The sequence below is a fragment of the Gallaecimonas xiamenensis 3-C-1 genome, from assembly GCF_000299915.1.
GTDB lineage: Bacteria > Pseudomonadota > Gammaproteobacteria > Enterobacterales > Gallaecimonadaceae > Gallaecimonas > Gallaecimonas xiamenensis.
The window spans coordinates 110,389-166,522 of record NZ_AMRI01000001.1; the positions used below are offsets into that span (position 1 = coordinate 110,389).

At 61.3% G+C, this 56,134-nt stretch carries 50 protein-coding genes and 3 tRNA genes (2 of these 53 running past the window's edge); 31 read left to right on the plus strand and 22 right to left on the minus strand.

The window, feature by feature from the left end:
• From B3C1_RS00555 to B3C1_RS00580, 6 genes are all read right to left on the minus strand, one after another.
• On the minus strand, positions 1 to 689 hold the 5' end (the start) of the coding sequence (locus B3C1_RS00555; RefSeq protein WP_008482188.1) for a carboxypeptidase-like regulatory domain-containing protein. Its footprint begins 1,612 nt before the window's first position; only the first 689 of its 2,301 coding nucleotides appear in the window; its start codon is at positions 687 to 689; its stop codon lies beyond the left edge, outside the window.
• 9 nt (positions 690 to 698) lie between these two features.
• Entirely contained in the window at positions 699 to 2,069 is a 1,371-nt protein-coding gene (locus B3C1_RS00560) for a glycerophosphodiester phosphodiesterase (protein ID WP_008482189.1), read from the minus strand.
• 208 nt (positions 2,070 to 2,277) lie between these two features.
• Positions 2,278 to 4,209 carry an exoribonuclease II gene (locus B3C1_RS00565; RefSeq protein ID WP_008482190.1) on the minus strand — a complete coding sequence of 644 codons (1,932 nt, stop codon included), beginning with the start codon at positions 4,207 to 4,209 and terminating at the stop codon, positions 2,278 to 2,280.
• Between the two features lie 104 nt (positions 4,210 to 4,313).
• Positions 4,314 to 5,195, minus strand: a complete 882-nt coding sequence (locus tag B3C1_RS00570) for a 3-hydroxyacyl-CoA dehydrogenase NAD-binding domain-containing protein (protein WP_008482191.1) — start codon at positions 5,193 to 5,195, stop codon at positions 4,314 to 4,316.
• A gap of 131 nt (positions 5,196 to 5,326) precedes the next feature.
• Positions 5,327 to 5,818, minus strand: coding sequence for a DsrE family protein (locus B3C1_RS00575; RefSeq protein WP_008482193.1), 492 nt, complete (start codon positions 5,816 to 5,818; stop codon positions 5,327 to 5,329).
• Between the two features lie 8 nt (positions 5,819 to 5,826).
• Positions 5,827 to 7,347: a bifunctional GNAT family N-acetyltransferase/carbon-nitrogen hydrolase family protein gene (locus tag B3C1_RS00580; RefSeq protein ID WP_008482194.1), complete on the minus strand. Its 1,521-nt coding sequence runs from the start codon at positions 7,345 to 7,347 to the stop codon at positions 5,827 to 5,829.
• Between the two features lie 161 nt (positions 7,348 to 7,508).
• Between B3C1_RS00580 and B3C1_RS00585 the strand changes: the two genes are divergently transcribed.
• Complete coding sequence (locus B3C1_RS00585) at positions 7,509 to 8,366, plus strand: hypothetical protein (protein WP_156804410.1); 858 nt, start codon at positions 7,509 to 7,511, stop codon at positions 8,364 to 8,366.
• A 29-nt stretch (positions 8,367 to 8,395) separates the two neighbouring features.
• On the opposite strand, the gene B3C1_RS00590 is transcribed toward B3C1_RS00585, so the two are convergent.
• From B3C1_RS00590 to B3C1_RS00600, 3 genes are all read right to left on the minus strand, one after another.
• Positions 8,396 to 9,544 (minus strand): iron-containing alcohol dehydrogenase, encoded by a 1,149-nt coding sequence (locus tag B3C1_RS00590; RefSeq protein ID WP_008482197.1) that lies wholly within the window; start codon positions 9,542 to 9,544, stop codon positions 8,396 to 8,398.
• 83 nt (positions 9,545 to 9,627) lie between these two features.
• Entirely contained in the window at positions 9,628 to 11,745 is a 2,118-nt protein-coding gene (locus B3C1_RS00595) for a methyl-accepting chemotaxis protein (RefSeq protein WP_008482198.1), read from the minus strand.
• 119 nt (positions 11,746 to 11,864) lie between these two features.
• Positions 11,865 to 12,293, minus strand: coding sequence for a GNAT family N-acetyltransferase (locus B3C1_RS00600; protein ID WP_008482199.1), 429 nt, complete (start codon positions 12,291 to 12,293; stop codon positions 11,865 to 11,867).
• Between B3C1_RS00600 and B3C1_RS00605 the strand changes: the two genes are divergently transcribed.
• The 5 genes from B3C1_RS00605 to B3C1_RS00625 all read left to right on the plus strand — a co-directional run bounded on the left by B3C1_RS00605 (position 12,277) and on the right by B3C1_RS00625 (position 15,602).
• On the plus strand, positions 12,277 to 13,836 hold the full coding sequence (locus B3C1_RS00605) for a DUF2813 domain-containing protein (RefSeq protein WP_008482200.1): 1,560 nt from the start codon (positions 12,277 to 12,279) through the stop codon (positions 13,834 to 13,836). The two genes, B3C1_RS00600 and B3C1_RS00605, sit on opposite strands and share 17 nt — an antisense overlap.
• 44 nt (positions 13,837 to 13,880) lie before the next feature.
• Positions 13,881 to 15,068 carry a Bcr/CflA family multidrug efflux MFS transporter gene (locus B3C1_RS00610; RefSeq protein WP_008482202.1) on the plus strand — a complete coding sequence of 396 codons (1,188 nt, stop codon included), beginning with the start codon at positions 13,881 to 13,883 and terminating at the stop codon, positions 15,066 to 15,068.
• Between the two features lie 105 nt (positions 15,069 to 15,173).
• A tRNA-Met gene (locus B3C1_RS00615) sits at positions 15,174 to 15,250 on the plus strand.
• Between the two features lie 79 nt (positions 15,251 to 15,329).
• Positions 15,330 to 15,406, plus strand: a tRNA-Met gene (locus tag B3C1_RS00620).
• Positions 15,407 to 15,525: 119 nt separating this feature from the next.
• Positions 15,526 to 15,602: transfer RNA gene (locus tag B3C1_RS00625), tRNA-Met, on the plus strand.
• 310 nt (positions 15,603 to 15,912) lie between these two features.
• Here the strand turns inward: B3C1_RS00625 and B3C1_RS00630 are convergent.
• Positions 15,913 to 16,809 (minus strand): LysR family transcriptional regulator, encoded by an 897-nt coding sequence (locus tag B3C1_RS00630; protein WP_336391098.1) that lies wholly within the window; start codon positions 16,807 to 16,809, stop codon positions 15,913 to 15,915.
• A gap of 94 nt (positions 16,810 to 16,903) precedes the next feature.
• Between B3C1_RS00630 and B3C1_RS00635 the strand changes: the two genes are divergently transcribed.
• Positions 16,904 to 17,905, plus strand: a complete 1,002-nt coding sequence (locus tag B3C1_RS00635) for an NAD(P)H-quinone oxidoreductase (RefSeq protein WP_008482204.1) — start codon at positions 16,904 to 16,906, stop codon at positions 17,903 to 17,905.
• 193 nt (positions 17,906 to 18,098) lie between these two features.
• Here the strand turns inward: B3C1_RS00635 and B3C1_RS19195 are convergent, their stop codons facing one another.
• Positions 18,099 to 18,629, minus strand: a complete 531-nt coding sequence (locus B3C1_RS19195) for a TetR/AcrR family transcriptional regulator (protein WP_008482205.1) — start codon at positions 18,627 to 18,629, stop codon at positions 18,099 to 18,101.
• Between the two features lie 118 nt (positions 18,630 to 18,747).
• Between B3C1_RS19195 and B3C1_RS00645 the strand changes: the two genes are divergently transcribed.
• The 4 genes from B3C1_RS00645 (at position 18,748) to B3C1_RS00660 (ending at position 25,917) form a co-directional block, all read left to right on the plus strand.
• Positions 18,748 to 19,389, plus strand: coding sequence for a peroxiredoxin-like family protein (locus B3C1_RS00645; RefSeq protein WP_008482206.1), 642 nt, complete (start codon positions 18,748 to 18,750; stop codon positions 19,387 to 19,389).
• Between the two features lie 149 nt (positions 19,390 to 19,538).
• Complete coding sequence (locus B3C1_RS00650; RefSeq protein WP_008482208.1) at positions 19,539 to 20,609, plus strand: efflux RND transporter periplasmic adaptor subunit; 1,071 nt, start codon at positions 19,539 to 19,541, stop codon at positions 20,607 to 20,609.
• Positions 20,609 to 23,662 (plus strand): efflux RND transporter permease subunit, encoded by a 3,054-nt coding sequence (locus tag B3C1_RS00655; protein WP_008482210.1) that lies wholly within the window; start codon positions 20,609 to 20,611, stop codon positions 23,660 to 23,662. Before B3C1_RS00650 ends, B3C1_RS00655 begins: the two co-directional genes overlap by 1 nt.
• Positions 23,663 to 23,811: 149 nt before the next feature.
• On the plus strand, positions 23,812 to 25,917 hold the full coding sequence (locus B3C1_RS00660; protein WP_237750927.1) for a putative bifunctional diguanylate cyclase/phosphodiesterase: 2,106 nt from the start codon (positions 23,812 to 23,814) through the stop codon (positions 25,915 to 25,917).
• A 57-nt stretch (positions 25,918 to 25,974) separates the two neighbouring features.
• Here the strand turns inward: B3C1_RS00660 and gap are convergent, their stop codons facing one another.
• A complete protein-coding gene (gene gap / locus B3C1_RS00665; protein ID WP_035480640.1) occupies positions 25,975 to 26,985 on the minus strand; it encodes a type I glyceraldehyde-3-phosphate dehydrogenase in 1,011 nt (336 codons plus the stop codon).
• A 119-nt stretch (positions 26,986 to 27,104) separates the two neighbouring features.
• On the opposite strand from gap, the gene msrB reads away from it, so the two are divergent.
• A complete protein-coding gene (msrB, locus tag B3C1_RS00670) occupies positions 27,105 to 27,482 on the plus strand; it encodes a peptide-methionine (R)-S-oxide reductase MsrB (RefSeq protein ID WP_008482213.1) in 378 nt (125 codons plus the stop codon).
• A 29-nt stretch (positions 27,483 to 27,511) separates the two neighbouring features.
• On the opposite strand, the gene B3C1_RS00675 is transcribed toward msrB, so the two are convergent.
• Positions 27,512 to 28,321, minus strand: coding sequence for a DUF2989 domain-containing protein (locus B3C1_RS00675; protein ID WP_008482214.1), 810 nt, complete (start codon positions 28,319 to 28,321; stop codon positions 27,512 to 27,514).
• Between the two features lie 241 nt (positions 28,322 to 28,562).
• On the opposite strand from B3C1_RS00675, the gene B3C1_RS00680 reads away from it, so the two are divergent.
• The 9 genes from B3C1_RS00680 (at position 28,563) to trhA (ending at position 37,097) form a co-directional block, all read left to right on the plus strand.
• The gene (locus B3C1_RS00680; RefSeq protein WP_008482215.1) at positions 28,563 to 29,999 is read left to right on the plus strand and encodes a glyceraldehyde-3-phosphate dehydrogenase; all 1,437 of its coding nucleotides are present in this window, start codon (positions 28,563 to 28,565) and stop codon (positions 29,997 to 29,999) included.
• Positions 30,000 to 30,095: 96 nt separating this feature from the next.
• Positions 30,096 to 31,217: a M14 family metallopeptidase gene (locus B3C1_RS00685; protein ID WP_008482218.1), complete on the plus strand. Its 1,122-nt coding sequence runs from the start codon at positions 30,096 to 30,098 to the stop codon at positions 31,215 to 31,217.
• Between the two features lie 105 nt (positions 31,218 to 31,322).
• Positions 31,323 to 32,978: an alanine/glycine:cation symporter family protein gene (locus B3C1_RS00690; RefSeq protein WP_008482220.1), complete on the plus strand. Its 1,656-nt coding sequence runs from the start codon at positions 31,323 to 31,325 to the stop codon at positions 32,976 to 32,978.
• 59 nt (positions 32,979 to 33,037) lie between these two features.
• Positions 33,038 to 33,382 carry a zinc ribbon domain-containing protein gene (locus tag B3C1_RS00695; RefSeq protein ID WP_008482222.1) on the plus strand — a complete coding sequence of 115 codons (345 nt, stop codon included), beginning with the start codon at positions 33,038 to 33,040 and terminating at the stop codon, positions 33,380 to 33,382.
• 1 nt (position 33,383) lies between these two features.
• Complete coding sequence (locus B3C1_RS00700) at positions 33,384 to 33,659, plus strand: YeaC family protein (RefSeq protein WP_008482223.1); 276 nt, start codon at positions 33,384 to 33,386, stop codon at positions 33,657 to 33,659.
• Positions 33,656 to 33,877, plus strand: coding sequence for a DUF1653 domain-containing protein (locus B3C1_RS00705; RefSeq protein WP_008482224.1), 222 nt, complete (start codon positions 33,656 to 33,658; stop codon positions 33,875 to 33,877). The genes B3C1_RS00700 and B3C1_RS00705 overlap by 4 nt, the downstream gene beginning before the upstream one ends.
• Positions 33,878 to 34,002: 125 nt before the next feature.
• On the plus strand, positions 34,003 to 35,118 hold the full coding sequence (gene proB, locus B3C1_RS00710; RefSeq protein ID WP_035480642.1) for a glutamate 5-kinase: 1,116 nt from the start codon (positions 34,003 to 34,005) through the stop codon (positions 35,116 to 35,118).
• On the plus strand, positions 35,115 to 36,368 hold the full coding sequence (locus B3C1_RS00715) for a glutamate-5-semialdehyde dehydrogenase (RefSeq protein WP_035480644.1): 1,254 nt from the start codon (positions 35,115 to 35,117) through the stop codon (positions 36,366 to 36,368). The genes proB and B3C1_RS00715 overlap by 4 nt, the downstream gene beginning before the upstream one ends.
• Positions 36,369 to 36,446: 78 nt before the next feature.
• Positions 36,447 to 37,097 carry a PAQR family membrane homeostasis protein TrhA gene (gene trhA, locus B3C1_RS00720; RefSeq protein WP_008482227.1) on the plus strand — a complete coding sequence of 217 codons (651 nt, stop codon included), beginning with the start codon at positions 36,447 to 36,449 and terminating at the stop codon, positions 37,095 to 37,097.
• A 45-nt stretch (positions 37,098 to 37,142) separates the two neighbouring features.
• On the opposite strand, the gene B3C1_RS00725 is transcribed toward trhA, so the two are convergent.
• The 4 genes from B3C1_RS00725 to sppA all read right to left on the minus strand — a co-directional run bounded on the left by B3C1_RS00725 (position 37,143) and on the right by sppA (position 42,239).
• Positions 37,143 to 38,372, minus strand: a complete 1,230-nt coding sequence (locus B3C1_RS00725) for a pyridoxal phosphate-dependent aminotransferase (protein WP_008482228.1) — start codon at positions 38,370 to 38,372, stop codon at positions 37,143 to 37,145.
• A 76-nt stretch (positions 38,373 to 38,448) separates the two neighbouring features.
• Positions 38,449 to 39,342 (minus strand): DMT family transporter, encoded by an 894-nt coding sequence (locus tag B3C1_RS00730; RefSeq protein ID WP_008482229.1) that lies wholly within the window; start codon positions 39,340 to 39,342, stop codon positions 38,449 to 38,451.
• Entirely contained in the window at positions 39,342 to 40,352 is a 1,011-nt protein-coding gene (gene ansA / locus B3C1_RS00735) for an asparaginase (protein ID WP_008482231.1), read from the minus strand. Before ansA ends, B3C1_RS00730 begins: the two co-directional genes overlap by 1 nt.
• Before the next feature lie 81 nt (positions 40,353 to 40,433).
• Complete coding sequence (gene sppA / locus B3C1_RS00740) at positions 40,434 to 42,239, minus strand: signal peptide peptidase SppA (RefSeq protein WP_237750928.1); 1,806 nt, start codon at positions 42,237 to 42,239, stop codon at positions 40,434 to 40,436.
• A gap of 188 nt (positions 42,240 to 42,427) precedes the next feature.
• Between sppA and B3C1_RS00745 the strand changes: the two genes are divergently transcribed.
• Positions 42,428 to 44,455: an oxidoreductase gene (locus B3C1_RS00745; protein ID WP_008482234.1), complete on the plus strand. Its 2,028-nt coding sequence runs from the start codon at positions 42,428 to 42,430 to the stop codon at positions 44,453 to 44,455.
• A gap of 33 nt (positions 44,456 to 44,488) precedes the next feature.
• Here B3C1_RS00745 and fur read toward each other — a convergent pair whose 3' ends face one another.
• Positions 44,489 to 44,932: a ferric iron uptake transcriptional regulator gene (gene fur, locus B3C1_RS00750; RefSeq protein WP_008482235.1), complete on the minus strand. Its 444-nt coding sequence runs from the start codon at positions 44,930 to 44,932 to the stop codon at positions 44,489 to 44,491.
• Positions 44,933 to 45,060: 128 nt separating this feature from the next.
• Here fur and B3C1_RS00755 point away from each other — a divergent pair, with 128 nt between their 5' ends.
• Positions 45,061 to 45,540, plus strand: coding sequence for a DUF4442 domain-containing protein (locus B3C1_RS00755; RefSeq protein WP_035480647.1), 480 nt, complete (start codon positions 45,061 to 45,063; stop codon positions 45,538 to 45,540).
• 29 nt (positions 45,541 to 45,569) lie between these two features.
• On the opposite strand, the gene fldA is transcribed toward B3C1_RS00755, so the two are convergent.
• From fldA to B3C1_RS00775, 4 genes are read right to left on the minus strand one after another with little or no spacing between them, the layout of a single operon-like run.
• Positions 45,570 to 46,097: a flavodoxin FldA gene (gene fldA / locus B3C1_RS00760; protein ID WP_008482237.1), complete on the minus strand. Its 528-nt coding sequence runs from the start codon at positions 46,095 to 46,097 to the stop codon at positions 45,570 to 45,572.
• Positions 46,098 to 46,102: 5 nt separating this feature from the next.
• Positions 46,103 to 46,402 (minus strand): LexA regulated protein, encoded by a 300-nt coding sequence (gene ybfE, locus B3C1_RS00765; protein ID WP_008482238.1) that lies wholly within the window; start codon positions 46,400 to 46,402, stop codon positions 46,103 to 46,105.
• Positions 46,402 to 46,623, minus strand: coding sequence for a DUF2788 domain-containing protein (locus tag B3C1_RS00770; RefSeq protein WP_008482239.1), 222 nt, complete (start codon positions 46,621 to 46,623; stop codon positions 46,402 to 46,404). The genes ybfE and B3C1_RS00770 overlap by 1 nt, the downstream gene beginning before the upstream one ends.
• A gap of 52 nt (positions 46,624 to 46,675) precedes the next feature.
• Positions 46,676 to 47,431: an alpha/beta fold hydrolase gene (locus B3C1_RS00775; protein WP_008482241.1), complete on the minus strand. Its 756-nt coding sequence runs from the start codon at positions 47,429 to 47,431 to the stop codon at positions 46,676 to 46,678.
• Between the two features lie 110 nt (positions 47,432 to 47,541).
• Between B3C1_RS00775 and B3C1_RS00780 the strand changes: the two genes are divergently transcribed.
• From B3C1_RS00780 to B3C1_RS00815, 8 genes are all read left to right on the plus strand, one after another.
• Positions 47,542 to 48,048: a hypothetical protein gene (locus B3C1_RS00780; RefSeq protein WP_008482243.1), complete on the plus strand. Its 507-nt coding sequence runs from the start codon at positions 47,542 to 47,544 to the stop codon at positions 48,046 to 48,048.
• 9 nt (positions 48,049 to 48,057) lie between these two features.
• Entirely contained in the window at positions 48,058 to 49,689 is a 1,632-nt protein-coding gene (locus tag B3C1_RS00785; RefSeq protein WP_008482245.1) for a phosphohexomutase domain-containing protein, read from the plus strand.
• 83 nt (positions 49,690 to 49,772) lie between these two features.
• On the plus strand, positions 49,773 to 50,792 hold the full coding sequence (gene astE / locus B3C1_RS00790; protein WP_008482246.1) for a succinylglutamate desuccinylase: 1,020 nt from the start codon (positions 49,773 to 49,775) through the stop codon (positions 50,790 to 50,792).
• Positions 50,793 to 50,942: 150 nt separating this feature from the next.
• Complete coding sequence (gene pdhA, locus B3C1_RS00795; protein ID WP_008482247.1) at positions 50,943 to 52,046, plus strand: pyruvate dehydrogenase (acetyl-transferring) E1 component subunit alpha; 1,104 nt, start codon at positions 50,943 to 50,945, stop codon at positions 52,044 to 52,046.
• Positions 52,039 to 53,022 (plus strand): alpha-ketoacid dehydrogenase subunit beta, encoded by a 984-nt coding sequence (locus B3C1_RS00800; RefSeq protein ID WP_008482248.1) that lies wholly within the window; start codon positions 52,039 to 52,041, stop codon positions 53,020 to 53,022. The genes pdhA and B3C1_RS00800 overlap by 8 nt, the downstream gene beginning before the upstream one ends.
• Entirely contained in the window at positions 53,019 to 54,137 is a 1,119-nt protein-coding gene (locus tag B3C1_RS00805; protein ID WP_008482251.1) for a dihydrolipoamide acetyltransferase family protein, read from the plus strand. The genes B3C1_RS00800 and B3C1_RS00805 overlap by 4 nt, the downstream gene beginning before the upstream one ends.
• A 140-nt stretch (positions 54,138 to 54,277) precedes the next feature.
• On the plus strand, positions 54,278 to 55,993 hold the full coding sequence (locus B3C1_RS00810; protein ID WP_008482252.1) for a M14 family metallopeptidase: 1,716 nt from the start codon (positions 54,278 to 54,280) through the stop codon (positions 55,991 to 55,993).
• A 63-nt stretch (positions 55,994 to 56,056) separates the two neighbouring features.
• Positions 56,057 to 56,134: the 5' portion of a hypothetical protein gene (locus B3C1_RS00815; RefSeq protein ID WP_008482253.1), read on the plus strand. The gene runs 447 nt beyond the window's last position; the window shows 78 of its 525 coding nt (coding positions 1-78); the start codon lies at positions 56,057 to 56,059; its stop codon lies beyond the right edge, outside the window.

Below are 56,134 nucleotides of genomic sequence, written 5' to 3' on the forward strand. Positions count from 1 at the left end.
GCCTGGCGGGCCGGGGTCTGGGCCAGGGCCTGGTTGTAGCGGTTGGACCCTTGGGCGTACTGCTGGTAGTGGGCCGACAGCTCCTTGTAGAGCTCGGAAAAGTCCTGGTAGTGCTGGTCAAAGTCGCGGTAGGCCTGCTTTTGCACGAAGTTGCCGATGATGTCGTGCTTGTAGGCGTCCAGGTTCTGGGCCAGGTTGTGGTCGCTGTAGGCCAGGCCGCCAAAAAGGGCCAGGAAGGTGAGGTTTTCCGAGCTGCCGGTGGCGGCGGTGTCGTAGTCGAGGCCCTGAACTGCCACGGCGTTGATGGCCAGGGCGTCACGCAGGGCGGCGCTGTAGGCAGCGTATTGGCGCTGCTCGGCGCTGCTGGGCTGGATAAGCCAGCGCTCAATCAGCAGCTTTTGGCCAAAAAAGACGGTGGGCCAGATGCCGGCGGTCAGCACCAGCATCGACACCGCGCCCTTAAGGGGGGTCTTGAAAAAGCGCGCCGGCAGCAGATCGGCCAGCAGCAGGGTAACGCCAATGCCCGACACCGTCCTGCCGTAGATCTCCAGGTGCTCCATGGCCAGGGGCTCTGGGGTACCCAGGCCGATAAGGGACACCAGCTGGGCGTTGAAGATGGCCTCGGGGATCAGGTAAAGGGCGCTGACAATCAGCAAGAAGAGGCGCCAGGGCCGTGATTTCAGTTGCATGGTCGTCCCTTAGTTTTGCTTGCGCAACTCGATGCTGATGGCCCCTTGGGTGTGCAGATCCACCCCGGTGTCTTTTTCCCTGGGGCCGGCATGGGTGTCCATCAACACCGGCTTGAAGGGCGGCGCCTGCTCGCCCCGGAAGGACTTGAGGCTGCCGCCAATGGCCGGGTAGAGGCCGTTGGGGTAATAGGTGTCCAGCAGGTCCAGCCGTTCCAGGTCCAGATCCCGGGGTAGGGCGGCTAGCTGCCGGCTTTGGGGGGTGCTGCCTGCAAACGCCCTGGGGCTGGGCACCCCAAAGCGGCTGCAAAAGCCGTAGACGCTGTCGTCGATGATGACGGCGTCGGGGCGGCGGCCGGCCGCAAGGGCCAGGATCCCCTGCTCGTGGTAGGGGTGGCCGTTGACGGTGTAGGTGGCCACCTGCACTCCCTGGCGCCGGGCGGCACTCATCAGCTCAATGGCGCTTTGGCGAAAGTGGCGGATATCCAGGGCCAGGCCAAAGTCGTGCTTGAGGGCCTTTTTCAGGCGAGCAAGGCCGGCGGCGGAGTCGTAGCGTTTGTCCTTGTAGCGCTTGTTGCCATAGCCTTGCAGATCCTCCAGCAAGGACTGGTTACGCAGGTAGATGGGGTCACCGCCGGCGCCTTTTTTCATGTCGGCGGCCAGCCGGTTCAAGGAAGTCTTGGCCGGGCTTTGGATAAAGGACAGGAACACCTCATCGTTGATGTCCCGTAGCCGCTCCAGGTTACGCAGCTCCAGGCTCGAGTAGTAGTAACGGCCCTGGCCAATCAGGGTATGGGCCAGGTAGTCGAGGATCTTTAGATCTTGGGGGCTGGCCGGGGTTTTCACTTCGATATTGATCTTCTGGCCGCCGCTGGCAAAGCGGGCAAAGGTCTTGGCGTATTCTTCGAAGCTGGGGGGCAGCTGGTCGATAAGGGCGCCGCTGGCCATGTCCCTTTCCCGCAAATAGCCCCATTCCTTCTTGTAACTCATGGACTCGATGCGCCGGCGCTGGTTGTCGACGGTGCCGGTGGCGCGGCCGGTGCGGGCGTCGTGGTGAATAACCCAGACATCGTCGCCGGTCAGGCGCACGTCGGTTTCAATGACGTCAAAGCCGTTGTCTAGGGCGTCTATCAGGGCGTTGACCGAGTTTTCCGGGTAGCGCACCGAGCCACGGTGGGCTTCGAGGGTCAGGCCGGCGCATTGGCGGGCCCCCAGGTAGTTGATGTTGTTAAGCCCGGTCAGCATAAAGCCCCGGGCAGCCAGGGCTTGGCTCAGGGCCTGGCGCTCCGGGCTTGGCGGGGCGGGCTGGCTTTGCTGGGGGCGCTGCTGGCAACCCAACAGGCCCAGGCAGATAAGGGCCGGTAGCAGAGTCGATAAACGCACTTTCTATCCCTGATGTTGGCGACAGTGGCGGGGCTGTTTAGTGCCCATTCACTTTTGTTAGAAGGCAGTAGCCTAAGACTACTGGCACTGTTTGCCTAGGTAAACGCCTCAAGGGGACTGGCCGGTCTGTTTGCCCAAGGACTAGGCAATGGTTGCCCCTTGGCATAAAAAAAGCCGGCCCAAGGCCGGCTTTTTGCGGTGTCGTAGCTTACTTGGCGGGTTTGGCCACCAGGGAACGGGTCTCTTCGTTGGCCTCGGTGAGCTGCACCTTGATGATGTCGGCCAGCTTGAAGCTTTCCTCGCCCTTGATAAGGACAGTGCCGGCTTCGAAGTTGACGTCCAGCTCGTCTTTGACGTCGTGGATCTGGGAGGCGGGCACGAAGGCCACGGCGCCGTTGTCCACCAGGCGCACCTTCATGCCACCCCGGTTAACGTCGATGACTTCGGCGTCGAACTGGGTGTCGGCACCGGCCTGGGGCTTGAGCCAGCGCACATAGAGCCAGTCGCCCATGTCGCGTTCGGCCAGGCGGTTGAGGCGGCGGTGGTCGGACAGGTGCTGGGCCAGGCTGTCGTTGGGCTTGGCTACCTGCTCGCCTTTCAAGATGGCCTTGATGATGCGGTGGTTGACCATGTCGCCGTATTTACGGATGGGGCTGGTCCAGGTGGCGTAGGCGGTGAGGCCAAGGCCATAGTGGGGGCCGGCTTCCAGGGTTATGGCGGCATAGCTTTGGAAACGGCGTAGGCGCCCATCCAGGAACTGCTTTTTGTTGCCGTCCAGCCAGCGGCGCATGGCGGCGTAGCCTTCCAGGGTGTGCACCTGGTCGATGTCCACCGGCACCTCGTGCTGGGCCAGCAGGGCTTTGGCGTCTTCGATTTTTTCGTCTTCAAAGCCGTTGTGGACGTTGTAGACACCGATACCGCCGTGGCGGCGCAGGTATTCACCACAGGCCACGTTGGCGGCGATCATGGACTCTTCAACAATGCGGTTGGCGATGCGGCGCTCTTCGCGGTGTACGGTCACCACATTGCCGTTTTCGTCCAGCTCGAAGCGGTAATCGGGGCGGTCGCCAAACACCAGGGCGTGGGCCTGGCGCCAGGCGGTGCGGGCTTCGGTGAAGTCGCGCAGCAGCTTGATGGTGGCCGCTTCGTCTTCATTGGCCGGTTGCCAGTCGCCGCTGCCGTCCAGCCAGTCAGACACGTTGTTGTAGACCAGCTTGTGACGAGACTGGATCCAGGCCGGGGTGAACTCGGTGTCGTCACCCAGGGTGCCGTCATCGGCCACGAACAGGCGGGCCACCAGGGCAGGGCGGGGTTCGCCGGCCTTGAGGGAGCACAGATCGTCGGACAGCACTTCTGGCAACATGGTGACGTTTTTGCCCGGCAGGTAAACGGTAAAGGCGCGCAGGGCTGCGGCCTTGTCCAGATCGGAGCCTTCTACCACGTAAGCGGTAGGATCGGCGATGGCCACCCACAGCTGGTAACCGCCTTCGACCTTCTCAATCCAGATGGCATCGTCCATGTCCTGGGTAGAGGCGGCATCGATGGTGGCAAAGGGAATGTGGCTCAGATCCTGGCGTTCCAGGCCGTCAATCAGGGTCAGCTCGCCGTCAAACTCGGGGGCAGTCTTTTGCAGGTTGTGGCGAGCCAGGGTGACGTGCCAGGGGGCGTAACCGTCGTCGGTGCCGGCCACTTTTTCCAGTACGTCGGCGTTAAAGCCGTTGTCGCCCTTGAGGGGGTGGCGCTTGAGTTCGGCCACCACCCAGTCCCCTTGCTTGAGATCCAGCTTCAGGCCCTTGGCGGGGCGGCAGCGGATGCTGTCTTTGATAAGGGGGTGATCCGGCACCACGTAGAAGCGGTCGTCACGCTGCTTGATGCGGCCTACAAAGCGGGTCAGGGACGGCTCGATCAGGGTATCGGGCTCGGCCACTTCCTTGTCTTTCTCGCTGCGTACCACGGCTTTGACCCGGTCACCGTGGATGACTTTCTTCATGTAGGGGGGCGGCACGAAGTAGGATTCCTTGCCGTCCACATCCAGGAAGCCAAAGCCTTTGTCGGATGCTTTGATATTGCCTTCCACGGTTTTGAGGTTTTCGCGGATCTCGGCCTTTAGCTGGGCCAGCAGCGGGTTGTCTTTGAACATCAAGGTCGCTCTGTAGGGTCAGACGGCGCGCCTTGGGGGCGGGCCGCTCGAAAACCCGCCCACTATACGAAAAGGCCCCCGCCAAGGCAAAGAAAAGGCCCTTTTCAGCCAGCGGCCGGGCTCTGCAGCCAGCTTACCAGTTCGGCCAGGGAGGCGTTGCGCCGCTTGGCGGCGTCGGCGGCCTGCTCTTCTGGCCAGGGGTAGAAACCTTGCCCCGCTTTTACCCCCAGTTCCCCCTTGGCCACCTTGTCTTGCAGCACCGCCAGGGGCGCCGTGGCGTTTTCCAGGTCGCTGTAGAGGTAGCTGGCAATGGCATGGTGCACGTCAAGGCCATTGACGTCCCGCTGCTCCAAGGGCCCGGTGATGGCCAGGCGCACCCCAAGGGCCCAACGGGCTACAAAGTCGATGTCCTCGGCACTGGCGATGCCTTTTTCCAGCAGCGACATGGCCTCCCGGGCCAGGGCATGTTGCAGGCGGTTACCGATAAAACCGGCAATGTCCTTCTGCACCACCACCGGTTTCTTGCCCAGTGTGGTCAACAGCGCCAGCACAGCGTCCACCGTGGCCTGGGTGGTCTGGTCGTGGCGGATCACTTCCACCAGGGGAATGATGTCGGCCGGGGTGAAAAAGTGCATGCCCACAAAACGCTGGGGCCCCTTGAGGCCGGCCCCTATGGCGTTGACCGACAGCCCCGAGGTGTTGGTGGCGAGGATACACTCTGGGTTCACTACCGCTTCCAATTCCTTAAAGAGCCGCTCCTTGAGGGCCAGGTTCTCCGGCACCGCTTCGATGACCAGCCAGGCCGTTTTGGCGGCGGCCAGCTCGGAGGCAAAGGCCACGCCTTGGGGCAGGGCGGCCTGGGCTTTGAGCAGGGCCTGGGGTTGGGGGTCTATCAAGATCACCTGCTGGTCGGCGGCGGCCAACAGGGCGGCGATGGCGGCGCCCATGGTGCCGGCGCCGATGATGGCGACAGGGGCTGAAGTCATGCTGCATCACTCCGTGGTTCGATTATCGTACTTATGTTCGGCATTGACAGTACCACAGGGTAAGCGCCAGGGGCAGGGGGCGCGGCCAGCGGTGGGCGCCGGGCGATAAAAAGGCCGCTGTCGCGGCCTTGTCAGGGGAGCAGGCTAAAGCCTTGCTGCTGCAGCACCGTCAGCTCGGTCATGGCCGACAGGGCCAGCTGCACGTCCGGGCGCAGCTCGTTGTCGCCGTAGCCCTGGGCGCTGTAGGACTGGCCGCAGACATAGACCTTGACCCCGGCGTGGATCAGGGCGTCCAGCAAGGTGGCCGAACCGTCTTCTACTTCAAAGCGCTTCAGATGGGCCTGATCGTTAAGGGCATGGCGGGTAGCGGAGCCGTGCAGCACCACCGCCAGGGCCATGGCCTCTGGCTTGATACCGGCCCTGGCATGCATGTTGAGGTAACGGGCTACCGATTCGAGCTTTCTAGACAGGGCGCCCGGGTCGGGGGCACCGGTAACGTCGAACACCGCCTTGAGCTTGATGTCGCTGGGGATGGGGGCGGCGTTGTTGACCTCGAACACCGGGCCAAAATCCTTGATAACCGGCCCCAGTGTGGCGGCGCTGGCCAGGGCAATGCTGAGCATCTGAGTTCCTATTTATGCAGGGTAAGGGTGAACAGATCGTGGCGCCTGTCCTTGAGGTTACGCACCGAGCCCTCCGAGCGCACCACCTTGAGTTTGTCCAAGTCCAGATCGGAAAAAAGGATCATCTCGGTATTGGGGGTGGCCTCGGCCATGACTGCGTCATGGGGGAAGGCAAAGTCTGATGGACTGAACACCGCCGACTGGGCGTATTGTACGTCCAGGCTCTCCACCTGGGGAAGGTTGCCCACCGACCCGCAGATGGCCACGTAGCATTCGTTCTCGATGGCCCTGGCCTGGGCGCAGTGGCGTACCCGCAGGTAGGCGTTTTTGGTGTCGGTCCAGAAGGGCACGAACAGCATTTCCATGCCCTGGTCAGCCAGGATGCGGCCCAGCTCGGGGAATTCCACGTCATAGCACACCAATATGCCCACCTTGCCGGCGTCGGTGTCGAAGGCGCGTACCTGATGGCCCCCTTCGATAACCCAGTCGCGCCGCTCGTGAGGGGTGATGTGCAGCTTGTATTGCACTTCGGTGGAGCCGTCACGCCGGCACAGATAGGCGACGTTGAACAGTTCCTTGCCTTCCAGTAGCGGCATGGAGCCGGTGATGATGTTGATGTTGTAGCTCACCGCCATCTGCGACAGCTGCTGGCGAAAGTGCTCGGTAAAGCTGGCCAGGTAGCGGATGGCCTCCTGCTGCTGCACCGTGTTGGCAAGGCCCATCAGCGGGGCGTTGAAAAACTCCGGGAACACCACAAAGTCCGACTTGTAGTCAGATACCGCGTCCACGAAGTATTCCACCTGCTTGAGCACCTCTTCGGCGCTGTGGAATTCGCGCATCTGCCATTGCACGGCGCCGATGCGCACCTGGCGCTTTTGGCTGAGGGTGCTCTCTTCCGGGTCGAAGAGGATGTTGGACCATTCCAGCAAGGTGGCGTAGCCCTGGGAGCGTTTGTCTTCCGGCAGGTATTGGCGCAGCAGCCGTTTTACCTGGAAGTCGTTGGCCAGCTGGAAGGACAGGATAGGGTCGTAAATGGCCTTGCGATCCACCTCTTCGATGTATTGGGAGGGGGTCATGTTGTCGGCGTGCTGGTAGTAGTTGACGATACGGCCCCCGGCCAGGATGGCCCGCAGGTTGAGGCTGCGGCACAGCTCCTTTCGCACCTCGTAGAGGCGCCGACCCAGGCGGTAACCCCGGTACTCGGGGTCGATAAACACATCCAGGCCGTAGAGGGCATCGCCCCCTTCGTCGTGGGCTATGGTCATGCGGTTGGTGATGAGGTCGTCGTAGGTGTGGGGGTTGGAAAAACGCTTGTACTCCACCTGGACGGTGAGGGCCACGGCCACCAGCTGGCCCTGGTCTTCGATACAGATCTGGCCTTCGGGAAACTGGTTTATCAGGTGCTCTATGGTGTGTTTGGGCCAGGAGCCGCCGATGTCCTTGTAAACCAGGTCCATCAGCTGCTTGAGTTGCGGGAAGTCATTCTTGGTGAGCTCGCGGACTTTCAGGATCAGATCTTCGGTGCTCATGGATTGTCCTCTTGTGCAGCTCCTTTCACGCTAACGCAAAATAATCCCCTTGTCACAGCGGCACTTGGCAGATCGGCTCTTCATTCAGCCAAGGATGACATTCACCCCTTGTACAGGTCGGTATAGCTTGGCATCAGCTCAAAAAATAAGATATCGGCATCATGAGATACCCATTGCTTGCGGGCCTGGCGGCGCTACTTCTGCTGGCGGGCTGTGATACCAATCCCAAGGCAAGGGCCCAGGTCAAGGCCCCCGAGCAGACGGTGCAGCCGCCCGCGCCCAAGGCGCCCAAGGGTCCGGTTGTGACAACCTTGTCTGAGCGGCTCAGCCCCCGCCAGCAGGCGCTGGCCATGACCCTGCTGGATGCGCCCCTGCGCTATGCCCCTGGCCGCTACAGCCAGTTTATGGAGCCGGCCGGCAAGGACAGCTTTCCCCTGCTGCTGGGCCGCAAGACCGGCAAGCCCATGGCCGCCGCCGGGGTCAGCCAGGCGGGGCGCCGCTACCTGGCCTTCGGTACCGTGCCTGTCACCTACGAATTCGAACCCTTCCACAAGAACCTCGAGGAACTGGTGGGCTGGTTGTTGTCTGGTGAGCCGGGTTTTGTCTACAAGCCGGGTGCGGTGATCGCCACCGCGTTTTTGGGTACCCAGGACAAGAAAGTGAGCAGCTGGCTGCGCCGCAACATGAAAGACGTGGCGGTGGTGCAATGTGAAGTGCTGGGACTCAAAGAATGCCTGGGCGCCGCCGATCTGGTGGTGCTGGGTGCCGAAGGGGACAGCGCCGAGGCCAAGGGCCTGGTGGCGGTACTGGATAAAAAGTCGGCGCTGCCGGTGCTCTATTTCCATACCCCCTATTGGAAGGAGTCGGAGTTTGCCCGCCAGATCCTGGCCTCCATCCAGTTGCGCCAGGGTGAGGCGGGGGGCAATTACTGGACCCAGGACGCGGCCAATTGGGCCAGCCTTGGCGACATGTTCCAGACCCGCCTGGCCATGAATGCCAGCTTCAGCCAAAGCGAATAGGAAAAAGGCGCCCTGGGGCGCCTTTTTGGTCAGAGTGCCGCGTTGAAAACGGCGCGGCTCACCTCAAGGCTCACCCCGCCGTCTTCCCCCAGGGCAGTCATGCCCTTGCGCTCAAGGGCGCCTACCAGGCCATCTACCACGGTTTCATCAAGGTCATAGTCCCGCAAACGGGTGCCCATCTCCAAGGAGCGGAAGAAGGCTTCCATGGCGGCTATCCCTGCCTCGATGCGGGCCTCATTGTCCCCTTCGGTAATGGCGAACACCCGCTCGGCAAATTGCAGCAGTTTGGCGCCCTTGGCGTCTTTTCGTACCCGCAACAGGGCCGGCAGCACCACCGCCAGGGTGCGGCCGTGGTCCAGGCCGAAGCGGGCGGTGAGTTCATGGCCCAGGGCATGGGTGGACCAGTCTTGGGGAACCCCCACACCGAGGATACCGTTCAGGGCCATGGTGGCGGCCCACATCAGGTTGGCCCTGGCCTCGTAGCTGGTGGGTTGGGCCAGGGCCTTGGGGCCTTCTTCTATCAGGGTCAGCATCACCCCTTCGGCGAACCTGTCCTGGACCGGGGCGCCGCCTGTGGTGAGGTATTGCTCCATCACATGGACAAAGGCATCGACGATGCCGTTGGCCACCTGGCGCGGCGGCAGGCTGTAGGTGGTGGTGGGGTCCAGCACCGCAAACTGGGGTTTGACCAGGTCGCTGTAAAAGGACAGCTTGTCCTCGCCCCGGGTCACCACGGCGGCGCCGTTGGTTTCCGAGCCGGTGGCGGGCAGGGTCAGTACGCTGGCCAGGGGCAGGGCGGCCTTGACCGGGGCGTCCTGGCTGAGGATCTGCCAGGGATCGGTGCCCTCAAAGCAGACGGCGGCAGCGATAAACTTGGTACCGTCCAGCACCGAGCCGCCGCCCACTGCCAGCAGGTAGTCGTAGCCTTCATTGCGGATAAGCTCCACCGCCTTCATCAGGGTGGGGTAACGGGGGTTGGGCTCGATGTCGCCAAATTCCCCCACTTGATGCCCCACCAGGGCCGCCTTGACCTGGTCGTAAACGCCGTTTTGGAAGATGGAGCCACCGCCGTAGGTAAGCAGGACCTTGGCCTGGGGTGGAATGTGCTGGGCCAGGTTGGCTATCTCCCCTTCACCGAAACGGATAAGGGTGGGGCTTTGGAAGACAAAGTTATTCATGGATGCACCGGCTGTGTGGCTGTGTGGCCCATGGTACGCCAGGGCAGGGGCAATAAAAAACGCCCCGAAGGGCGTTTTTGTCGTCAGGTTTTGAGCTTGCCCAGCTCCCCATCCAGGTCCCGCACCAGGCTGTGCAGCTGCTGGCCGGAGTGCTCGGCCCGCTGGGCCAGGGTGGCCAGTTCGCTGGCGGCCTCGCCGATGCCGGTGATGTTGCGGTTGATCTCGTCGCTGACCGAGCTTTGTTCCTCGGCGGCGGTGGCCATCTGGGTGACATGGTCGTTGATGGTGTCAATCAGCCGCACTACCTCGGTCAGGTCGTTAAAGGCGCTGTGGGTCTGCTCCACCGTGCTGCTGGCCCGCTCTACCCCTTGGTCTATCACCGACACGGTGGCGGTCACTTCCTTGTTGAGGCTGTTTATCACCCCGGCTATCTCGTCGGTGGAGGTGCGGGTCTTGGCGGCCAGGGCCCGTACTTCGTCTGCTACCACCGCAAAACCCCGGCCCTGATCCCCGGCCCTGGCCGCCTCGATGGCGGCGTTCAGGGCCAGCAGGTTGGTCTGCTCGGCGATGTTGCGGATCACATCCAAGATGGCGTTGATGTCGCTGCTGCGGGCCGCAACCTGGTTGACGGCGGTGGCCGCGGTGGACATGTCGTCGGCCAGGCCTTGTACGTCCTGGACGGCGGTTTCCAAGGTGCGGCGCGACCCCTGTACGGCGTCGTTGGCCTGGTTGGCCTCGCTGGCGGCCTGGGCGGCAAACTGGGCCACTTCGGTGGCGGCGGCGCTCATCTCGTTCATGGCGGTGACCACGGACTCGATTTCAGCGTGTTGGCGTGCCACCAACTGGCGGGTCTCGGTGGCGATACGGGCGCTGCCCTCGGCCTGGCTGCCCACCTCGAGGCTGATGCCCTTGAGGTGCACTATCATGCCCCGCAGTTTGCCAAGGAAGCGGTTAAAGCCCCCGGCCAGGCTGATAAGCTCCTGGTGGGTATCGATGTCCACTTCCCTTGTCAGGTCCCCCTCGGCGCTGTTGAGGTTGTCCATGCGGCTATTAAAGAGATTCAGGGGGCGGGTGATGGTGCGCACCAGGAACACCATTACCACCAGGCCCACTGCCACCACCAGCACCCCTATGCCCATCTGGCTCAGCACCAGTTGCTGGAAGTCCTGGTCTATGGACTTGTTCATGGCGTTGACGTCGGCCAGGGCCAGGGCCTTGGGCACTTCGATCACCAGCTTCCAGGTCTGGCCGGAGGCGGGAATGGTCACCGGGTAGGACACAAACAGGCTCTGGTCGGTTTCCAGCCGGTCCTGGCCCTGCATGCCCAGGATCTGCGCGGCCATGTCCGGCATTACCGTTTTAAGGGACTGGGCCAGCTTGTCCTCGTGGTGGCTGGCACCCACCAACAGGCCCAGTTTGGACAGCAGCATCACCTTGGCCTGGCCGTCATAGAGAGAGGCGGACAGGGCCTTGACCTTCTTTTGGAACACCGGCAGGTTCACATCCACCCCCACCACGCCCCGAAAGCGCCCCTGGGCCAGTACCGGCACGGTCAGGGAGGTCATCAGCTCGGAATAGCCCGGGCTTATTTCGTAGAGGTAGGGCTCCATCAGGCAGGGTTTTTTATTGTCCATGGCGCACAGGTACCACTCGGCCTCGCGCAGGCCGTTGGCGCCGACGGTGGCCACGTGCTTTTCATCGGCATCTTCTACCGCCTGCTGGGAAATGTTGCCTTGCTGGTCGCGGGTGAAATAGACCTCCAAGGTGCCGACCCCGGCCACCGAGTGCTCGAAACCGCTTTTGAAGTTGGCGTCCTGGCCGTCGTAGGCGTTGGCCTCAAACTGGCTGTAGACCGAACTCATCCCCGGGTTGGCGGCCAGGATGGCCCTGTCCATATCCGCCACCTGCTGGCGGGCCAGGGGCTCGGCAGATTCAATGCTGCCTTTGAGCAGGCCGGCCAGGGACAGGGGCACCCGGTAGGCTTCATTGATAAAGGCCGCCATCTGCTCGCCCGACTGGCCAGCCTGGGCCTCCAGGCGGCGCATCAGTTCTTCTTCGACCTGGCGGGTGCTTTCGCTGCGCACCTTGTTGGCAGCGGTGTCGAGGAAGCCGGCCACTACCAGCGTCAACACACCTATGGAAATGAGTAACAACAGCCCTGTCGTTAGGAAGAGTTTGAATGCAAGCGACTTTTCTTTCATTGGGTCCACCTTGGGGGAAAGACTGTTCTTGTTATCGGCCTGGGCCGTTTTTTCTCCACCTTTCTTTGTAGGCCCCTTGGCGCTAAATTGCGAAGGGAGGCCTACTGATTGTCGAATATCTATGCAATCAAGGTCTTGCGAAAGCGAACCTGGTTGTTTTCCCGGCCAAGGGCCTGGTAGTGATTCTTGGCCAACAGGCCTAACATGGCGGGAAAGCGGTCGCTCGATTTGACCTCCAGGGCGCGGTAGCCCTGGGCCTTGACCCACTGCTCCTGGGCGGCCAGCAGTTGCTGGGCCAGGCCCTGGCTACGAAAGGGCGGCAACACGCCCCCCAGCCAGGAATAAAAGGTGTCGGCGCTCAGGGCGTAGCCCAGTTTGAAGGCGGCCGGCACCTCATCGACCAGGGCCACCAGGCATAAGTGGGGGCCCCTAAAGCGGGCAAGATAGTCATCGACGCTGCGCCCGCCAGCAAATTCGGGCAGCGCCCCTTCCAAGGCGCTGGCCAGGCTCAAATCGGCGTGCAGGATGCGTATGCGGTTAGAACACATTGCCATTTCCCATTTTCAAGGTATCAAGTCCCTGTCCCTGCCTTTGGAGGCAGCCTCGACCCTGATTGCCGAGAACACCTGGGGCCACCGTTCCTTTATCAATGCCCTGTACAAGGTCATGGGGCCGGACGGCGTGGACGCCGTTTTCGAAAACGGGGATTTTTACCAAGGCGGCGACCAACTGCAACTGGTGTTGACCTTCGTGGAGGGGCATGGTGGCCACTGGCGCCGCCTGCGCTACCGGCCGTTGCGCACCCTGATGTGGGGCCAGGCCGACGGTCATATGCGCCTGCGCCTGGGCTGGTTTGCCCAAAAGGGGCAGGGCAGCCAGCTGCGTTTTTTGGGCCAGGACGGCCAGCCCCTTGACGACCAGCAACAAACCCCGCGCCTGGCCCGCCATCTTCTAACCCTGCACCCGGTGCTGCGCCTGGGCTTTCCCGATGCCGACCATCTAAGCCAACTGCCTTGGCTAAGAGAGCTCCTGGAGGCCCCTGAGCAGTTTGAGGAACAGGAACTGCAAGAGGGCCTGGACTCGGTCAAGGCCCTGTTGTCACGCTATTTCACCAGCCCGGTGCGCCAACGCCCCAGGGACAGGAACGCCATAGCCCGCCAGCCCATCAACTGGGCCGCTATCCGCACCCTGGAGCAGGTGCTGAACCAATCGGCCAACCGCCAGACCCGGCTGGCCATGTTGGGCCTGTTCGGGGTGCTGATGCACACCCAGGACGCCAAGCCCTTTGCTCGTTTGGCCAGGCCCCTGTTGTTGCTGGACATGCCAGAGGCCCGCCTGCACCCGGTGATGCTGGCCACCTTTTGGAGCCTGGTGGTGCAATTGCCCTTGCCCAGGTTGCTGCTGACCCAGTCTTCGGAGTTGCTGGGGGCCCAGGATCTGTTGTCCATCCGCCGCCTGGTGCGCCGCCAGGGGGAGCTGCACTGTTACCGGTTGCACCATGCCCTGCGCGAAGACGATTACCGGCGTATCGGCTTTCATCTGCGGGTCAACCGCCCGGCCAGCCTTTTTGCCCGCTGCTGGCTGCTGGTGGAGGGGGAAACCGAGATCTGGCTGATGTCAGAGCTGGCCCATCTGGCTGGGGTGCATCTGGCGGCAGAGGGTATCAGGGTGATCGACTTTGCCCAGTGTGGCCTTAAACCGCTGTTGCACCTGACCCGGGACCTGGGCATAGGGGTTCATGTGCTCTGCGATGGGGACGAAGCCGGCGACCGCTACGCCGCCCAGGTGCGTGGCCTACTGGGGGACAGAGCCGAGGCTAGCCTGACCCAGCTGCCGGCCAAGGACGTAGAGCATTTTTTCTACCAAGAGGGTTACCAGGAGCTCTTTACCCGCCTGGCCCGCTGGCACCAAGCCCATGGCAGTCCCAGCCAGGTGATCCGTGCCGCCATTTCCCGCCAGTCCAAACCCGAGCTGGCCCTGCGTATCGCCGAGGAAGCCGGCAAACGGGGCAAGGAAGGGGTGCCGGTGCTGCTGCGACGGCTATTCAGTCAGCTGCGACAATCGGCACTGGCCAGCGCCCCGAAAGACTGAGGCTTGTGGCAAAATAGGCTGCCCTTTCCCCTAGGTAAGCTGTTGTGCCGCGCGTTCCCTTTTCCCTCATCGTGACCCTGGGGCTGGTGGCCATGCTCACCCCCCTGGCCATCGACATGTACCTGCCCAGCCTGCCCCGTATCGCCCGGGACCTGGGGGTGTCCGACGGCGCCGTGCAAGGTACGGTGTCGGCCTATGTGGCTGGCTTTGCCCTGGGCCAGCTGCTGCTGGGACCCATGGCCGACAGCCTGGGGCGAAAACCGGTGCTGCTGTGGGGCACCTTGCTGTTTGCCCTGCTGGGCCCCCTCTGTGCCCTGGTGCCCGACATCCAAGGCTTGCAACTGCTGAGGGTGGCCCAAGGAGCCACCGGCGCGGCGGCGTCTGTGGTGATCTACGCCTTGCTGCGGGATCTGGTGGACGATCGCAACGAGTTGGCCAAGGTCTTTTCCACTATCACTTTGGTGGTGACCCTGGCGCCCCTGCTGGCCCCCATGTTGGGGGGCTGGATACTGCTCTTTGCCGATTGGCACGCCATCTTCTGGGTGCTGGGGGGCTTTGGGGCGGCGGCCTGCCTGCTGGTGGCCATCAAGGTGCCCGAAACCTTGCCACAGAAAAGCCCCCTGGCCTTGGGCAAGGCCCTTGGCAACTACGCCGGCCTTATCAAGAACCCGGCCATGCTGGGGTTGATGCTGGCCTCCGGCTTGTCCTTTTCCGGGCTGATGGCCTTCCTCACCGCCGGTTCTTTTGTCTATATCCAGCATTACGGGGTAGAGGAGGGGCATTTTGGCTACTACTTCGGCCTCAATATCCTGTCGCTGATGGTGCTGACCTTTATTAACGGCCGCCTGGTCACCCGCCTGGGAGCGGAAAAACTGCTGTGGCTGGCCCTGGTTATTCAGGTGCTGGCGGCGGCCACCGGCTTTGCCACCGTGCTGTGCCAGGGGCCCTTCTGGCTGCTGGTGGCCTCTGTGATGACCTATGTAGGCTGCCTGTCCATGGTGGGGTCCAACATCATGGCCCTGGTGCTGGAGCAGCAGCCCACCAAGGCCGGTACCGCCGCGTCCCTGACCGGCAGCCTGCGTTTTGGGGTAGGGGCCCTGGTGGGCCTGGCGGTAGCAGCCATCGAAGGCAGCGATGCCATCGTCATGACCGGCGCCATGCTGTTGTCGGTGCTGCTGGCCCTGGTATCGGTAAGCCTGCTGTATCACCCTTACAGGCAGAATGTTGAGTAGCTGTAATGACTTGCTGCAATTTACGGCCATTTGCTGGCTTTGTAAGCAGTCGAACAAAGGCTTCTTGCAACGGCGCAAAAAGTCCGTATAGTGTGCCTCCACAGACGCGGGATGGAGCAGCCTGGTAGCTCGTCGGGCTCATAACCCGAAGGTCGTCGGTTCAAATCCGGCTCCCGCAACCAGTTGAAAGTTAGTGCTTTTTTAAGGACTAACCACGGGAACAACGCGAGGCACCACACCAGGGCCAAGCTACGAAATTGACGCGGGATGGAGCAGCCTGGTAGCTCGTCGGGCTCATAACCCGAAGGTCGTCGGTTCAAATCCGGCTCCCGCAACCAATTTAAAAAGGTCAGCTTTACGTCAGTAGCGCTGGCAGGCAACCAAAAGTTGCCGCCGCACCGTATAAAGGTGCAAAGACAATGCGAGGCACCATACCAGGGCCAAGCTACAAAATTGACGCGGGATGGAGCAGCCTGGTAGCTCGTCGGGCTCATAACCCGAAGGTCGTCGGTTCAAATCCGGCTCCCGCAACCACATAAAAACCCCAGCTTCGGCTGGGGTTTTCTTTTGCGGTATCAATACGACCTACGACCTGCGGTCGTCGGACTGGGCGCCCCCGTTCAAAGTCCGCTCCCGCAACCAAATCTAAAGGCCGACTGCAAAGTCGGCCTTTCTTTTATATACCTCTCGACCTTCGGTCGTCGCAGCAGGGCTGCCCAGCTCGGCGCCCCCGTTTTAATCCGGTGCGGCAGGCACAGCTCCCGCAAGCCAATAAGAAACCCAGCCTTGAGCTGGGTTTTCTTTGATTTGATGCCTCTATCTTTGTGCTCGCAGGTTGGGGCGCTTATTCCCAGGCCGCAAAGGCGCTGACGATATGGTGGATAACAGCGTCGATGCGGGCGGTGTGGCGAAGGTCTTGGTGGGTAACCAGCCAGACTTCATAAGGCCGGGCGCGCTGGCGCTCGGGCCAGACTCTGATCAATCCGTCTCGCTCGGCGATGGCGATGGGCACTTCTCCCAGGCCAAAACCGACGCTGATGGCGCTTCTGAGGGTGAGGCTGGAGTGGTGGCTTGAGACGATGCGCCCGGCGGCAATGCTCTCGCCGCCAAGCGTCAGCGGCTCCTGGCGATGCAGATGCGGCTCGAATACCACCAGGTCATGCCCGGCAAAGGCGCTGCCCCTGGCCGGTTCGCCGCGGCTTGCCAGGTATTCTTTCGAGGCATACAGCCCCACCGGCCAGGAGGCGAGGCGGCGGGTCAGTAAGTCTGGGTTGTCGGGCTTGATGGTGCGCACCGCGATGTCCGCTTCCCGTTTGGCCATGTTCAGTAGCTGCGGCGAGATATTGAGGTTGACCTTGATATCGGGGTGCTGGCCGTTAAGCACCTTTAACGCCGGCAGCAGCAATGCCAGGGCCAAGGAATCGGTGGTGGCCAGGCGCACTTCACCGGCTAGGCGCTGGTCGCTCCCCTGGGTGCGAGACACCAGCGCCTGGGCGGCGTTTTCCATCTCCAGCGCCGCTTGCAGCGCCAGCTCACCGGCGGCGGTCAGGCTGTAGCCTTGGGAGCTTCGTAAAAAGAGGGTGGCCCCCAGGGTCTTTTCCAAGAGGGCAAGGCGCCTGCCCACCGTAGCCTGATCAATACCCAGCACCCTTGCTGCCGCGCGCAGGCTGCGTTCTCGTTGTACCGCCAGAAAAATACGGGTGTCGTCCCAGTTCATCAGGCTCTTGGCTGGTTGATGCATATTTGCATCAGTATATCGGAAAGATGCTGCGCATTTTCAGCATTCGAGCGGCGTATACTCTGGGCCTCTGATGCAAACCCAAGGAGCCACAACCATGGCCAAGATGATGAAAGCGATTGAAATTACCACCCCGGGCGGCCCGGAAGTATTGGTAGCGGGCGAGCGGCCGATGCCGGTACTTGCGGCCGGTGAGGTGCTGATCGCCATTCACGCTGCCGGGGTTAACGGGCCGGATCTCAAGCAGCGCCAGGGGCTTTATAACCCGCCTCCCGGCGCCACCGACATTCCCGGCCTGGAAGTGGCAGGGGAGGTGGTGGCCCTTGGCGAAGGGGCGAGCCGCTTTAAGGTGGGCGACAAGGTTATGGCCCTGGTCCAGGGCGGCGGCTACGCCGAATTCGTGGCGGCCAGCGAGCTGGTGACGGCGCCAGTGCCGGCGGGCCTTTCCATGGCCGAAGCGGCGGCGCTGCCGGAAACCTTTATGACGGTGTGGTTCAACCTCTTTATGCGCGGCGAGCTTAAAGCCGGCGAGAGCCTGCTCATTCATGGCGGCACCTCCGGTATTGGCTCCACCGCCACCATGCTGGCCAAAGCCCTTGGCGCCGGCCCCATCATCACCACTGTGGGCTCCGAGCACCACCGCCAGGCGAGCCTGAAGCTCGGGGCCGACATGGCCATCAACTACCGCGAGCAGGACTTTGCCATAGAGGTGCCTGAGTTTACCGGCGGTAAAGGGGTGGATGTGGTGCTGGATATCATCGGCGGCGATTATGTGGCCAAAAACTACAAGGTCGCGGCCATGGACGGGCGTATTGTGCAGGTCAGCCTGCTGCAAGGGGCGGCCAAGGAGCTGAACCTCTGGCCGATGCTGGCCAAAAGGCTTAAGCACATGGGCTCTTTGCTGCGCCCGCAAAGCCCGGAGCAAAAAGCGGCCATTTTGGCCGATCTGCTGGCCAAGGCTGGGCACCTTATCGGCGAAGGCAAGGTGAAACCCCAGGTCTATGAAACCTTTGCGCTGGATGACGCCAGCCAGGCCCACCGCTTGATGGAGTCGTCGGTGCATGTGGGCAAAGTGGTGCTAATCAATAGCGCTAACTAACAAAAGCCGCCTAAGGGCGGCTTTTTTCATGGCTTAAAGCGCACCGCAAAAGCCCAGAACCCGCTTTGCTGAAGGTCAGAAAAGTTATCGTCGGCCACCATCAGCAGCAACTGCGAGCCCTCTTTTAGTTTGGGGCGCGGCAGGCCTTGATATGGGTGCTGCGCAACTCGCTCAGCCTGGGGTCGCTGGCGGTTCAGGGCCAGGGCAGCCAGGGCAGGCTGGCTTTTAACAGCGTCAGCTGCTGGGCGGGGGCATGGAGGTGGCGAAGGCCGCGAATGCCGAGAATGTGCAGCATCACCAATTGTGCTTGGGTGCCGGTATCCAAATAGCCGGCCAGGCAGCTTTCCATCTGTGCCAGCTCGTTGCGGGCCAGGTGGCTTAAGGCCGGTTCCACCTCGCTGAGTTCCAGCAGGGAGTTCACCAACAGGCAGCCCCGGCTGCCCCCTTCCTGTGCCAGCGCCGTTAAAAATCGCACTATTCCTGCTTGGGGGCTGGCAGCCTCCCTGACCCATTGATGGAGCTGGTCCCGGCTCTGCTTACCGTAATGGGCCAGGGCCTTTTCGAATAACCCCGCCTTGTTGCCAAAGGCCATATAGAGGCTACCGGCCTTGATACCGGTGGCCGTGAACAGGGTTTGCATGGAGGTAGCGTGGTAACCCTGTTGCCAAAAAGCCTCCATGGCCTGGTGGATCACTGTGGCATGGTCGAATTGGCAACGGGACATGGTGCTCTCCTTGGTAGCGGCTGGGCCAGTATAACTGGAATGTTTGTTCAAGTAGAGCTTGAATGATCGTTACAGACCGTGCTTGAATGACCGTTCCAACTTATTGAGGAGCAGCACCATGTCGTTACTGAGCGCCATCCAGGGTTACCAACAGCAATTTCGTGAGCGGGTTCCTGCCGAGACTCAGGAAACCATGAAGGCCGCCACCGAGGCGCTGCGCCAATCGGGCATCGAAGAGGCCGCCGTCAAGGTGGGGGACAGCCTGCCTGACGCTACCTTCAGTAACCAGTTGGGCCAGCCGGTGAACCTGTCGGCCCTGTGGCAGCAAGGGCCCCTGGTGCTGAGCTTTTATCGGGGCGGCTGGTGCCCCTATTGCAACCTGGAACTCAAGGCCCTTGAGGCGATACTGCCCGAGCTGAAAGCGGCCGGGGCCAGCCTGGTGGCTATCACCCCGGAATTGCCGGACCAAAGCCTGAGTACCGCCGAGAAGAATGCCCTGAGTTTTCAGGTACTGTCAGACCCCGGCGCCGACTTTGCCAAGGCCCTGGGCCTGGTATTCAGCCTGCCTGAGGTGCTAAGGCCCATCTACAGCGGTTTTGGTATTGACCTGGAAAAACACAACGGCCAGGGCCATTTCGAGCTGCCCCTGGCGGCCACCCTGGTGGTGGATACAAAAGGCCAGGTGACCTGGGCCTTTGTGGACGCCGACTACACCAAGCGGGCCGAACCGGCGGCAGTGCTGGCGGCGTTGCAAGGCTAAGGATCCAAGGCGGCTGTGGCCGCCTTTTCATTGGCTGTCATTTACCTGACCGGCAGTCAGTTAATTGTCGGAATGTGACCAATGCCACTACCGCTACTGGGAGCGACCATCTAGAATTCATTGAAATTCAGGCTCTTGGTAGGAAACACATGAAAAAGTGGCTGCTTTGCACCTTGCTGACCCTCGGTGCCTGCTCCAAGGAAGTGCCGCCCCAGGCGGACCAGGACATTGCCCGCCCGGTCAAGCTCCACTATATCGACAACCTGGACGAGGGCCAGGTGCGCCACTTTCCCGGTAATGTCAAAGCCACCAACGGCTCTGTGCTGGCCTTCAGGCTGTCCGGCCAGCTGGAGGCCAGGCCGGTCAAGCCCGGGCAACAGGTAGAGCAGGGCACTTTGCTGGCCAAGCTGGACGACACCGACTACCAGAACCAACTGCTGGACCGCCAGGCCCAGTTCGAGCTGGCCGACGCCCAGTTCAACCGTGCCCAGCAGATGCTGGACAAGGCCCTTATCCCCAGGGCCACCTTCGATGAGGCCAAGGCCAAACGCACCCAGGCCCAGGCGGCCTTGCGCCTGGCCAGGGACAACCTCAAATACACCGAGCTGCGCGCCCCCTACAGCGGCGTAGTGGCCCGCACCTATGTGGAAAACTACCAGTTCGTGCAGGCCAAGGAGCCCATTGTCGATCTGCAGAACGACAAGCTGATCGACATCGAAGTGCAGATCCCCGAGCGCTTTATCTCCAGGGTTGACCCCACCGCCAAGGACTATCACCCCAGGCTGACCTTCTCCGTGGCCCCCGATCAGGTCTACGAGGCCACCTATAAGGAGCATGACGCGGCGGCCGATCCTGCCACCCGCGCCTTCAAGGTGACCCTGACCATGGAGAGGCCAAGCGATCTCAACGTCCTGCCTGGCATGTCGGTGGATGTGGCGGTGGACATGAACAAGGTGTTCCGCCTCAATACCCAGCCCCAGGTGGTGATCCCGGCCGAGGCGGTGTTTCGCCCCGACGACAAGGCCCAGGCCATGGTCTGGCGTTACGACAGCGACAGCCAGCGGGTGTCGCGGGTGGCGGTTACCCTGGGGCAGATGGTGTCTGACGGCATAGTGGTGACCCAGGGCCTGGCCCCCGGCGACACCGTGGTGGTGGCCGGCGTTCATCACCTCCATGAAGGGCAGAAGGTCCGGCCCCTGGTCAAAGAGCGGGGTCTGTGATGGGCATTGCCGAGTACGCCATCCGCCACAAGGTGGTGAGCTGGCTCTTTACCCTGGTGCTGCTGGTGGGGGGCATAGTGTCCTTCTTCCGCCTGGGGCAGCTTGAAGATCCGGAATTTACCATCAAGTCGGCGATGATCATCGCCCAATACCCCGGCGCCTCGCCCCAGCAGGTGGAAGAGGAGCTGACCCTGCCCATAGAGCAGGCCCTGCAAAACCTGCCGTACGTGGATTATTTAACCTCCATTTCCAGCCAGGGTCTGGCCCAGGTCACGGTGGAGATGAAACCTAAATACCGCAAAAAGGCCCTGGCGCAGATCTGGGACGAAGTGCGGCGCAAGATGCACGATCTGCAAGGCTCCTTGCCCCCCGGCACGGGCCAGATCATGGTCAAGGATGACTATGCCGACGTCTACGGCATGCTGTTTGCCCTGACCGGCGACGGCTACAGCTACCAAGACCTCAAGGACCAGGCCGACTACCTGCGCCGGGAGCTGGTGCTGGTCAAAGGGGTGGGCAAGGTGCAGCTGGGCGGTGTCCAGCAAGAACAGGTATTCGTGGAGATCTCCAGGGCCAAACTGGCGGCCCTTGGTATCAGCCTGCAACGGATACTGCAGCTGCTGTCTACCCAGAACTCGGTGAACCCCGGCGGCCATATCCGGGTCGGCGACGAGTACGTGCGCATCTACCCCACCGGGGAGTTCCAGAGCGTGTCCGACATGGGCCAGTTGCTGATCTCCGAACCCGGTGACGACCAGTTGGTGTACCTGGCGGACGTGGCCCAGATCAGCCGCGCCTTTGCCGAAGTGCCAAGCCAGCTGTACCGCTTCAACGGCCAGCCGGCCCTGACCCTGGGCATTTCCTTCACCTCTGGTGTAAACGTGGTGGATGTGGGCCGGGCCGTGGACAAGCGCCTTGTGGAGCTGGACTACCAGCGGCCTGTGGGGATGGCTCTTGCCACCATCTACCACCAGCCCCGGGAAGTGGACAAATCGGTAACCGACTTCCTGGTCAACCTGGGGGAAGCGGTGCTGATCGTCATCGTGGTGCTGCTGCTCTTTATGGGCCTGCGCTCGGGCATCCTGATGGGCTTGGTACTGCTGCTGACCATACTGGGCACCTTTATCGTGATGCGGATGCTGGCCATCGACCTGCAACGGATCTCCCTTGGCGCCCTGATCATCGCCCTTGGCATGCTGGTGGATAACGCCATCGTCGTTACCGAAGGGGTGCTTATCGGCATACAGCGGGGCCAAACCCGGGTGCAGGCGGCGGCCAATATCGTCAACCAGACCAAGTGGCCACTGCTGGGGGCCACCGTTATCGCTATCGCCGCCTTTGCCCCCATTGGCTTGTCGGAAGATGCCACCGGTGAATACTGCGGTACCCTCTTTAGCGTGCTGCTGATCTCGCTGTTTTTAAGCTGGATCACCGCCATCACCCTGACCCCTTTTTACTGCTACCTATTCTTCAAGGAAGGCCAGGGCCAGGGGACTGAACCCCAGGACCCCTACAAGGGGGCCTTCTACCAGGGCTACAAGGGCTTCTTGTTGCTGTGCGTGCGCCACCGGGTGCTGACCCTACTGGCGATGCTGGCCCTGCTGGTGGGCGCTTTGGCCGGTTTTGGCAAGGTCAAGCAGGCCTTCTTCCCACCGTCCAACACCCCCATGTTCCTGGTGGATTACTGGCTGCCCCAGGGGAGCGATATCCGTGCCACCCGCGACGCCGTGGCCCGCCTTGAGGGCCAATTGCTGGCCATCGACGGGGTAGCGCAGGTCACTTCTACCGTTGGCCAGGGGGCCCAGCGCTTTATGCTGACCTACAGCCCGGAAAAGCAGTACGGCTCCTACGGCCAGCTGCTGGTGAAGGTCACCGACCTCGACGCCATGGGCGCCGTTGTCGACCAGACCCGGGATCTCTTGGAACAAACGCACCCGGCGGCCTTTGCCAAGGTCAAACGGATGATGATAGGGCCCAGCCCCAAGGCGTCCATCGAGGCGCGCTTCTCGGGGCCCGATCCCAAGACCTTGCGCCAGTTGGCCAGCCAAGCCGAGGCCCTGCTCAACCAGACCCCAGGGGTCAGCGACGTACGCCACGACTGGCGCCAGCCGGAAAAGGTGATAAGGCCGCAGTTTGCCGAGGCCCAGGCCCGCCGGGCCGGCATCAGCCGCCAGGATTTGGACGATGTGCTGGCCATGAACTTCTCCGGCAAGACGGTGGGCCTGTATCGGGACGGCTCGCAGCTGCTGCCCATCATGGTGCGCCCCCCCGCCAGCGAACGCCTGGAGGCGGACAACCTGCAAAACGTCCAGGTGTGGAGCCCGGTCTTTAACCGCTACCTGCCCATCAACCAGGTGGTGTCGGACTTCAAGACCGAATGGGAAGACGCCCTTTTGATGCGCCGCGACCGCAAGCGCACCATCACGGTGGAAGCCGAACCGGCCCTGGACGGGGACGAAACCGCCGCCCAGCTGCTGGCCAGGGTGCGCCCGGCCATCGAAGGCATTGCCTTGCCTCCCGGTTACGAGCTGGAGTGGGGCGGTGAATATGAAAAATCCCACGACGCCCAGCAGAGCCTCTTTTCGAGCCTGCCTCTGGGCTACCTGTTCATGTTTATCATCACCATCTTCCTGTTCGACTCGGTGCGCCAGCCATTGGTGATCTGGCTGACGGTGCCCCTGGCGCTGATCGGTGTCACCACCGGCCTGCTGCTGATGAACGCCCCCTTTGGCTTTATGGCGCTGCTGGGCTTTTTGTCCCTCACCGGCATGCTGATTAAAAACGGCATAGTGCTGGTGGAGCAGATAAAGCTGGAGTTCGAACAGGGCCGCCAGGGCTTGGACGCCGTGGTGGAAGCGGCGGTGAGCCGGGTCCGGCCGGTGTGCATGGCGGCCGCCACGACCATCCTTGGCATGATCCCCCTGCTGTTTGATGCCTTCTTCGAGTCGATGGCGGTGGTGATCATGTTCGGCCTGGGTTTTGCCACCGTGCTGACCCTTATCGTGGTACCGGTGTTGTATACCCTCTTTTACCGCATACCCGCCAAAGGCTGAGCCTTGGGCCCGGCTTGGCCGGGCCCATTCATTTTTGTAAAAATCCCCTTGTCTTTGAATGTTTTAACTTTGTCACTAAAAGCCCTATATCGGCTTGTGCTAAGGCAAGGGCCTTGCAAGAATACGGGTCCATTGAGGACGTCGGAGCAGTGAACCCCCTTATGCAAGGCACCTATGATTTGGCCCTGGTAGCCCTGTCTTATTTTGTGGCGGTGATGGCGTCCTTTACGGCTTTGGACCTGGCCGGCCGGGTAAGGGCCACCAAAACCGCCCTGGCCCGGCGCCTTTGGCTGTGGGGTGGCGGTTTTGCCATGGGCACCGGTATCTGGGCCATGCACTTTATCGGCATGCTGGCCCTGACCCTGCCCATGCAGATGGGCTATGACCTGCCCATTACCCTGGCGTCCATGCTGGCCGCCGTCGGTGCCTCCGTGCTGGCCCTTAAGATAGTCAATGTCGGCAAGCTGACCCATGCCCGCCTGGGCCTGGGGGGGCTGGCCATGGGGATTGGCATCTGCATCATGCACTACGTGGGCATGGCCGCCATGGAGATGGAGCCGCCGATCCGCTACCAGATGGGGCTGTTCCTGGCGTCGGTGCTGGTGGCGATCAGCGCCTCTGTGGCGGCCTTGTGGCTGGCTTTTAACCTCAATCCCAACAGGGACAGGTCACCCTGGTGGCAGCGGCTGTTGGCCGCCCTGGTAATGGGGGTGGCCATCTGCGGTATGCACTATACCGGCATGGCGGCGGCCATAATGCCGGAGCACGGCATGACCATGGAGGCCAGCGCCCTGTCGCCGGTGCAGTTGTCGGTGACCATAGCCCTGGTGGCCGGCTGCATCATGTTTACCAGCCTTATCCTGTCGGTGTATGACGCCCACCTGGCATCCCGCAATGCCCGCCTGGCCGACTCCCTGCAAAAAGCCAATGCCGAACTGCAAGCCATGGTGCTGCACGATCCTTTGACCCGCTTGCCCAACCGCCTGCTGTTTGAAGACCGGCTGGATAAGATCCTGGCCTGGGCCCGGCGCCAGCAACAGCCCTTTGGGGTGTTCTTCGTGGACCTGGACAGGTTCAAGAACGTCAACGACAGCCTGGGGCACCACGTGGGGGACGCCCTTATCAAAGCGGCGGCCCAGCGCATCCAGCAGAGCCTGGGGGAAAACTACCTGGTGGCCAGGGTCGGCGGCGACGAATTCATGGTGCTGACCCCAACGGGTACCGACAAGGACGAATGTGTGGTGATGGCCAGCCGTGTGGTCGAGGCCATGGCCGGTGCTTTTGACCTGGACGGTCATGAAGTGCGCATTTCGTCCAGCGTCGGAGTAAGCCTCTATCCGGCCAACGGCATCGACAAGCACGAACTGATGATCCATGCCGACGCCGCCATGTACCACGCCAAGGCGGCGGGGCGAAACAACCTGCAGTTTTTCGAGCAAGGCATGTTGTCGGCGGCCGAGCAGCTCAACAACCTGGAAAAACGCCTGCGCCAAGCTCTGGAGCAGGGGGAGCTGTCTTTGGCCTACCAGCCCAAGATCGCCACCGACGACAACAGCCTCAAGGGCCTCGAAGCCCTGCTGCGCTGGTACGACGCCGAGCTGGGCACGGTGCCGCCGGACCGCATCATTCCCGTGGCCGAAGACACCGGCCTTATCCTGCCCTTGGGGGAATGGGTGCTGCGCACCGCCTGTGCCCAGACTGCGGCCTGGCACCGGGAAGGGCGCCTGGCGGTGCCGGTGGCGGTGAATCTGTCCGCCATCCAGCTCAACCAGCACGATCTGGTGCGTATGGTGCAAAAGATCCTCAACGAGACCGGCCTGGCACCGCAGTTTTTGGAGCTGGAGCTGACCGAGAGCGCCGTGATGCAAAACCCGGAGCGGGCCAGGGCCATACTTCAGGAGCTTCGAGATCTTGGGGTGGCCATTTCCATCGACGACTTCGGCACCGGCTATTCCAACCTGGCCCAGCTAAAACGCTTCCCCATAGACAGGCTTAAAATCGACCGTTCCTTTACCGCCGGCGTCCTCACCGACAGCCAAGATGCCGCTATAGTGCAGGCGGTGGTGGCCTTGGCCCACAGCCTGAAATTGGATGTGGTGGCAGAAGGGGTGGAGACCCAGGAACAGCTCGACTTCATCCGGGCCCTCAATGGCCAGCAGTATCAGGGGTATCTGTGCTCCAAGGCCCTGGGCGTCAGGGAACTGGAACGCTTTATCGACAGCTGGCAGACCCAGGAAAACACCGTCCCGGCCTGAGCCGACGCCAATAGAAAAGGGGCCCATCCGGGCCCCTTTTTCGTTCATGGCTTTGCCTTATTTGGCGGCCATCATGGCGGTGGCGGTATCGAGCATGCGGTTGGAGAAACCCCACTCGTTGTCGTACCAGCTCATCACCTTGACCAACCGGCCCTGGACCTTGGTCTGGGTGGCGTCAAAGTTGGACGAATAGGCCACGTGGTTAAAGTCCATGGACACCAAAGGCGCAGTGTTGATGGCCAGTACCTGGCTCAGGGCGCCGTGGCTGGCCGCCTCGGACAAAATGGCGTTCACTTCTTCCACCGTGGTGTCGCGGTTGGCCACGAAAGTCAGGTCCACCAAGGAGACGTTGATGGTGGGTACCCGCACCGCCATGCCGTCAAACTTGCCCTTAAGGGCCGGTACTACCAGGCCGACAGCCGCAGCGGCGCCAGTTTTGGTGGGGATCATGTTCATGGCAGCGGCGCGGGCCCGGTGCAGATCCTTGTGGTAGACGTCACTGAGGCGCTGGTCGTTGGTGTAGGCGTGAATGGTGGTCATTAGCCCAGACTCGATACCAAGGGCGTCGTTCAGGGGCTTGGCAATGGGGGCCAGACAGTTGGTGGTGCAGGAGGCGTTGGAGACAATCTTCATGTCGGCGGTCAGGCTGTCGTGGTTGACACCGTAAACGATGGTGGCATCTACGTCCTTACCGGGAGCGGAGATCAACACCTTCTTGGCACCGGCCTTGAGGTGGGCACCGGCGCTTTCACCTGTGGTGAAAAGCCCGGTACATTCGAATACCACGTCGATATCCAATTGGCCCCAGGGCAGTTTGGCCGGGTCGCGCTCACTGTAGATGGCGATGCGCTTGTCGTTGATGTACAGGGCCTGCTCGTCATAGCTGACCTTGGCGTTGAAGCGGCCATGTACGGTATCGTACTGAGTCAGGTGGGCATTGATGTGGGCGTCGCCCAGGTCGTTGATGGCGACGATCTCGATGTCGTAAGCCTTTTCGCTTTCGAACAAGGCGCGCAGTATGTTGCGACCGATGCGTCCATAACCGTTGATGGCAACCCGCATGATAATGTCCTTTCTGCATTTACTGGTGATTTGGTAGTAAATTTACAGAAAGGCCGCCATTTAGCAAGAGCGCCTGGCCATTTATCCGGGCGATATGAAATTTAATTACATAAAAGGGGTGTTTTATGAGCAAGGACGGATGGAAAGGTCCCCTGAGCGAGGCCGCCGAGGCGGTAACCCAGCAAGGGGCCACCGAACGGCCCTTTAGCGGCCAATACCTCTATGAAGAAGGGCAGGGCACCTATCACTGCGTGGTCTGCGGCCAGGCCCTGTTTTTGTCGGACAGTAAATTCGATGCCGGGTGTGGCTGGCCGTCCTTTTTCGAAGCGGCCAGCCCCGGCGCCATCCGCTATCTGCAGGACAACAGCCATGGCATGGTGCGCGTGGAGATCCGTTGCAGCCAGTGCGACGCCCATCTTGGCCATGTCTTTGACGACGGACCGGCCCCCACCCACAAGCGCTATTGCCTCAATTCGGTGGCCATGGATTTCGAGCCGGCCTAACAAAAAGCCCTGCGATGCAGGGATTTTTTTCAGCGATTGTCCAATATGGCCATGGCCGTTTTGAACTGGTTTTTCTCGATGGCCTTTTCGATGGCTTTGGCCTTGTCCTGCAAGTCGTCCAGTAGGCTCTGGTCACGCCCCAGCAGCATTTCCAGGGCGCCGGTGTCGATATTGACTCCTTTGTCTGCAGCCACTTTGCTCCAAAGATAGGCCTCCTGGTAGTGGCGCAGCTGCTGGGACAGGGTGGCCAGGGTCTGGTAGATCTCCGGGTCCACCTTGTCGTCTTCACGGGGTAGGGCCAGGCCCTCCAGGAGCAGCTGTACCGTTTTTGCCTTGTTGGTCTTGGCGTAGTGGCCGGCCAACATGCTCTTGAGTTCCAGGGTGTTGAAGGCGCCGGTGCCTTCTTTGGCCAAAAAGGCCTGCAGGGCCCGGTTATCCCCAAAGCGGGTATAGCGGTAATAGAGCAGGTGTAGCTCGTCGGCATTCTTGATCTGGGCCTGCAGGGCCTTGAGGGCCACCAGGCTGTTGATATAGGCGGTGCCCCTGTCGCTCTGACGGTCCTTCTGGTTCTTATGGATAACCCCTGAGGCGATGCGGATACATTCGCTGTAGGTTTCGGTGTCTTTGAGCAGCAGGTACTGCTGGTATTGGAAATCGGTGCCTTTGCCCTGGTCCACTATGTAGCGTTGACGGATAAGCTCCGAGCGCTCGCGCCGGCACCAACCGTCGGAGTTGAGATCGGAGCACAACTGGGGGTTGTCGCTACAGATGTTGGACAGGGAAGGGTCGCCACCGCAACCGGCCAGTACCAGGGGCAGCAAGCAGAACAGCTTTTTCATGGACGCCTTGTCTATATATTCGTTTTTCTTTAATCACGGCAGTGTGGCAATGCCGCAGCCCAGTGGCAACAACCAAAAATGTACCACTTAACCGATAATGTGGCGAAAGCGATTGCCCCTGGGGTAAAATTGCGACCGCTTGAGAGGCCAACTTAAAAAAGCCCGCAGGCCCCTACATTTGCGACCAGCTTATAAGACCGAGGTCGCCGGCACCCTACGACGTGAAACTAAAGGAAATCCCATGAGCAACACTCAACCGGACATCTATCTGAAGAGCTGGCAAGAGCGTCAGGAATTGGCCGAACAGATGCAGCCCCTGATCGGTCGCCTGTACCGCAACTACGGCGTCGAGCTGGTGGTTTATGGTAAGCCGTTGCTCAATGCCTCCACCATCGACATCATCAAGGCCCACCGTCTGGTGCGCCAGTTCGAAGGTGAAAAGCTGCGTCTGCGCGAGTGCTTCCCCCTGGTTGAAGCCCTGTCCAACATGAAGCTGGCCCCGGCCCGTATCGACATCGGCAAACTGGCCGTCAACTACCTGAAAAACCACGGCGACAAGACAGTTGACGCCTTCTTGCGCGAAGAACTGAGCGACATCGTCGACCACGACGACAACATGAAGCCCAAGGACGTGGTGCTGTACGGCTTTGGCCGTATCGGCCGCCTGCTGGCCCGCCTGCTGATTGACCGCACCGGTCCCCAGAACAAACTGCGCCTGCGTGCCATCGTGGTTCGTGGCGGCAAGGACGGCGACCTGCAAAAGCGCGCCAGCCTGCTGCGCCGCGACTCCATCCACGGTCCCTTCAACGGCTCCATCTGGGTTGACGAAGAAGAATCCGCCATCGTCGCCAACGGTTGCTACATCAAGGTGATCTACGCCAACCAGCCGGAAGACATCGACTACACCCAATACGGCATCGAAGACGCCCTGGTGATCGACAACACCGGCGTATTCAAGGACGACCAGCTGGCCCGCCACCTGGAAGCCAAAGGCGCCGGCAAGGTGCTGCTGACCGCCCCCTCCGGCGGTGACATCAAGAACATCGTTTACGGTGTGAACAACGACATGATCGGCACTGATGACAAGATCATCTCCGCCGCCTCCTGTACCACCAACGCCATCACCCCCGTGCTCAAGGCCATGAACGACAAGTACGGCATCGACTACGGCCACGTGGAAACCGTTCACTCCTACACCAACGACCAGAACCTTATCGACAACTACCACAAGGCCGAGCGCCGTGGCCGCAGCGCCCCGCTGAACATGGTGCTGACCAGCACCGGCGCCGCCAAGGCGGTGTCCAAGGCCCTGCCTGAGCTCAAGGGCAAGTTGACCGGCAACGCCATCCGCGTGCCCACCCCCAACGTGTCCATGGCCATCCTCAACCTGACCCTCAAGGGCGAGGTCAGCCGCGAAGAGGTGAACAGCTACCTGAGCGAAACCTCCCTGTTCAGCGACCTGCGTGACCAAATCGACTTCACCACCTCCACCGAGATCGTATCGAGCGACCTGGTGGGTTCCCGTTACGCGGGCGTGGTGGACTCTCAGGCCACCCTGGCCCAGGACAACCACGTTGTACTGTACGTCTGGTACGACAACGAATTCGGTTACTCCTGCCAGGTGGTGCGTGTGGCCCAGGACATGGCCGGCCTCTACTACCCCAGCCTGCCGCGCTAAGCCGGCTTGCTGACCTAAAGGCGTCTTCGGACGCCTTTTTTCATGGCCTGGCATGCTAAGCTAGGCTGTCTCAGGTTTCCCAACAAGGACCCACCCATGCATATTTCCGCCGGATTCGACAGCGGCAACATCCAGGTACTCAAAGCCGACAGCAGTGACGATATCCAGCTGGCCATCCACAAGGATCATCAGTCGGACTTCTACCAGTGGTTCCATTTTCGCGTGCACGGCCAAGCCGAGCAGCAATATGTACTGAAGATCACCAACGCCGGCGGCGCTGCCTATTCCCCCAAGGGCTGGGATGGCTACCAGGCGGTGGCCTCCTATGACCGCCAAACCTGGTTTCGGGTACCCACCGACTTTGACGGCCAGACCCTGACCATCACCCATGTCCAGGAAGAGGCCATCTGCTATTACGCCTACTTCGCCCCTTATTCCTGGGAGCGCCACCAGGACCTTATCGCCGGTGCCCAGGAAAGCCCGCTCTGTACCCCGGTGCACCTGGGTGAAACCCTGGACGGCCGCGAAATGACGCTGCTGGTGGTGGGTGACGAGGCCAAGGCCAAGCGCAAAATCTGGGTCATCGCCCGCCAACACCCCGGCGAGACCATGGCCGAGTGGTTTATGGAAGGCTTTATCGGCCGCCTTCTGGACGACGAAGACGGTGTGGCCCGTGCCCTGCTGGACGACAACGTCTTCTACCTGGTGCCCAACATGAACCCGGACGGCAGCGTCCGTGGCCACCTGCGCACCAACGCCGTTGGGGTCAACCTCAACCGCGAATGGCAAAGCCCCTCCATGGAACAAAGCCCCGAGGTGTTCCTGGTGCGCGCCGCCATGGAAGAAAAGGGCCTGGATCTGTGCCTGGATATCCACGGCGACGAAGGCCTGCCCTATAACTTCCTGGCCGGCTCCGAAGGGATACCGAGCTTTGACGACAACATAAAAGCCGCCCAGGCCAGCTTCACCCAGGCGCTGCTGGATGTGACCCCGGAATTCCAGACCCAATTTGGCTACGACATCGACGCCCCCGGCCAAGCCAATATGACGGTCTGCACCAACTGGGTTGCCGAGCGCTTCAAGACCCTGGCCTACACCCTGGAGATGCCCTTTAAGGACAACGCCAACCTGGTGGACCTGGACTATGGCTGGTCACCGACCCGGGCCCAACAGTTGGGTGAGGACGTATTGGCCGCCCTTTGGCGCCACCTCAAATAATTGCAATAAAGAGGGCCGCATCAGCGGCCCTTGTTCTTGTTAAAGAGCTGTTGCTGTGTCAGGGTAAGGGCTGATTATAAAAACGATTTTGGAGCCCCCTTTTCCATGGAAGCCCTTAACAATTGGCTGCTGACCCTGGACGGTTTCCTGGGCAGTTCAGCCTGGTTCCCCTATGTTCTGCTCGGCGTCGGCCTCTTTTTCACCCTCTATCTCGGTTTCCCGCAAATTCGCTATTTCCGCCAGGCCTGGCGGGTTGTCAGCGGTAAGTACGACCACTCCCATATGAAGGGGGATACTTCCCACTTCCAGGCCCTGACCACGGCCCTGTCCGGCACCGTCGGTACCGGCAATATCGGCGGCGTGGCCTTTGCCATCTTCCTGGGGGGCCCGGCGGCCCTGTTCTGGATGTGGATGACCGCCTTTTTGGGTATGACCACCAAGTTTGTGGAAGTGACCCTGTCCCACAAATACCGTGACCGGGCACCGGACGGCACCATGGCCGGCGGCCCCATGTACTACATGGACAAACGCCTGAACATGAAGTGGCTGGCCATCATCTTCGCCATTGCCACCGTTATCAGTTCTTTCGGTACCGGTAACCTGCCGCAGATCAACAACATTGCCCAGGGCATGGAAGCTACCTTCGGCATCAAGCCGATACTGACCGGTGGCGTCTTGGCGGTGATCCTGGCCATGGTCATCCTCGGCGGCATCAGCCGCATCGCCAAGGTCACCTCCAAGGTGGTGCCCTTTATGGCGGTGTTCTACGTGCTGGGGGCCTTGTCGGTTATCGCCCTTAACATCGAAAACCTCTGGCCCAGCTTCAAGGCGGTCTTTGCCAATGCCTTTACCGGCTCGGCGGCGGCCGGCGGCTTTTTGGGCGCCAGTTTTGCCTACGCCTTTAACCGGGGTGTTAACCGTGGCCTGTTTTCCAACGAAGCAGGGCAGGGCTCGGCGCCTATCGCCCACGCCTCGGCCCGGGCCGACGAGCCGGTATCCGAAGGCCTGGTATCCATCCTCGAACCTTTTATCGACACCATCATCATCTGTACCCTGACCGGCATGGTGATCCTCTGCTCCGGGGTCTGGACGGAGAAATTCGAGAACAAATTCCAGCGCGCCGACATGGTGGTATTGGCCGGCAACTACACCGATACCGTCGATGCCGACCGCCAGCAGCTCTACGCTTACCTCAACGGCCAGGACTCCGAGGTCAAGACCTTCAGCGGCGCCGTCAAAGTGGTGGAAGGGCAGGTGGCCGAGGGTGGCCCCATCACGGTGATCAATGCTCGCTCCGTTGCCGAAGACGTGCGCTTTCGCTTAGGTGGCCACCCTTACAGCGGCCTGTTGGATATCACCAACGGCAAGCTTGAAGATCCGGATGTCAATGTGGTGGGCAAATCCCTGGTGCATTCGGCAGAACTCACCACCCGTGCCTTTACCCGGGGCTACTTCGGCGACTACGGCCAGTACGTGGTGTCCATCGGCCTCCTGCTCTTTGCCTTCTCCACCGCCATCGCCTGGTCCTATTACGGCGACAGGGCGGTGATCTACCTGCTGGGCTACAAGTGGGTAATGCCCTACCGGGTACTCTATGTGGCCGGCTTCTTCTGGGCGTCGTTCAGCGACACCACCATGGTTTGGAACCTGGCGGCGGTAGCCATAGTGCTGATGACCTTGCCCAACCTCTTTGGCATATTGATGTTGGCCAAGGAGATGAAGCAGACGGTCAGGGACTACTGGGCCAGTCTCAAGGACTGAAAACGGGCGCCGACAGGCGCCCTTTTTTGTTACCATGCTGACCCTGTTTAGGAGGTTCCATGGCCATCATCCATTGCTACGCTTGCGGCAAGCGTATTTCCGACAAGGCGCCCAGCTGCCCCCATTGCGGCGAAGCGCGCAGCAGCGATCCCGGTGCCCAGGCACAGGGGCAGGCCCTCAAGCGTACCCTGCTGCTTGGCCGCCTCAATAACGGTGCCATGCTGGCGCTGGTGGCCGCCGGCTTGGGCTTTTTGGCATTGTGGTTCCTGTCGTCCCGCCCCGAAATACTGAGCGAGTCCCAGCCGGCCATCCGCTGGGCGGCCAAGGGCTTGCTGTCCTTGGGCCTGACGGGCTATATCGTATGTCGCATCCTGACGGTGTGGCATAAGCGCAAAGGAGGTTGAGATGTTCTCTGAAATGGTTGCCAAAATGGACGAGGTTACGTACCTGCGCCTGCGTGACGCCGCCGAAACCGGCAAGTGGCCGGACGGCACCGCCCTGACCGAAGAGCAGCGCGGCAACTGCCTGCAGCTGGTCATGGCCTACCAGTCCTTGCGCCAAGAGGAGCACCAGCACATGGAAATTGGCCCCGGTGGCGAACTGGTACAAAAGTCCAAGCGGGAGCTCAAGGCCGAGTTCAACGGCAGCAACGAACAGGAAATCATGAGAACCAAGCTGTGACCCCAGGCCTTTACCGCCACTACAAGGGCGGCCTCTACCAGGTCTATGAGGTGGCCCGCCATTCCGAAACCGATGAACCCTTAGTGGTCTATCGGCCTCTGTACGGGGAAAAGGCCCTGTGGGTGCGGCCCTTGGCCATGTTCAGCGAAACGGTCAGCACCGGTGAGGGGGAAGTTCCCCGCTTCACCTTGGTGGAAGCCAACCACCACGGCTTGTAATAGCGCGCCTTAGGGCGCGTTTTTTTATGTCCTTAATCTCTCCAAAACGGCTCGGCTTATAACGCATTTTCATTAGAAGGCGAATGATGTTAGACTAATTGCTCACTTCATCGAAGGAGCTATCCATGTCGACGCCAAGCTGGCGAAGAGCTGTTTTAAAGGTGGGCAGTGCCCTGATTGCCCCAGACGGCAACGGTTGCAGTGCCAAATACCTGCTGGCCATTGCCCGATTTATCACCCAATGCCGGGAAAAGGGCATTGATATCGTGCTGGTTTCGTCCGGTTCGGTGGCGGCGGGGCGCAGTCATTTCGATTTTTCCCACCAGAACCTGCCGGTGCCCCTGAAAAAGGCCATGGCGGCGGTGGGGCAAAACGAAATGATGAGCAACTGGTCCCGCTTCTTTGACTTTCCCTGTGCCCAGGTGTTGCTCACCCATGGGGATCTGGGGGATAGAGAACGTTACGTCTCTATCAAAAATACTCTGGACGCCCTGTTGGACAACCAGATCCTGCCCATCGTCAACGAGAACGATACGGTGGCTACCGACGCCCTGCGGGTAGGCGACAATGACAACCTGGCGGCCATGGTGGCGACAGTGGTGGATGCCGACACCCTGCTTATCTGCTCCGACGTGGACGGTCTCTACGACAAGGACCCCACCGTCTTTGACGACGCTCGCCGGCTGCCGGTGGTTGAGGAAATAGACGACAGCATTTTCGCCCTGGCCGGGCCACCCCGTAATGCCATCGCCACCGGCGGTATGCGTACCAAGGTGGAAGCGGCAGAAAAAGCCTCCAGCCACGGCATCGATACCTATATCGTCAATGGCCGGGATGGTGATACGTTTGAGCAGTTGCTGCGGGGCGACAACCCCGGCACCCTGTTTTGCCGCCACCATTCGCCGCTGTCCAACCGCAAGCATTGGCTGCGCCATACCCTCAAGGCCCAAGGCGCCGTGGTGGTGGACGACGGCGCTGCGGCCGCCCTGTTGGAAGGGGGCGCCTCCCTGCTCAGCACCGGGGTCACCGATGTGGAAGGGGATTTTGAGCGCGGCGATGCCATTATCGTCAAGGACGGGGACAAGGCCCTGGCTAAAGGCATTTGCCAGTACAGCTCCTGGGAACTCAATTACCTCAAGGGTCGTCATGCCGGCACCATCAATGACGAGGTGGGCCCGGATCACCCGGATGAAGTGATCCACCGCGACAACTTGATGATTTTGGAGGAAAACTATTCATGATGATGGCTAAAGCCCAAGCCTATGCCCAGAAGGCGGCCCAGGCCGCCAAGGTATTGGCCACCTTGAGCACCGCCCAGAAGAACCAGGTACTCAAGGCCATGGCCCAGAAGCTGCGCCAGCAGCACCAGCCCATTCTCAAGGCCAATGAAACCGACATGGCCAACGGCCGCGACAAGGGCCTGTCCGAGGCCATGCTCGACCGCCTGCTGTTGACCGGTCCGCGCATTGACGCCATGGCCGATGCCATCGACTTTATCGCCGGCCTGGAAGACCCTGTGGGCAAGCTGCGCCCGGTGGAAACCCGCCCCAACGGCCTTCGCATCGAAAAGATGCGCATCCCCCTGGGGGTGGTGTGCATGATTTATGAGGCGCGCCCCAATGTTACCGCCGACGCCGGCGCCCTGTGCCTGAAATCCGGTAACGGCGTTATCCTGCGGGGCGGCCGCGAAGCCCTGCAGTCGAGCCTGGCCATTGCCGCCGTGCTGCAACAGGCCCTGGTGGAAAACGGCGTGCCTGCCGAGGCCATCACAGTGGTGGACGACCCGGACCGGGAGTTGCTGCTGGCCCTTTTGAAACAGACTGACCACATCGACCTGGTGATCCCCAGGGGCGGCGAGGGGCTTATCCGCTTTGTCACCGAGCAAAGCCGTATCCCGGTTATCCAGCATTTTAAAGGGGTCTGCCACCTCTATGTGGATAAGGATGCGGACTTGGACAAGGCCTTTGATATCCTCATCAACGGCAAGACCCAGCGCACCGGCGTCTGCAACGCTCTCGAAGGCCTGCTGGTGCACCAGGACGTTGCCCCGGCCTTTTTGCCTCGGGTGGCCAAGGCCTTTGCCGACAAAGGGGTCAGGGTCCATGGCGACCCGGCCAGCTGCGTCTATTTCGACAAGGCTGAGCCCATGGGGGATGACGACTACGGCCAGGAATACCTGGCCCTGGAAATCGCGGTGCGCCAGGTGGCGGACTTTGAGGGAGCTATCGCCCATATCGACCGCTTCGGCAGCCAGCATACCGAGGTTATCGTCACCGAGAATGCCCAGGCGGCGGCAGACTTCCAGCGCCGGGTGGACGCCGCCGTGGTGATGGCCAATGCCTCCAGCCGTTTTTCTGACGGCGGCGAGCTGGGGTTGGGGGCCGAGATAGGCATATCCACCTCAAAACTCCACGCCTACGGGCCCATGGGCCTGGAAGCCCTGACCACGGAGAAGTTCGTGGTGACAGGGGTAGGACAGGTGCGAGAATAAGAAAGATCCGGCCTTGGCCGGATCTTTTTTTTGTTTTAGGCTGAGAGTGTTTCTCAGTTAACCCCAGCAGGACCCCAGATGCAGATCACCGTCGGCCACCGTTATTCCTTTAATGAGGAGCTGGCCAATGCCATCACCCACGGCTTAGGGGTGTTCTGCTCCATCGCCGGCGGCGCCGTATTGATTGCCTTGGCCGCCGTCTATGGCGATGCCTGGCAGATCGTCTCCGCCTCCATCTTCGTGATGGCATTGCTGCTGCTCTATACCGCCTCCACCCTCTATCACGCCATTCCCCACGAAAACACCAAAGCCTGGTTGAAGGTGTTCGACCACTGCGCCATTTTCGTGCTGATAGCCGGCACCTATACCCCCTTCACCCTTATCGCCTTGCGCGGCGTCTGGGGCTGGAGCCTGTTCGGCACCGTCTGGGGCCTGGCGGCCTTGGGGATCACCTTCAAGATCTTCTTTACCGGCCGTTTTCGCGCTCTGTCGACCCTGATCTACATCGCCATGGGCTGGCTGGTGTTGGTGGCCATCAAGCCCATGAGCGAGTCCCTGAGCGCCATGGAGCTGAACTGGCTGGTCTGGGGAGGGCTGTTCTACACCCTGGGCACCATCTTCTACATGCTGCGCCGCATCCCCTTTGGCCATGCCATCTGGCACTGTTTTGTGCTGGGAGGCAGTGTCTGCCACTATGCGGCCGTGATGTTGCAGGTGACCGGGGCCTAGGCCCCGTGAGCAAACAGCAAAAGGCCCGCATCAAGCGGGCCTTTTTTATGCGGCGGAGCTGCTCACCGATTCGGCCAGGCGGTCGAGATAACGGCCGAAGCGGCCCATGGCGTCGGTCAGCACCTCGGTGGGGGGCAAAAAGACGATGCGCAGGTGATCCGGGGTCGGGTAGTGAAAGCCCGTGCCTTGCACCAGCAACATCTTTTCTTTTCGCAGCAGATCCAGCACCAGGCCCTGGTCGTCGCTGATGGCAAACCGCTTGGGGTCCAGGCGCGGGAACAGGTAGAGGGCGCCCTTGGGTTTGACGCAGCTGACCCCTTTGATGGAGGTCAGCATGTCATAGGCCAGATCCCGCTGCTGGCAGAGCCGGCCTTGGGGCAGCAGCAGCGGCTTGATGCTCTCGGGGTCGGACAGGGCCGCCAGCAGGGCGTGCTGGCTGGGCACGTTGGCGCAAAGGCGCATATTGGCCAGCATGCTGAGCCCTTCGAGGTAGTCATGGGCCAGATTCAAGTCCCCCGACACCATCATCCAGCCCTGGCGAAAGCCGGCGGCCAGGTAGGCCTTGGACAGGCCGTTGAAGGTCAGGGTCAGCACGTCTTCGGACAGGGCCGCCATGGGGTAATGGACGGCGCCGTCAAACAGGATCTGGTCGTATATCTCGTCGGCAAAGAGCACCAGCTTGTGTTCGCGGGCTATCTGGATCAGTTCCAGCAGCAGCCCCTTTTCGTAGACGGCGCCGGTGGGGTTGTTGGGGTTGATCACCACCAGGCCCTTGGTGCGGGGGGTTATTTTGGCGCGAATATCGTCCAGATCCGGCTGCCAGCCACTGCCTTCGTCGCAGCGGTAATGGACGGCGTTGCCCCCGGCCAGCACGGTGCAGGCGGTCCACAAGGGGTAGTCGGGGGCCGGCAGCAAAATTTCGTCGCCGTTATCCACCAGGGCCTGCAGGCTCATCTGGATAAGCTCGCTGACGCCATTACCGATAAACACCTGGTCGGCCGAGGCCTGGGTCACACCCTTGGTGCGGTAATGGCGGGCCACCAGCTCCCGGGCCTGGCCCAGGCCCCTGGCGTCACAATAGCCCTGGCTTTGGTGCAGGTTGGCGCCGATGGCGTCCAGCAGGGCCGGGGGGGCGGTAAATCCGAACGGAGCGGGGTTGCCGATATTGAGCTTGAGAATGTGCTCGCCTGCCGCCTCCAAACGCGCCGCTTCGACGATCACCGGACCGCGGATGTCGTAACAGACGTGTTTGAGCTTGGCAGATTTTTTATGCATGACGGCAACTTCCCTCGCAATTGGCTTTCCAGCACAGTGCCTAGAGGGAAGGGCCCTTGTCAATGGGCCCCGGGGCCTATTTTTGCTGCTGCTTCAGTTTGGCCAACTGTTGTACCCCCAGGCCGGCCAAAATAAAGCCAAGACCCCAGAGGGTGGAGGGCAAAATGGCTTCTCCCACCAGGGTCGACAGCAGCCACAGGGACAGGAAAGGGGACAGGAAGATGAGGTTGGACAGCCTTGCGGTGTGGTCGCTCAGCTTCATGGCGCTTAGCCATAGCAAAAAGGCAAAGCCCATCTCAAAGGCACCGATATAGACAGCCCCCAAAGTGCCGCTCAGGCTGAAGTCAAAGCGCCCTTGCCATAAAAGCGCCCCTATCACCCCCGGCAACCCCAGGGCAAAGCCCAGCAGCAGGCTCAGTACCGGGTCGTCCTGGTGGCGGGTTTTGGCTATCCAATAGCCCGACCAGATAAGGGTGGAGGCCAGGGCCAGGGCCACTCCCAGGGGGCTGACAAAATCCAGGGTCCAAGGCTGGCCACGGGTGGCAATGACCAAGACCCCGGTATAGCCCAGCACTATGGCCAGGGCGTCAAAACGGCTGAGCTTTTGGCCGAGAAAGGGCACCGCCAGCAGGCTGAGGCTAATGGCCCAGGTGTAGTTAAGGGCCTGGGCCTGCTGGGCCGGCAGCAGATCGTAGGCGGCAAAGAGCACCAGGTAGTAACCGCAGGGGTTCAGGCAGCCCAGCAGCAGGTAGTAGCCTGGCCTGGTCTTTAGGAGCGGCCACAGCTGGCCCAGCTTTCCTTGCTTGGCCGCCACCAGGGTCAGGATAACCAGGGTAGTGAGGGAGGCCACCAGCAGCATCTGGGCCGTGCCAAGCTCCCGTAAGGTGAGCTTGAAGGCGCTGGCCACGGTGGACCACATCAGCACCGTGGCCAGGGCAAAGAGCAGGGCCTTGGACTCGTTCTTGGCCATCAGACGCTGAGCTCGCCCCGCAGGTTTTCGGCCAGCTGTTCCCGCACTGCTTTGGGGCTGAGGTTTTGGCTGAACAGGAAATGGAGCTTGGTCAGGGCCGCTTCTACCGTCATGTCGCCCCCGGAGATGACGCCGCAGGCGGCCAGGCCGGTGCCGGTGGCATAGCCGGTCATATTGACCGCGCCTTTAAAGCACTGGCTGAGGTTGATCACCACTATGCCTTGCTCCGAGGCCTTCTCCAGGGCCGCCAGCAGCTTGGGGTTGCTGGGGGCATTGCCCACCCCGTAGCTTTGCAGGATCAGGGCCTTGACCGGCTGCTGGATAAGGTTGCTGATGATAAGGGGGTCTATGCCCGGGTAGAGGCGCACCATGCCGATGGGTTGGGGGGTGATACGGTGGACCTTGAAATCCCCCTTTGGCTGCAGGGCCTGCTTGGCCCCCACCTTGCGAATTTGGATGCCCGCTTCCAACAGCGGCGGGAAGTTGGGGGAGGCAAAGGCGTCAAAACCGTCGGCATGGGCCTTGGTGGCGCGGTTGCCGCGAAACAGCTGGTTGTTGAAGAACAGGCTGACTTCGGCGATGGGGTAGTCGGCGGCCAGGTAGAGGGCGGTCAGCAGATTTTCCTGGCCGTCGGAGCGCAGCGCCGACAGGGGGATCTGCGAGCCGGTAACGATAACCGGCTTGCCGAGGTTTTCCAGCATGAACGACAGGGCCGAGGCGGTGTAGGCCATGGTGTCGGTACCATGCAGGATCACGAAGCCGTCGTACTGGTCATAGTGCTGCTGGATGTCGTCGGCGATATGCTGCCAGTCCGCCGGGGTCATGTCGGAGCTGTCCATCAGCGGGCAGTATTCATGGATATCAAAGTCCGGCATCTCGGGGCGCTGGAAGTCCGGGTGGCTCTTGACGTGCTCCACCAGATAACCGGGCACCGGCACATAGCCTTTGGCGGATTTTTGCATGCCGATGGTACCGCCGGTGTAGGCGACGTAGATGCGCTTTTTGGCCATGAACTGCTCCTGTAGAACCATTGGCGCGCATTATAAGAAAAAACCGGGCCAGGGCCCGGTTTTTTGTGGTCTTACAAGTTGTTACTCGTAGCCGCAGTCGCGGCAATACAGGTACATGCCTTGGGGGTCCTGCATCTCCACCAGGGGAGCCACTTCCTTGTCCAGGGCCTTGAGCAACTGGCTGACCCAAGGGGTTTGGGATGTCTGCATACCGGCGGCCAGTTTGGCGGCGTCGCCGAACAGGGCCTGCATGAACTCCTCTTTGGGGCTCAGGGGGCGCTTGACCTGCTCTACCTTGTACTTGTCCAGGCCTGCCATCTGGGCGGCGTCATCGATAGCCACCTGGATGTCGCCCAGCTTGTCCACCAGGCCCAGTTCCTTGGCTTGGGCACCAATCCAGATACGGCCCTGGGCGATCTGGTTGACCTGTTCCTTGGTCATGTTGCGGCTCTCGGCCACCAGGTTGAGGAAGCGGTCGTAGCCGTTTTCAACGTTGGCCTGGATGATGGCCTTGAAGTTGTCGGACAAAGGCCGGGTCAGGGTCAGGCCGGCGTAGTCGGAGGTGCCGACACCGTCACTGTGCACGCCGATGGCGTCCAGGCTGTTCTCGAAGGTGGCCAGCAGCCCGAAGATGCCGATAGAACCGGTCAGGGTAGTGGGGTGGGCGACGATTTCGTCGGCACTGGCGGAGATCCAGTAGCCGCCGGACGCCGCATAGGTACCCATGGACGCCACCACTGGCTTGCCGGCCTTTTTCAGCTCCAGCAGTTCCTTGCGGATGATTTCACTGGCAAAGGCGCTGCCGCCGGGGCTGTCGACCCGCAGCACCACGGCCTTGATGTCGTCATCCAGGCGGGCCTGGCGCAGCAGGGCGGCGATGGTGTCGCCACCGGACATGTTCACCGGCGCTTCGCCGTCCACTATTTCACCCTGGGCCACTACCACGCCCACTTTCGGACCCGGTTTGGGCATCGGCAGTTTGGGATGGATGATGGACAGGTAGTCGTCAAAGCTGATGCGGCGGTAGTGATGGTCCTCGTCTTCCCCGGTCAGGGCGATAAGGGCCTGGTCCATCTCTTCGCGGGAAGCCAGCTTGTCCACCAGGCCTTCTTTGAGGGCCAGTTGGGCAAAGTCGGCACCGGCGCCTTTGAAGCGAGCCGGCAGGTTATCCAGCATGGCGTCCAGGGCACCGGGCTCGAGCTTACGCAGCTCAACAATCTTGTCCTGGTATTGCTGCCACAGGGCGCCCAGGAAGACGCGGTTGGCTTCCTTGGCCGGCTCGGACATGTCGTCGCGGATATAGGGCTCCACCGCCGACTTGAAGGTACCGACCCTAAACACATGGGTGGTGATCTTCAGCTTGTCCAGCAAGGACTTGTAGTAGATGCGGTAGCGGCCAAAACCGTCGATGGACATAAAGCCCACGTCGTTGAGGTAGATGGTGTCGGCGTAGGCGGCCAGCAGGTATTGGCCCTGGGTGTAGTAGTCACCCTTGGCGATCACCTGTTTGCCGGCGGCCTTGAAGTCGTTGATGGCGTCACCGATGGTCATCAGCTTGTCGGGACTGGTAGTCCACAGGCCATCGAGTTTGAGCACCATCAGCTTGATGCGGTTGTCGTCCTTGGCGTTCTTGATAACGTCCAGCACGTCGCTCATCTGAATTTCGGGGGGCTCCTTGCTGCCTTGCAGCTCCTGGGCCACCGCCTCCAGAGGATCGACGGTCTTGGCCTTCTCGACCAGCACGCCGTCCAGGTTCAGCAGCAGGGCGCCGTCTTTGGGCACTTCCGGCCCTTCGCTTTCACCCAAAGAGCCGATAATGGCGATCACGATGAAGAGCACCAACAAGCTCATCACCAGGCGGCGAAGGCCATTCAGGGCCTTCCACATGATGGAAAAAACCTTTTTTAACATCGTCAGCATAGGGGTCTGTGCTTCCTTGATCTTCAATGTCTTTTGGCATGCTATGGCATGCTATGGCATAGCGGGGCCGATGCGAAGCCGAATTTGTAACGGTTTGTTGATTCCAACTCATCGGATGAGTAGGCTTGCCAAAAAAGAAAAGGAACACTTGAGCGATGAATGCAGCCTATCCCCATATGCTCAGCCCCCTGGACCTGGGTTTCACCACCCTGAAAAACCGGGTGCTGATGGGTTCCATGCACACCGGCCTTGAAGAAGAAAAAAATGGCTTTGAAAAGATGGCCGCCTTCTACAAGGCCCGCGCCGAAGGCGGCGTCGGCCTTATCGTCACCGGCGGCATAGCCCCCAACTTCCGTGGCCGCCTGGCGCCTTTTGGCAGCCAGCTGTCCTTTGGCTTCCAGGCCAAAAAGCACAAGGTGGTGACCCAGGCGGTCCATGAGGCCGGCGGCAAGATCTGCCTGCAAATTCTCCATGCCGGCCGTTATGCCTACCATCCCTTTTCCCTGGCCCCCAGCGCCAAGAAGGCCCCCATCAACCCCTTCAAGCCCGGCGCCATGTCCGAGCGGCAGATAAAGGGCACCATCAAGGCCTTTGCCAAGACCGCCTACCTGGCCCAAAAGGCCGGCTATGACGGGGTCGAGGTGATGGGCTCCGAGGGTTACCTTATCAACCAGTTCCTGGCCAGCCGCACCAACAAGCGTAGCGATGCCTGGGGCGGCAGCTTTGAAAACCGCGCCCGCCTGGCCCTGGAGATCGTCCGTTCGGTGCGCAGCCGGGTCGGCAGCGACTTTATCATCATCTTCCGGCTGTCGATGCTGGAGCTGGTGGAAGAGGGCATGACCTGGGACGACGCCGTGCAGCTGGCCCGCTGGCTGGAAGAGGCCGGGGTGACCCTGATCAACACCGGTATCGGTTGGCATGAGGCGCGCATCCCCACCATCGTCACCTCGGTGCCAAGGGCCGCCTTTAGCTGGGTCACCGCCAAGATGAAGGCCGAGGGCCTCAAGGTGCCCCTTATTACCACCAACCGCATCAACGACCCCCAGGTGGCCGAGGAGATCCTGCAAAGTGGCCAGGCGGACATGGTGTCCATGGCAAGGCCGCTGCTGGCCGACCCGGATTTCGTCAACAAAGCTGCCGCAGGCCGCGCCGACCGCATCAACACCTGTATCGCCTGTAACCAGGCCTGCCTGGACCACGTGTTCGAGCAGAAAAGGGCCAGCTGCCTGGTCAACCCCCAGGCCTGTTTTGAAACCGAATTGATCTTCAAGACCGCCGCCAGCCCCAAACGCATCGGCGTGGTGGGGGCGGGCCCGGCCGGTATGGCCTTTGCCTGCTACGCCGCCGAGAAGGGCCATCAGGTGGTGCTGATGGACGCCGCCGCCGAGCTTGGTGGCCAGTTCAACTACGCCAAGCGCATTCCCGGCAAGGAAGAGTTCTACGAGACCCTGCGCTACTTCAAAAACCGCCTGGCTGACCTGGCTGTGGAAGTGCGCCTGAACGCGCCCCAGACCGCCGAGGGCTTGGCCGAGGCCGGTTTTGACGAGCTGGTTATCGCTACCGGCATCAACCCGCGCCGGCCGGCCATAGACGGCGTCGGCCATAGCAAGGTGCTGAGCTACCTGGACGTGCTGCGGGACAACAAGCCGGTGGGCAAGAAGGTGGCCATTATCGGCGCCGGTGGTATCGGCTTTGACGTGGCCGAGTTCCTGGCAGAACAGGGCCCCTCGGCCAGCCTCGACAAGGACCGCTGGCTGGCCCAGTGGGGCGTGGACCAGGCTCTGGGCACGGCGGGCGGCCTTAAGGTGCCGCAAAAACCTGAGGCCCACCGGGAGATCTGGCTGTTGCAGCGCAAGGCCAGCAAGGTGGGTAAGGGCCTTGGCAAAACCTCCGGCTGGGTGCATCGCCAGACCCTCAAAGACTTTGGGGTCAAGATGTGGTCAGGGGTGAGCTACGAGCGCATCGACGATGCCGGCCTGCATATCCGCAAGGGCGAACAGACCATGGTGCTGGATGTGGACCAGGTTGTGCTCTGCGCCGGCCAGGAGCCCAACAAGGGCCTGTGGCAGGCCTTGGCCGACAAGGGCGTGCAGGCGCACCTTATCGGTGGCGCCGACGTGGCGGCTGAGCTCGACGCCAAGCGCGCCATTCGCCAGGGCGCCGAATTGGCGGCCCGGCTCTAGGAAAAAAAGAGGCCAGGATAACCTGGCCTCTTTTCAGTCTTCACCGCGACGGCGTTTGTCGCATGAGACGGTGTCTTCACACTCGCCGTAGAGGTAGAGACTGTGGTGCGTCAGTTTGATGTGGTTGGTTTTAGCCACTGCTTTCTGGCGCTGTTCAATGACCTCATCCATAAACTCCACCACCAAGCCGCACTTTAGGCAGACCAGATGGTCGTGGTGGTGTTTTTGGGAGAGTTCGAAGACGGATTTGCCGCCTTCAAAGTGATGGCGGGTAACGATACCGGCGTCATCGAACTGGTTCAGTACCCGGTAGACGGTGGCCAGGCCGATCTCTTCGCCCAGCTCAATGAGCTTTTTGTAGAGATCTTCGGCACTGATGTGCTGGAAGTCGGGCTGTTGCAGCAATTCAAGGATCTTGACCCTGGGCAGGGTGACCTTGAGGCCAGCGTCGCGCAGCGCTTGATTCTCGTCCGCCATGAATGGTCCTGTTCGTGTTTTGGGCGGGATAGCCCGCGTTGGTTATCAGGAGAAAGGTACCCAAGTGGGCCGGCCTTTACCAGTGGCATGATACCAGTATTTGTTCGATTTTATCGATTAGGTGAATGATGAAAGCATGGTTGTTTAAAAAAGGTACGCGGATCCGGCATCTGCTGAATTTCTGGCCGCCTTTTCTGTTTACGGGGATCCGTATCGTTGAATTGTCTGAAGATTTTCGCCGTTGCCGGGTGGAGCTGAAAAACCGGCCCTGGACCAAAAATGCCAACGGTACCCAGTTCGGCGGCAGCCTCTTTGCCATGACAGACCCCATCTATGCGTTGATGCTGATGGGGATACTGGGCAAGCGCTACCATGTCTGGGACAGGGCCGCCAAAATCCATTTTGAGAAGCCCGGTGTAGGTAAAGTCTACGCCGAATTCCAGGTGACAGAGCAGATGCTGGCCGAGATTGAAGGGGCGACGGTGGCCGGGGAGAAGCACCTGCCGCAGATCGTCACCGACGTCAAAGACGGCAAAGGGGACCTGGTGGCCAAAATAGAGCGAACCCTCTATATCCGCCTCAAGCGCCGCTACCGCCCCGGCGTCTGAAAAAAAGCCCCTCAATCGAGGGGCTTTTTTTAGTCTTCCAGTTCGGCCAGGCACATCTCTTCGTATACCTGCTTGACCCACTTCTCCACCCGCTCGGCGGTGAGTTCGGGCTGGCGATCTTCGTCGATGCCCAGGCCAATAAAGTGGTTGTCGTCGGCCATGGCCTTGGAGGCCACATAGGTGTAACCCTCGGTGGACCAATGGCCGATGATGGTGGCGCCTTTGGCTTCGATGATGTCGCGCAGGGTGCCCATGGCGTCGAGGAAGTACTCGGCGTAGTCCTCCTGGTCGCCGCAGCCGAAGATGGCTACCAGCTTGTCGGAGAAGTCGATTTCTTCGAGGGTGGGGAAGAAATCGTCCCAGTCGCACTGGGATTCACCGTAGTACCAGGTGGGAATGCCGAGCAGCAGCAGGCTGAAGCCCTCGATGTCTTCCTTGCTGGACTTGGCGATGTCGTGGACTTCCACCAGGTGCTTGCCCAGCTGCTTCTGGATCATTTTGGCGACGGCTTCGGTGTTACCGGTATCGCTGCCGAAGAAGAGACCTACAGATGCCATTCGACTCAATTCCTCTCGGTGTTGGCGGCATCGAGCTCCTCGACGCCGGCTTTCAATATGTTTTCTATCAATTCGCTACGGCTGATGCTTTGCGCTTTGGCCAGATCGTTGAGGGTATCAAAGAGGGCGGATTCGACTTTCAGTTCCACCCTTTTCAGCCCTTTTTGTTTGTCTCTTTTGATCTGGTTCCGTTTGTTGACCTTCAGTTGTACCTGGCGCGGGAGGGGATTGGTTTTTGGACGCCCCCGGCGTTTTTCCTCGGCAAACAGGTCAATGGTTATCCTGTCCGAACTCTCTTTGGCCATTAACCGATACCTGAACTTTCCCAGATGAGTCTAATCACTTCTTTGGAGATAAACCCCGCACACCCCAGAAAGAGCACCAGCCAGACGATATAGCGGCCGAACTTAGGTACGTTTCCCCTTTTCAGCACATCCTGGATGGCCAGGCCTATCAATACGAAGATGGCCAGAAAAAACAGGTTGAGGCCTATCGCCTCTAGGGTTTCATAGTGCTCTGCCAGCATGGACTGCCGTTACCCTTCACAAGAACCGCCGGATTATACCCAAGGCGACCGGTCAGCTCAAAAAGTCCCTGACCAACTTATTGAACACGGCCGGTTTCTCGGCGTGCAGCCAGTGCCCGGTGCCGCTGATGACCTTGAGTTTGGCCCCAGGAAAGCGTTCCTGCACGGCGCCGCTGTGGGCCTCGGTCAGGTAAGGGGAGTCGCCGCCCTTGATAAAGAGGGTAGGGCCGCTAAAGGGCTGGCCTTCGGGGGCCTTGAGCACCTCGTCATAACGGGACACCAGCACCGGCACGTTAAGGCGCCAGTAAAAGCCCTGTTCGCCCTTTTGCAGGTTCTTGAGGATAAAAAGCCGCACCCCGGGCTCGCTGATATAGGGGCTGACCGCCTCTTCCACTTCTTTGCGGCTGTTGTAGCCGGCCGGGTCGACGTGGGTCAGGGCCTCAAAGACGTTGTCGTGGTGGCGGTGCTGGTAGGTGACAGGGGCTATGTCGGCCAGTACCAGGCGCGCCACCCGCTCGGGGTGACTCAGGGCCACCTGCATCACCACCTTGCCCCCCAGGGAGTGGCCCACCAGGTGCGCCTTGGCAATGCCCAGGGCGTCCATCAGGCTGATGATGTCTTCGCTCATGGCGTTGAGGCTCATGTCGTCGCTGTGAAAGGACTTGCCGTGGTTACGCAAGTCCACAGTGGTGACGGTAAAGGCATCTTCCAGGGCCCGGGCCAAATTGCCGAGGTTGTCCAAGGACCCGAACAGGCCATGGACCAGAATAACGTCGGGGCCCTGGCCCCTTTGCTGATAATTGAGCATCTGCTGCCTCCTACAAGGGGCTGCTATTGTGCAAAGGTCGAGGCGGGCATGCAAATGGCGGCTGCCTATGTATAATCGCCAAAGACATGAACAAGACCTTGAGATAAGGCATGAAAACCATCGAAGTCGATGACGAGCTGTATCACTACATCGCATCCAATACCCAGAACATCGGCGAAAGCGCCTCCGAGATCCTGCGCCGCCTGCTGGGCTTCGCCCCCCTGGAAAAGCCGCAAGAAAAGCTTCAGGACAAGCCCCAGGTCGCCAGCACTGCCGCCGTTGCGGCTGCTCCTGCTGCCCCAGCCGCCAAACCGCAGATGGAAGCCAACAGCGCCGTCGGCCGCTTTATCGGCGCCCTGACCGAGCTTTACCAGCGCCATGGTGACGCCTTTGGGGTGGTGCTCAATATCCGGGGCCGCGACCGCCTCTACTTTGCCACCAGCAGCGAAGAGCTGAACCAGGCTGGCAAGTCCACCAATCCCAAGGCCATCAGCGGTAGCCCATACTGGGTAGTGACCAACAACAACACCGAGAAAAAACGCACTATCGTGGCGCAAGTCATGGCGGAGTTAGGTTACGACGAGGAAGCTGTCAAAGCCTTTGCCGACAAGATCTAGGGAGAGCAGATGTCACTACACCCCAACGCGGGCAAGATGCCGGCGGCCCAAAGCCTGATTGACCCAAGCGAACTGGTCACCGCCTTTTTCACCTTGCAGCCCGATATTACGGTACCGGCCCAACGGGTCAGTTTCGGTACCTCCGGCCACCGGGGCTCTAGCCTCAACAAGGCCTTTAACGAGGCCCACTTGCTGGCAGTGGCCCAGGCGGTGGCCGATCACCGTAAAGAGCAGGGCATCAGCGGCCCTTTGTACCTGGGCTTTGATTCCCACGCCCTCTCTTACCCGGCCTTTGCCACCGTGCTTAGGGTATTGATCGCCAACGCCGTTACCGTGCGTTTTGAAGACCGCCAGCTGACCCCGACCCCGGCGGTGTCCCACGCCATTTTGGCCCACCAGGGCAATGCCGACGGCCTGATCTTGACCCCTTCCCACAATCCCCCGGAAGACGGCGGCATCAAGTACAACCCCCCAGATGGCGGCCCGGCCGACACCAATGTCACCAAGGTGATCCAGTCCAGGGCCAACGCCTACCTCGAAGCCCACCTCGAAGGGGTGCAAACCCTGAGCTTCGAGCGGGCCATGGCCAGCCCCCATGCCGAACGCTTCGACTTCATGGCCGATTACGTGCATCGCCTCGGGGAAGTGGTAGACATGGAGGCCATCAAGCGGGCCGGCCTGCGCCTGGGGGTACACCCCATGGGCGGCGCCGCTATCGACTACTGGCACGCCATTGCCCAGCATTGGGATCTGAACATCAGCCTGGTGGAAGACCGGGTCGACAGCCGCTTTGGCTTTATCCCCTGCGATCATGACGGCAAGATCCGCATGGACTGCTCCAGCCCCCATGCCATGGCCAGCCTGATTGCCGTCAAGGACAAGTTCGACCTGGCCCTGGGCAACGACACCGACGGCGATCGCCACGGCATCGTCACCCCGGACGCCGGGCTCCTTAACTGCAACCGCTACCTGGCGGTGGTGGTGGACTACCTGATAAAGCACAGGCCGCACCTGCCCCAGACCCTGGGAGTGGGCACCACCGTGGTGACCAGCGCCCAGGTCGGCCGGGTAGCCCGCGCCGCCGGCCGGCCCTTTATGGAAACCCCGGTCGGGGTCAAATGGTTTGTCGAAGGCCTCTTTGGCGGCCAGCTGATTTTCGGCGGTGAAGAGTCCGCCGGCGGCACCTTCGTCACCCAGGACGGCAAGCCCTGGAGCACCGACAAGGACGGCATCATCATGTGTCTGCTGGCCGCCGAGATACAGGCGGTTACCGGCAAGAGTCCCAGCCAGTACTACCAGGACGTGATTGAAGCCCAGTTTGGTGCCACCTGGTACCAGCGTATCGACGCCCCCATCACCGACGCCCTCAAGGCCGGCTTTGCCCGCCTCGACAGTGCCGTGGCCCAAGGGGCGGTGCTGGCCGGTGAACCGGTAGCCGACGCCTTTACCCGGGCGCCGGGCAACGACGCGGCCATTGGCGGCCTGAAGGTGGTGATCGAAAGTGGCTGGTTTGCCGCCCGTCCGTCCGGGACCGAGCCCATCTACAAGATCTACGCCGAGAGCTTTAAAAGCCAGGCGCACCTGGATGCCATCATTAAGGATGCACAAGCGCTATTGGCCGACTGGCTGGCCAAGGCGTGATAAAAACGTGCCAATAAAGCCTGTAATAAAAGCGCCCCGGTGGCGCTTTTATCTTGCCCTGCCTTAGCGTCAAGGGAGACGTCATGTTCAAGGATAACGATATCCTCGCCTTTACCCTGGCCCACCCCGAGGGGGCCGAGCCGGCGTCCTTTACCACAGCCCAGGGCCTGACCCTGGACATCTGGGACAGCGGCATTTTCTGCCTGACCCCCCCAAACCCCGGCCGCAAAGACATCATTCTGTCTTGCGGCGTCCACGGCAACGAAACCGCCCCCATCGAAATCGTCCGGGACTTGGCCAAGGCGCTGTTGAGCGGCCAGCTGCCCTTGGCGCACCGGCTGCTGATCCTTATCGGCAACCCGCCGGCCATCAATGCCGGCAAGCGGGAGCTGGAAGAAAACCTCAACCGCCTCTTTAGCGGTGCCCACGCCAAGGGCGGCAGCGACAACGGCGAGCGGCGCCGGGCCAAGGCCCTGGAAGAGGCGGTGGCCCGTTTCTACAACGCCCGCCCCGGCGCAGAGCGCCAGGATGCCCTGCGCCTCCATTACGATCTGCACACCGCCATTCGCGGCTCGCGGCACGAAAAGTTCGTGGTCTACCCCTTCCTGCACGGCAAGCCCCGCAGCCGCGAACAGGTGATGTTCCTGGCCGCCTGCGGGGTCGATACGGTGCTGCTGTCGGAAAGCCCCACTACCACTTTCAGTTACTTTTCCACCCAGCAGTTTGCCGCCCACGGCTTTACCGTGGAACTGGGCAAGGTCAGGCCCTTTGGCGAGAACGACATGAGCCGTTTTGCCGCCGCAGCGCAAAGCCTGGCGGCCCTGGTCAGCCAGGCCGAGCTGGTCCTACCGCCTTATGACGAGACAAAGCTTAACCTGTACCGCATCAGCCGGGTGATCAATAAAACCAGCGAAGCCTTTCGCTTTACCTTCGGTGAGGATGTGGAGAACTTTACGCCCTTTCCCCAGGGCCACCTGTTGGCCCAGGACGGCGACTTGGAACACAGGGTAGCGCTGGCAGAAGAAGCGGTGATCTTCCCCAATGCCAAGGTGGCGATAGGGCAGAGGGCTTGCCTGTTGGTAACCCGCACCCAGCTTGATTGATGACAAAGCCCCGCCAGCAGCGGGGCTTTTTTAAGACTGGTCTGATGACTGACTTTGCCTTGAAAGGAAGTTTACGTAAAGGTAAAGTCAGCGCAGTTCATCCATTGGGGGAGAACCGGCGCCGCCGGTTCTGGAATAGAAGGTTTTTGTATGACCTTTACGTCAAAGTCAACTGTCACCCAGGTGCGTTACCTGGATGACGAAGGCAACGTGGTTCAGCCGCTACCCGCCTGGGCAGACGACCTGGATCTGTTGATCAACTTCTATAAAAACATGGTGCTGGTGCGCACCTACGATAAAAAAGCTATCGCCCTGCAGCGTACCGGGCAGATGGGCACCTATCCGTCGCACCTGGGTGCCGAGGCCGTCGGTATCGGTGTGGGCATGTCCATGGCGGTAGAAGACGTCTATGTGCCCTATTACCGCGATATGCCCACCATGCTGATGCGCGGCGCCACCATGGTGCACAACATGCTCTATTGGGGCGGCAGCGAACAGGGCAGCTATTTTAACCGCCCCGACGGCCAGCTGTCCGAAGACTTTCCCATCTGCGTTCCCATCGCCACCCAGTGCACCCATGCCACCGGCGTGGCCGCCGCCTTTAAGCTGCGCGGCGAAAAGCGGGTAGCGGTTACCTCCATCGGTGACGGCGGCACCTCCAAAGGGGACTTCCTCGAAGCCCTCAACTGCGCCGGTGCCTGGCAGCTGCCCTGCGTCTTTGTGATCAACAACAACCAGTGGGCCATCTCGGTGCCCCGCACCATCCAGTGCGGTGCTCCCACCCTGGCCCAGAAGGCCGTGGGCGCCGGCATCCCCGGGGTGCAGGTGGACGGCAACGACATCATCGCCGTCTTTGACGTGATGAAAAAGGCCCTGGAACGGGCCCGTACCGGCAAGGGTACCACCCTGGTAGAAGCGGTTTCTTACCGTTTGTCCGACCACACCACCGCCGACGACGCCACCCGTTACCGCCCGGCCGAAGAAGTGAACGACGCCTGGAAGCGCGAGCCCATCAAGCGCCTGCGCCAATACCTGCACAATCAAGGGGTCTGGGACGAAACCAAGGAACTGGCCTGGCAGAGCGACTGCAACCAGCAGGTGCAAGCCGCCGTGGAGCAGTACCTGGCCACCACCCAAGAGCCTCCCGAGGCCATGTTCGATTACCACTACGAGTCCCTTGGGGAACCGCTGGCCAGCCAGCGCCAGCAACTGATCAACAAGGCCATGCGCATGGCGGGAGGTAACCATGGCTAAGGTGACGCTGCTCGAAGCAGTGAACATGGCCCTGCACCATGAAATGGCGGCCGACGAGAACGTGGTGTGCCTGGGTGAAGATATCGGTACCAACGGCGGCGTGTTCCGGGCCACCGTAGGCCTCAAGGACAAGTTCGGCTTCAAGCGGGTGATGGACACCCCCTTGGCCGAGGGCCTGATTGGCGGCCTGACCGTGGGCATGGCCTCCCAGGGCCTGCGCCCGGTGGCGGAATTCCAGTTCCAGGGTTTTATCTTCCCGGCCATGGAGCAGATCATCTGCCAGGCGGCCCGTATGCGCAGCCGCACCCGTGGCCGCATCACCCTGCCGCTGGTTTACCGGGCGCCCTTTGGTGGCTTTATCCATGCCCCCGAGCACCACAGTGAAAGCGTCGAAGCCCTGTTTGCCCATATCCCGGGCCTGCGGGTGGTGATCCCCTCCAGCCCGGCCCGCGCCTATGGGCTGCTGCTGGCGGCCATTCGCAGCAATGACCCGGTGATGTTCTTCGAACCCAAGCGCATCTACCGCACCGTCAAACACGAGGTGCAAGACAACGGCCAGGCCCTGCCTTTGGACGTGGCTTTTATCCTGCGCCAAGGCGCCGACATCACCCTGGTCAGCTGGGGCGCGTCGGTCAACGAAACCCTGGTGGCCGCCGAGCAGCTGGCCGAGCAGGGGATCAGTGCCGAGGTCATCGACCTTGCCACCATCAAGCCTCTTGATATCGACACCATTTTGAAATCGGTACGCAAGACCGGGCGCCTTTGCATCGTCCATGAGGCGGCCAAGAGCTTTGGTGTGGGCGCCGAAATCGCCGCCCAGGTGGCCGAGAAGGCCCTTTGGGATCTCAAGGCGCCTATCGCCAGGGTCACCGGCTACGACGTCACCATGCCCTACTACCAAAACGAGAAGTACTACCAGATCCACCCGGAAGACATTCTTCTGGAAGTGAAAAATGTCATGGAGCACAGCGCATGAAATACTTCAAACTGCCCGACCTGGGCGAAGGTTTGCCCGAAGCCGAAATCGTCGAATGGCATGTCAAGGCCGGTGACGAGGTAGAGGTGGACCAGGTGCTGGCCTCCATGGAAACCGCCAAGGCCATCGTCGACGTCCCGTCCCCCATCAAAGGCACCATCGCCAAGCTGTTTGGCGAAGTAGGGGATGTGATCCACACCGGCTCCCCCCTGGTGGGCTTTGAAGGGGAAGAAGAAGACGCCGGCACCGTGGTGGGCAAGGTCTCCGGCCATGGCGCCGTAGCCGGCGGCGAAGACAGCTTTGTGGCCGGTAACGCCATGGCGCCGGTAGCCGGTTCACGCATCCAGGCCCTGCCAGCCACCCGCCTGCTGGCCAAGCAGCTGGGTGTGGATATCGAAGAACTTAAAGGCAGTGGCAACGGCGGCGTGGTCACCGAAGCGGACGTGCAAAAGGCCTTCGAAGCCGACGACAGCCTGTCCAACAACGAGATCATCAAAGGTGCGCGCCGCGCCATGACCGACGCCATGCGCCACGCCTTTGAAACCGTAGTGCCGGTAACCCTGATGGACGACGCCGACGTCTCCAACTGGGAGCCGGGCCAGGACCCGACGGTGCGGCTGATCCGGGCCATGAGCGACGCCTGCGCCGCCGAACCGGCCCTGAACGCCCATTTCAACGCCGCTACCTACAGCCGCCGCCTCTTTGACAAGGTGGACCTGGGGATAGCGGTGGACAGCCCCCACGGCCTCTATGTGCCGGTGCTGAGGGACATCGCCAACCGCGATACCCAAAGCCTGCGCCAAGGCCTGGACAAGATGATCAAGGACGTCAAGGACCGCCGGGTACCCCAGGACGAGCTCAAGGGCGCCACCATCACCCTGTCCAACTTCGGCGCCATTGCCGGCCGTTACGCCAATCCCATCATCACGCCGCCCCAGGTGGCCATAGTGGGGGCAGGGCGCAGCTATGAAACGGCCGTGCTCAAAGACGGCCAATGGCAAGCCAAGAAAATGCTGCCCCTGTCGGTGACCATGGACCACCAGGCCTGCACCGGCGGCGAAGCGGCCCGTTTCCTAAAAGCCCTCAAGGCTTCTTTGGAAAAACCGGCCCTCTAAAGCCGGATACTGTTTTGCGTGTGAAGTGAAGCCGGCGTCAGCCGGCTTTTTTGCGTCCGCCCTGCCATCAAGGCGGCTGCCCGAGTCCGCCTTGAGCTTGGCTTGCAAGCCAGGTAAAACAGCAAAAAAGGAGAAAAATCATGCTGCTACCCTTGTTGCTTGGCGCCCTTGTGGCGGCCCCCTTGCCCCCCGAATTGCCCTGGCAGGGTAAGACCCTGGCCCTTATCGACAGCCAAAACCCTACCCCGGCCGAGGCCAGCCAGTTCCAGACCACCCCGGATTACGACGCCACCCTGGCCTACCTCAAGGCCCTGGCCAGCGCCCACCCAGAGCTGAAGCTTGCCCGCTTCGGCAAAAGCGGCCAGGGGCGCGATCTGTGGGTGGTCACCTTGGGCCAACCGGGTAACGGCAAGCCCACCTTGCTGTTGCAGGCGGGCATTCATGCCGGGGAGATAGACGGCAAGGACGGCGGCCTGATGTTCCTGCGCGACTGGGGTGCCGGCCAGCACCGGGACTTGCTGGCCAAGGTCAACCTGGTGTTTGTGCCCATCTTCAATGCCGACGGCCACGAAAGGGCCAGCCCCTTTAACAGACCCAACCAGCGCGGCCCCCAGAACATGGGCTGGCGCGCCAATGCCCGCAACCTCAACCTCAACCGCGACTACACCAAACTGGACAGCCCCGAGATGCAAGCCATGGTGGGGCTTATCAACCAGGTGGACCCCAGCCTCTATATCGATGTGCATGTGACCGACGGCGAAGACTGGCAGTACGACAGCCTGGTGGCCATCAACACCACCTACGCCCCGGCCAGCAGCCGCTGGCTGACCCGGGTTTTTCGGCCAAGGCTCTATCGGGATCTCAAGGCCCTTGGCCACCAGCCGGGGGACTTTTTATTCCTGGAAGACGGCCGCCAGCCCGACAAAGGCGCCATCTTGTGGCAGGCCGAGCCGCGCTATTCCAATGGCTATGGCCCCCTTCGCAACCTGCCGACCGTGCTGGTGGAAAACCACAGCCTAAAAGGCTACCAGCGGCGGGTGCTGGGGACCTATGCCTTGGTGCAAAGCGCCCTTGAACTGCTGGTCGAGAAGGGCACTGACTTGCAGGCGGCCATCGCCGCCGACCGGGCAGCCCGGCCGGCGCAGCTGCCCCTGGCCTTTGGCCGGGGCGATGCCCCCACCCTGACCACCCTGGCCGGTGTCGCCTTCGAGCATTATCAAAGCCCCATTTCCGGGCGCCAGGAGATCCGCTGGCTGGGCCGCCCCCAAAGCTGGCCCAAGGTGCCGGTCTGGCCCATGGACAAAGCCACCGTCACGGCAACGCGCCCCAAGGCCTACCTTATTCCGGCCCAGTGGCAGCAGGTAATAAGCCGCCTTGCCGAGCAGGGCATTGCCATGACCCGCCTCGACAGCCCCACCCAGGTCAAGGCCCGGCAATTTTGGATAGACGGCGCCGACTTTGCCGCCAGCCCCTATGAGGGGCACTTTCGGGTCAACCCCAAGGGCCATTGGCAGGAGGTGACCCAAACCCTGCCAGCCGGCTCGGTGCGCATCAGTACCGACCAGCCCCTTGGCAACCTGGCCATGGTGCTGCTGGAGCCGGCGGCGCCGGACAGCTTCTTGCAATGGGGCTTTTTCAATACGGTGTTCAGCCGCACCGAGTACATGGAGGGTTATGTGGTAGAGCCCATGGCCAAGGCCATGCTGGCTGACCCGGCCATCAAAGCCGCCTTTGACAAGGCCCTTGCCGACCCGGCCTTTGCCAAGGACCCGGATGCCAGGCTGCGCTGGTTCTATGAGCGCAGCCCCTATTACGATAAGGCCTATCTGCGCTACCCGGTGCTGCGCCAAGAGTAAGGATGATGGCAGCCTGCCAAAGACAGTGCTTCACTTGGTGGAACCCTGTAGTGAGGAGGTGTTATGAAACGCGCTTTACTCTGTGCAACCCTGGCCATGGCAGCTGGCCTGGCCCAGGCCGGTGAGGCCGACGCCAAGGCC

Excerpts from the sequence above, each read along its gene's own strand:
- B3C1_RS00565 (WP_008482190.1), bottom strand. The coding sequence starts at position 4,209 with ATGTTCAAAGACAACCCGCTGCTGGCCCAGCTAAAGGCCGAGATCCGC.
- B3C1_RS00570 (WP_008482191.1), bottom strand. The coding sequence starts at position 5,195 with ATGACTTCAGCCCCTGTCGCCATCATCGGCGCCGGCACCATGGGCGCC.
- B3C1_RS00575 (WP_008482193.1), bottom strand. The coding sequence starts at position 5,818 with ATGCTCAGCATTGCCCTGGCCAGCGCCGCCACACTGGGGCCGGTTATC.
- B3C1_RS00580 (WP_008482194.1), bottom strand. The coding sequence starts at position 7,347 with ATGAGCACCGAAGATCTGATCCTGAAAGTCCGCGAGCTCACCAAGAAT.
- B3C1_RS00585 (WP_156804410.1), top strand. The coding sequence starts at position 7,509 with ATGAGATACCCATTGCTTGCGGGCCTGGCGGCGCTACTTCTGCTGGCG.
- B3C1_RS00590 (WP_008482197.1), bottom strand. The coding sequence starts at position 9,544 with ATGAATAACTTTGTCTTCCAAAGCCCCACCCTTATCCGTTTCGGTGAA.
- B3C1_RS00595 (WP_008482198.1), bottom strand. The coding sequence starts at position 11,745 with ATGAAAGAAAAGTCGCTTGCATTCAAACTCTTCCTAACGACAGGGCTG.
- B3C1_RS00605 (WP_008482200.1), top strand. The coding sequence starts at position 12,277 with ATGCGGTTAGAACACATTGCCATTTCCCATTTTCAAGGTATCAAGTCC.
- B3C1_RS00600 (WP_008482199.1), bottom strand. The coding sequence starts at position 12,293 with ATGTGTTCTAACCGCATACGCATCCTGCACGCCGATTTGAGCCTGGCC.
- B3C1_RS00630 (WP_336391098.1), bottom strand. The coding sequence starts at position 16,809 with ATGCATCAACCAGCCAAGAGCCTGATGAACTGGGACGACACCCGTATT.
- B3C1_RS00635 (WP_008482204.1), top strand. The coding sequence starts at position 16,904 with ATGGCCAAGATGATGAAAGCGATTGAAATTACCACCCCGGGCGGCCCG.
- B3C1_RS19195 (WP_008482205.1), bottom strand. The coding sequence starts at position 18,629 with ATGTCCCGTTGCCAATTCGACCATGCCACAGTGATCCACCAGGCCATG.
- B3C1_RS00645 (WP_008482206.1), top strand. The coding sequence starts at position 18,748 with ATGTCGTTACTGAGCGCCATCCAGGGTTACCAACAGCAATTTCGTGAG.
- B3C1_RS00650 (WP_008482208.1), top strand. The coding sequence starts at position 19,539 with ATGAAAAAGTGGCTGCTTTGCACCTTGCTGACCCTCGGTGCCTGCTCC.
- B3C1_RS00655 (WP_008482210.1), top strand. The coding sequence starts at position 20,609 with ATGGGCATTGCCGAGTACGCCATCCGCCACAAGGTGGTGAGCTGGCTC.
- msrB (WP_008482213.1), top strand. The coding sequence starts at position 27,105 with ATGAGCAAGGACGGATGGAAAGGTCCCCTGAGCGAGGCCGCCGAGGCG.
- B3C1_RS00675 (WP_008482214.1), bottom strand. The coding sequence starts at position 28,321 with ATGAAAAAGCTGTTCTGCTTGCTGCCCCTGGTACTGGCCGGTTGCGGT.
- B3C1_RS00680 (WP_008482215.1), top strand. The coding sequence starts at position 28,563 with ATGAGCAACACTCAACCGGACATCTATCTGAAGAGCTGGCAAGAGCGT.
- B3C1_RS00685 (WP_008482218.1), top strand. The coding sequence starts at position 30,096 with ATGCATATTTCCGCCGGATTCGACAGCGGCAACATCCAGGTACTCAAA.
- B3C1_RS00690 (WP_008482220.1), top strand. The coding sequence starts at position 31,323 with ATGGAAGCCCTTAACAATTGGCTGCTGACCCTGGACGGTTTCCTGGGC.
- B3C1_RS00695 (WP_008482222.1), top strand. The coding sequence starts at position 33,038 with ATGGCCATCATCCATTGCTACGCTTGCGGCAAGCGTATTTCCGACAAG.
- B3C1_RS00700 (WP_008482223.1), top strand. The coding sequence starts at position 33,384 with ATGTTCTCTGAAATGGTTGCCAAAATGGACGAGGTTACGTACCTGCGC.
- proB (WP_035480642.1), top strand. The coding sequence starts at position 34,003 with ATGTCGACGCCAAGCTGGCGAAGAGCTGTTTTAAAGGTGGGCAGTGCC.
- B3C1_RS00715 (WP_035480644.1), top strand. The coding sequence starts at position 35,115 with ATGATGATGGCTAAAGCCCAAGCCTATGCCCAGAAGGCGGCCCAGGCC.
- trhA (WP_008482227.1), top strand. The coding sequence starts at position 36,447 with ATGCAGATCACCGTCGGCCACCGTTATTCCTTTAATGAGGAGCTGGCC.
- B3C1_RS00725 (WP_008482228.1), bottom strand. The coding sequence starts at position 38,372 with ATGCATAAAAAATCTGCCAAGCTCAAACACGTCTGTTACGACATCCGC.
- B3C1_RS00730 (WP_008482229.1), bottom strand. The coding sequence starts at position 39,342 with ATGGCCAAGAACGAGTCCAAGGCCCTGCTCTTTGCCCTGGCCACGGTG.
- ansA (WP_008482231.1), bottom strand. The coding sequence starts at position 40,352 with ATGGCCAAAAAGCGCATCTACGTCGCCTACACCGGCGGTACCATCGGC.
- sppA (WP_237750928.1), bottom strand. The coding sequence starts at position 42,239 with ATGTGGAAGGCCCTGAATGGCCTTCGCCGCCTGGTGATGAGCTTGTTG.
- B3C1_RS00745 (WP_008482234.1), top strand. The coding sequence starts at position 42,428 with ATGAATGCAGCCTATCCCCATATGCTCAGCCCCCTGGACCTGGGTTTC.
- fur (WP_008482235.1), bottom strand. The coding sequence starts at position 44,932 with ATGGCGGACGAGAATCAAGCGCTGCGCGACGCTGGCCTCAAGGTCACC.
- B3C1_RS00755 (WP_035480647.1), top strand. The coding sequence starts at position 45,061 with ATGAAAGCATGGTTGTTTAAAAAAGGTACGCGGATCCGGCATCTGCTG.
- fldA (WP_008482237.1), bottom strand. The coding sequence starts at position 46,097 with ATGGCATCTGTAGGTCTCTTCTTCGGCAGCGATACCGGTAACACCGAA.
- ybfE (WP_008482238.1), bottom strand. The coding sequence starts at position 46,402 with ATGGCCAAAGAGAGTTCGGACAGGATAACCATTGACCTGTTTGCCGAG.
- B3C1_RS00770 (WP_008482239.1), bottom strand. The coding sequence starts at position 46,623 with ATGCTGGCAGAGCACTATGAAACCCTAGAGGCGATAGGCCTCAACCTG.
- B3C1_RS00775 (WP_008482241.1), bottom strand. The coding sequence starts at position 47,431 with ATGCTCAATTATCAGCAAAGGGGCCAGGGCCCCGACGTTATTCTGGTC.
- B3C1_RS00780 (WP_008482243.1), top strand. The coding sequence starts at position 47,542 with ATGAAAACCATCGAAGTCGATGACGAGCTGTATCACTACATCGCATCC.
- B3C1_RS00785 (WP_008482245.1), top strand. The coding sequence starts at position 48,058 with ATGTCACTACACCCCAACGCGGGCAAGATGCCGGCGGCCCAAAGCCTG.
- astE (WP_008482246.1), top strand. The coding sequence starts at position 49,773 with ATGTTCAAGGATAACGATATCCTCGCCTTTACCCTGGCCCACCCCGAG.
- pdhA (WP_008482247.1), top strand. The coding sequence starts at position 50,943 with ATGACCTTTACGTCAAAGTCAACTGTCACCCAGGTGCGTTACCTGGAT.
- B3C1_RS00800 (WP_008482248.1), top strand. The coding sequence starts at position 52,039 with ATGGCTAAGGTGACGCTGCTCGAAGCAGTGAACATGGCCCTGCACCAT.
- B3C1_RS00805 (WP_008482251.1), top strand. The coding sequence starts at position 53,019 with ATGAAATACTTCAAACTGCCCGACCTGGGCGAAGGTTTGCCCGAAGCC.
- B3C1_RS00810 (WP_008482252.1), top strand. The coding sequence starts at position 54,278 with ATGCTGCTACCCTTGTTGCTTGGCGCCCTTGTGGCGGCCCCCTTGCCC.